Origin of the sequence: Brevibacterium sp. p3-SID960, from assembly GCF_025144725.1 — a bacterium.
Taxonomy (GTDB): domain Bacteria; phylum Actinomycetota; class Actinomycetes; order Actinomycetales; family Brevibacteriaceae; genus Brevibacterium.
The window spans coordinates 1-56,666 of sequence record NZ_JALXKS010000008.1; the positions used below are offsets into that span (position 1 = coordinate 1).

Below are 56,666 nucleotides of genomic sequence, written 5' to 3' on the forward strand. Positions count from 1 at the left end.
GACAACGGTGATGGCGAAGAGCTGCGCGTGGTACCCGGGGTGCACATCCTCGATTCGATCGGCGAGCTGCCCGACCTCCTCGGCGCCGCCCCGGGAATCGCGTCCGGCCACACTCCCGAAGCCTGAGCACAGGCCCCGGCTACCGATTCGAGAACGGGGCCGTCGGCCTGGCTGAAGCGGTTACTCCCGCAGGTTGAGGGAGGGGGGCGGCTCGCGGAACCCGCGGGTGAGGACGGCCAGGTATCCGACGCCGAGTGCGACCCAGAGCAAGCCGAAGAACAGGGTTGAACCTGAAAGGCTCGTCCACAGCCACAACGTCAAGCCGAAACCGATGACTGGCACGAGACCGTAGAGAAGAATCGACGGCGCTTCTCGGCGATGTTTCTGCACGAGGAAGATCGAGACGACGGCCAGGTTGACGACGGTGAAGGCAGTGAGCGCGCCGAAGCTCACGATGGAGGCGACGAAATCGACGCTGGCGAAGACTGCTGAGACTGAAATGACAGCGACGACGAGAATCGCTCCGACTGGAGTTCGGAACCGCTCGCTCAGGACACCGAAGATGCGACGCGGCAGCACGCCGTCGCGGCCCATGCTGTAGAGGATCCGTGAGACGCTTGCCTGCGAGGCGAGGGCTGAGCCGAGGGCGCCAGTGACATACGCGGCTAGGAAGAGTGCGACGAGCAGGTTTCCGCCGATGTGCATGAGCATGGCGAGGGCTGCGGTATCGGCGCCCTCTCCGTTGATGAAGTTCGGATGGGCCATGTGTGCCAGCCAGGAGATGGCGATGAAGATCCCTCCGCCTGCCAGAGTCGTGAGGATGACGGCGACGGGCACTGTTCGCCGTGGCTCCTTGGCCTCCTCCGACATCGTCGAGACTGCGTCGAACCCGAGGAAGGACAGGCACAGGATCGCCGCGCCCGCCATGATGAGAGAAGCGTCGATATCCCCGCTGATGAACGGATCGAGAAGGCTGACGTTCGCGTCGAAGGACCGCACTGCCATGACGGCGAAGATGATGAAGAAGAGCACCTGCAGCGACACGAGCACGACATTGGCGTGCTTGACGGCGTTGATGCCGACGATGTTGAGGATGAGGACGAGGAGGAGGGCAGCCATTGAGAACACCCAGGCGGGGACGGCGGGGAGCTGTTCGTGGAGGTAGAGGCCGATGAGCAGGTAGTTGAGCATCGGCAGGAGGATGTAGTCGACCATGATGACCCAGCCTGTCATGAAGCCGATATGGCCGCCGAAACCAGCGCGCGCATAGTCATAGGCGGCGCCAGCGGCAGGCACTTCGCGACTGAGCACTGCATAGCTGACCGCGGTGAAGAACATGGCGCTCAAGGTGACCGCATAGGCAAGCGGCAAATGGCCCTGGGTGATCTCGTTGACGATGCCGTATGTGGTGAAGACCGTCATCGGCACCATGTACGAAAGGCCGAACATGACAAGAGTCGGAATGCCGAGCGAGCGGCGCAGTGTCGGGCTTTGGATGGCGGTGCTCTCAGGTGTCATGCGGAGGGTTCCTCTCGAGTGCGGTGCTTCGTTGCACCAGCTTCGACGTCGGTGTGAACAGTGGTCGTCGGGTTGACGCGTCAAGCGGGAGCAGTCATATTGGTCAGGTGACCAATATGGCGTGTGTCACAACCTAGGCAACGGACAGGACGGTGTCAAGAAATGGCGGGGCCGAGAGTGCGGAAGTCTGCTGAGCAGCGTCGCGTCGAGATGCGTGAGGCTGCGGACGCCATTGCGGTGTCTGACGGTCTTGCTGCGGTCACGGTGCGCTCGCTGGCCCAGCGGATGGGTGTGGTGCCGGGGCTCATCGCCCACTACGTGGATTCGATGGATGTTCTGCGGGCCGAAACCGTCGGTCGCGTGCTGACCGCCGAGCTGGAAGATTTTCGCGAGGTGGTGGAGGCAGAGACGAGCACGCGCATCCGGCTGCGGCTGCTGACCGAGCTGCTCACGAGAGCGGGCCGCGAAGGGGCCTCAGCACTCTGGCTCGACGCGTGGAGTCACGGCCTACGGGTATCGCCCATCGCCGCAGAAGTGCGTGCGCATATGGACGCGTGGCAAGCATTCATCCAACAGCTGATCGAAGTTGCCGTCGATGCCGGTGACGTTGAATGCAGAGATCCGGACGCCACCGCGTGGCACATCATTGCGGTGGCGGATGGCCTCAACGCGCATGGTCTCGTCCAGTACCGCGACCGCGAGGCTCTGCGACGTCAACTGGCAAAAGCAATTGGAGAGAGCCTGGGTCTCCCTCCCGAAGACCTGTGCAGCTGAGACACCTCCCCAGGACTTTCGCTCAGGGCCTCCCCAGGACTTTCGCTCAGGGCCTCCCCAGGACTTTCGCTCAGGGCCTCCCCAGGACTTTCGCTCAGGGCCTCCCCAGGACTTTCGCTCAGGGCAAATGCAATGGGCATCTCAAAGATCGGAGACAGAGATTATGAAGACGCAGAACGGCGCGCCGGACCACGACGTGGTGGTTATTGGCGCTGGGCTTTCCGGCCTCACCGCGGCGACACAGCTCGTGGAGGCTGGATACGACGTCATCGTGCTCGAAGCCCGAAACCGGGTCGCCGGCCGAAACGAGAACGGAACATTCTCAGATGGGCTCTCGATCGAGCTCGGCGGGCAGTGGGTCGGGCCGACTCAGGACGCCGTGCTGGAGCTGATCGACGACCTCGGTTTGGAGACGTTCACGGTCTACGACGAAGGCAAGACGCTCTTGGCGATCGGTGGGCAGATCCACTCCAGCGACGACGACGCGGTCGGACTGACCGACGAACTGGCCGTTGAGTTCCAGTCCACCGTGGACATGATTGACCGCACCTGCGCTGGTATCGACATCGAGCGGCCTTGGCTGTCGGACAAAGCCATGGAACTGGACCGCATGACAACGCAGCAATGGCTGGCGGAGAACGTCCCGACGCCTGAAGTTCGAAACGTGCTCGACGTGCTTCTGGCAACGATCTTCGCAGCCGAATCCGAGGAGTATTCCGCGTTGCACTGTCTCTTCTACCTTGCCGCTGGCGGTGGGCTGCATCGCATGATGGCGACGATCGGCGGGGCGCAGGAGGCGCGCGTGCTCGGCGGCACTCACCAGATCTCCGAGCGTCTGGCGAGTCGGCTTGGGAAACGTGTGCACCTCAGCACTGAGGTCACAGGACTGACATACGGCGACGACGGCGTCACAGTGCACACCGCCACGAATGATGTGCGCGCTCGCCGGGCTATCGTGACGCTGCCGCCGACGTTGGCAGGACGGCTGCGGTACAACCCGCCGATGCCGCCGAACCGCGACGTTCTCACCTCCCAGATGCCCGGCGGAAACGTCATCAAGTTCCAGCTCCGGTATGCCAGGCCGTTCTGGCGCGATGCAGGCCTGCGCGGCACGGTGCTCAGCCTTGATCACGATGTAGCCCTCGTCTACGACAACTGCGTTCCCGGCGAGGAGTCCGGGATCCTCGTAGCCTTCGTCGAGGGTCACCACGCGAAGGCCTTCGCTGGTCTTTCGGAGGATGAGCGCACTGCGCGAGTGCTTGAGTGCTTAACCGACTTCTTCGGTGACTATGCGCGGAAGCCGCTCGAAGTGCTGCAGCGTGACTGGAGTGCTGAGCCGTTCACGCGCGGTTGCTACGGCGGCCGGCTCGGAGCGGGGCTGTGGACGCACGTCGGTGAGGAGCTGCGCCGGCCCGTCGGCCCTGTGCATTGGGCCGGAGCGGAAACCGCAGCCGAATGGAACGGCTACATGGACGGGGCAATCCGCAGCGGCCGGCGGGCAGCCAGCGAGGTCGGCGACGCACTCAGCTGAGCGCAACCACCGCCTCGGGAACGGGAGCGACCAGCCGACGCCGAGTCGCAGATGTTACGCGCCGGGCGGGCGCGAACGTGCAGGTGCTGGGCGTCGGCGGGTTTAGACTGAAATCTATGTGCGGAATTGTTGGATACGTTTCATCGTCAACCCCCGAAGCAGCAGGCCACAGCGCCCTTGACGTAGTGCTCGGCGGCCTCAAGCGACTCGAATACCGCGGCTACGACTCAGCCGGCGTCGCGCTCGTCACCGACGGGGGTCAGGTCGCCAGCGCGAAGAAGGCCGGCAAGCTCTCGGCGCTGACCGACGAGCTCGAAGCTCACCCGCTGCCGGCAGCGATGACCGGCATCGGCCACACCCGGTGGGCCACACACGGCGGGCCGACCGACGACAACGCGCACCCGCACCTGGCCGATGGCGGCCAGCTGGCGGTGATCCACAACGGCATCATCGAGAACTTCGCCTCCCTTAAGGCCGAGCTGCAGGCCGATGGCGTTGAGTTCCTCTCCGAGACCGACACCGAGGTCGCCGGCCACCAGCTGGCGAAGAACTACGCCAAGACCAAGGACCTGACCGAAGCGATGCGCCTGACCGCCGGCGAGCTCGAAGGCGCCTTCACGCTGCTGGCCGTCCACGCTGATCAGCCGGGCACCGTCGTGGCCGCCCGCCGCAACTCGCCGCTGGTCATCGGGCTCGGGGAGGGCGAGAACTTCCTCGGCTCCGACGTCGCCGCGTTCATCGACCACACCCGCAAGGCTGTTGAGATCGGCCAGGACGAGATCGTCACGATCACTCCGGACTCGGTCGACATCATCGACGCCGGGGGCAACCCGGTCGAGGGCACGAGCTTCAACGTCGACTGGGACACCGCCGCTGCCGAGAAGGGCGGCTTCGCCTCCTTCATGGACAAGGAGATCCACGACCAGCCGCAGGCCGTGGCCGACACGCTGCTCGGCCGGATGGACGCTGACGGCAAGCTGACGCTTGACGAGATCCACGTCGATGAGACGATCCTCAAGTCGATCGACAAGATGATCGTCATCGCCTGCGGTACCGCCGCCTACGCCGGCCAGGTCGCCAAATACACGATCGAGCACTGGTGCCGCATCCCCGTTGAGGTCGAACTCGCCCACGAGTTCCGCTACCGCGACCCGGTCGTCAACGAGAAGACCCTCGTGGTCGCCGTGTCTCAGTCCGGCGAGACGATGGACACGATCATGGCGGTGCGCCACGCCCGCCAGCAGGGCGCGAAGGTCGTCGCGATCTGCAACACCTACGGCTCGACGATCCCGCGCGAATCCGACGCAGCGCTCTACACGCACGCCGGTCCCGAAGTGGCTGTCGCCTCGACGAAGGCGTTCCTGTCCCAGATCGTCGCCTGCTACCTGCTGGGTCTGTACCTGGCGCAGCTGCGTGGGAACAAGTTCACCGATGAGGTGCGCGTCATCCTCGATGAGCTGCAGCAGATCCCGGAGAAGATCGAAAAGGTCCTTGAGCTCAAGGGGCAGGTCGAAAGTCTTGCCCGCAGCGTGCAGGACACCCAGTCGGTGCTGTTCCTCGGCCGGCATGTCGGCTACCCGGTTGCGCTCGAAGGCGCGCTCAAGCTCAAGGAGCTCGCCTACATCCACGCGGAGGGCTTCGCTGCCGGCGAGCTCAAGCACGGGCCGATCGCCCTCATCGAGGACGGTCAGCTCGTCTTCATCGTCGTGCCGAGCAGGGAAGGACGCGATTCGCTGCACGCGAAGGTCATCTCCAACATCCAGGAGGTCCGTGCCCGCGGTGCGAACACGATCGTCATCGCCGAAGAGGGCGACGAGGCTGTGAAGGAATACGCCTCCGAAGTGTTCTACGTCCCGCAGACTCCGACGCTGCTCGCGCCGCTGCTGACGACGATTCCGCTGCAGTTCTTCGCTATGGAACTGGCGACGATGAAGGGCCTCGACGTCGATCAACCGCGCAACCTCGCCAAGTCCGTCACCGTCGAGTAAGACAGGCAGACGGGTATGGGGATCATCGGAATCGGTCTCGACATCGCCGATGTGCCGCGGTTCGCTGAGCACATCGAGCGGGTGCCGGAGCTGCTCGACCGGCTGCTGACTCCTGCCGAGCAGCTCAAGCGCAACGGCAAGCTGCGCACACCGGAGTCGCTGGCCGCGAGGTTCTCTGCGAAAGAAGCGCTCGTCAAGGCGATGCAGTATCCGGGCATCATCGAATGGCAGCACGCCGAGGTCGTCTCTGCCCATTCGGGTGCGCCGTCGTTCCGGCTCTCCGGGCCGGTGCTCGAGCATTTCCGGAAGATCGGCGGGGAGACCATCCATCTGTCGATCACTCATGATGCCCGGGTGACGATGACCTACGTCATCGTCGAAGGGTCAGGCGCACCGCTGTCACCGCCTGTCGATCAACCGCCCCCGCTGCTGCCGGGCAGCCCGGAGGCGCTCGCCGCGTTGGAAGCGCGGGGGAAGCAGCGGAAAGCTGAAAAGCAGCGACAGGCTGAAAATCAGCGGCAGGGCGAGGAGAAGCGACAGCACTAAGCTGACGCGGCCGACCGGTCAGAACGGAGGAGCGTCGTCGCCAGACGAGTCCCCGGGGTTCTTCCATGGGAGGCCGTCGTCCTGCGTTCCCTCTCCCTGCGTTTCCTCCCGCAGTGCTTCCCGCCGGGCGGCATCGCTGAGTTCGTCGGCCCGTGTCAGGCCCAGATAGTGCTGGGCCAGCTCGGCGGCCGTATCGAGATACATCGCATCAGGCTCGGCTGGTGAGGTCACTGTCTGCGCGCAGGCTGCCCGCTCGGCTTCGGCCGGTGGGCTGGTCGCCCAGTGCGAACCGGGTGCGGCGTCGTCGCGCAGCAGAGCGCGCATCGGTTCAGGCAGTGCCTCGCCGATGATCCGCGCCTGCCGTTGCTCCACCGGATTGCGGGGCTTACGTGTATGCCCGGTGAGCCCGAACATCATCGTCCACCGCAGCACACCATCCTCGCCCTTGAACACACGCAGATGTCCGCGCGTCTTGAGGTCGTGATGGGTTTTGCACAGCGGCTGCATGTTGCCCGCCTGCGTCAGCCCGCCAGCAGACGGGTCACGGTGGTTGAACGACACGATGTGATCGGTCTCCGAGGTCGAGGCCCGACGGCTGCAGCCCGGTGCCGTGCACCACGCCCATGCCGCCTGCACTGTTGTGCGCACCGCCCGCGGCACCGTGTACTTCTTGGCCGGCTCGTCGAGGACCTCACCGGTCAGCGGGTCCGTCAGCAGCCGGTAAAGCGTCGAGGACTCGGCAGCGAACTGCCGGGCCGTCAGCGCTGGAATCGGATGCTGCCCCTCCACGGTGCCCGGCAGATCAGCAGTGCCCAGCAGCGTGATCACCGGCACCGTGACATTCACCGTCGCCTGCCGGCGCAGCCACTCAGCACTCGTCGGGCACGACACCTCGACGAGCTGCTCAGCAGCTTCCCCGCCAGAGACACGAACACGGGTGGACGGTGCCATGCCAGTGAGCATGTCGAACATCACCTGCGGGATCGTGCGCTCCTCCAACAGCTGGGTCGCCGCGTCGCGCGCACCACCCGACTGCATGCCGGCAGCTCCAGTCCGCTGCTCATCAGAGCTCAGCCCGAAGGCATCGAGCTGCTGCCGCACAACCCCGCGAGCGCAGGCGAGCGTGCGCTTGTACAGCGCCGTCAGCGGAGCCAGCGGCCCGCGCAGCGTCAGCGTCGCGCTGCCATCAGGCAGTGCTTCGAAGAGCACCGCCCGCTGCTCGTGGATCTGCTCAGCGGCCTCGTCCTCTGGCACGATCGTCGCCAGTTCCATATCGACATGCCGGCGCACCTCGCGCATCGGCCGGTGCGCCGGGATCGCAGTGACCGACGCGTCCATCTCCTCCAGCTGTGCCAGCGTGAGGTCGCTGCTCTTGCGCGCGGTGTAGTCCAGCCGCTCGAAGGGCACCTGTCCGCGCAGGACGAGTGCCGTCAGCCGCGGCAGGCCGACGAAGGCTACGAGCGCCCGCGAGACCAGGGTGTAGGCCTTCTGCAGCGAGCAGTCGTGCATCGTCGAGACCACGACGCGGATGGCGTTCTCAGCCCGGTCGTTGGCGCAGAACCACGACATGAGCGAGCCGCTGAAACGCACCTGCCGCAGGCCCGCGGCGACATCCCCAGGGGAGGGGAGCACCGCCTCGGGCGCGGTCACCCCGGGCATCTCGGGTACGAACCCGACCATGCGCGCGGGATCGAACGCCGGTGCCCGCGCCACCGCCTCGGGGCCGGAACCCACCGCGGGGCCGGAACCCATCGCGGAGCCGGTGTCCACCACCCAGGGGCCGGGTGGCCCGCCTGTATCCGGTGGATCGGCCGGCCGATGCTGCAGCGGCAATGCTGCGAGCCGGTCGTCGATGTTGAGCACCGCGAAGGCCAGCTGTGCCAGCCCGTACATCTGCACGGCCTCATAGCGGCCCAGCTGCCGGTTGTAGGCGGCCACATGATCGGCCAGCAGCGACACAGGGCTCGCCGGCACCTCGACGGCCAGCTGCGGGTCGTCATCGGGGTCCATTCCACTCACCTCCTCGTGAGGGTGCAGCCGTCGGGCGGCTGCTGGTTTCGTCGCGTTCAGGCTATCGGGAGGCACTGACATCGCTTCCGGATTGAGGGTGCCGCGGGGTTAGGCTGGGAGTATGACAGTCATCAGCGCCGCCGCAGCGGCTGCCCTCCTGCCCGAACTCCAGCGCCTGCGCCGCGATCTGCATCGCGAACCCGAACTCGGCCTCGACCTGCCCAAGACCCAGGCCCGGGTCGCAGCTGGTCTCGATGGCCTCGACGTCGAGGTCACCTATGGGCAGTCGCTGGCCTCGCTGACCGTCGTGCTGCGCGGCGGGAAGCGCGACCCTGAGAACCCGGTGGCGGTGCTGCTGCGCGGAGACATGGACGCCCTGCCGGTGACCGAGGCGACCGGCTTCGACTTCGCCTCCACCAACGGCGCGATGCACGCCTGCGGCCACGACCTGCACACCACCGGCCTGTACGGGGCGCTGCGGCTGCTCCACGCCGTCCGCGACGAGCTGGCAGGCGACGTCATCTTCATGTTCCAGCCCGGCGAGGAGGGGTACGACGGTGCCGGTCACATGCTGCGCGAAGGGGTCCTCGACGCCGCCGGAGTGCCGGTCATCGCCGCCTTCGGTGTGCACGTCTCCGCTGATCAGGAGCTCGGCAACCTGTACTGTCGGCCGGGCTCGTACATGTCGGCGTTCTCGATCATGAACATCACCGTGCGCGGCAAGGGCGGTCATGCCTCCCGCCCGCACACCGGCCGCGACCCGATCCAGGCCGGTGCGATGCTGGTGGGCCAGCTGCAGGAGTATGCGACCCGCCGCTTCGACGCCTTCGATCCGGTCATCATCACCGTCGGCCAGTTCCACGCCGGCACCGCACCCAACGTCATCCCCGACACTGCCGAACTCACCGTCGGGATCCGCTGCTTCTCCGAGGCCACCACCGCCCGCACCGAAGCTGAGCTGCCGAACCTCGTGTCCACCCTTGTGTCCGCCCACGGCTTGGAGGCAGACGTCGACTACCGGTCGGTGCTGCCGCCAGTCATCAACGATGAGGCCGAGACCGCGTTCTACCTCGACACCGCCGCCGAGGTGTTCGGCCCGAGCCGCACGCACCTCGTCACGGTGCCGAAACCGGGCTCGGAGGACTTCTCGCGCATCCTCCAGCAGGTGCCGGGCACCTACGGCCACCTCGGCGCAGCACTTCCGGGCACGGTGGCCGAGCAGCAGGATTCGAACCACTCACCGCGCGCCCGTCACACCGATGAGGGACTTGCCGACCACGCCCGCTTCCTCGCCGCGCTCGCCGCCGGCAGGCTTCACCAGCATGCCGCCGCAGCACCCGCCTGGCCGGGCGCCGCTGCAGCTGCCGGTGATGCTGGGGCTGCCGTTCCCGAGGTGGAGGAGGCTGAGACCGAGGGGAACCTGTCATGAGGCTCGGGTACACCGCTGCCGCCGTCCGTGAGGCCGAGGCACCGCTGCTGGCTGCAGGCCGCGGGGAGGCGCTCATGCGCACCGCCGCTGCTGGGCTCGCTTCCGTGTGCCGGCGCCTCTTGAGTAAGCGCGGGCAGATCTCCGGCAGCCGCGTCGTCATGCTCGTCGGTGCCGGCAACAACGGTGGAGACGCCCTCTACGCCGGCGCGAACCTCGCAGGCCGCGGCGCCCACGTCACCGCTGTCGACGTCTTCGGGAAGATGCATGAGGCTGGTGCCGCCGCCTTCACCTCATCCGGTGGGCAGACCGAGGCCTTCAACGCGGAGAATTCGGCGGAGATCTCCGGCCTGCTGCGCGGAGCCGACCTCGTCATCGACGGAGGGCTCGGCACTGGTGCCAAGCCCGGCCTGCCCGAAGACCTCGCAGCCCTCATCCGCGGCTGGCAGGGAAGCGCCACCTCCGGCCAGTTCGTCGTCGCCGTCGACGTGCCCACCGGCGTTGATGCCTCGACCGGGGCCTGCGGGCCCACCCACGTGCGCGCCACCCACACCGTCACCTTCGGTGCTGACAAAGCCGGTCTCCTGCTGCCCGGCGGTGCCGATGCAGCAGGCGAGGTCACGATGGTCGACATCGGCCTCGACATGTCAGCCCATGTCCCGGCCGTCCACGTGCCCGACGACAGCGATCTCGCCACCTTTTGGCCGCGCCCGCAGGCAGGCGACCACAAGTACTCCCGCGGCGTCCTCGGGCTCGTCGCCGGCTCCGCCCGCTTCCCGGGTGCCGGTGTGCTCACCGCCTCGGCGGCGGTCGCCACCGGTGTGGGCATGCTCCGGCTCCTGGCTCCGGCCGAGGTGACCGAGACCGTCCTGCAGACCTACCCGGAGGTCGTTACCGACGCCGGGCGCGTGCAGGCGTGGGCGATCGGGCCGGGTGCTCCGGACCGGCTGGCGATGCAGCAGGCGATCACCGCCGCGGAATCCCAGCACGTCCCGCTCGTCATCGACGCCGGCGGCCTGGCGCTGCTCACCCGGCCGCTGGAGACCAGCTGTATCCTCACCCCGCACGCCGGCGAGCTCTCAGACCTGCTCGCCCGCCTCGGCACCGGCGCCCCCACCCGGTCCGAGGTCGAAGCCGAACCGGTCACTCACGCCGTGCGCGCCGCCCAAGTGATTGAGGCGATCGTGCTGCTCAAGGGCAACCGGACGATCATCGCCCGGCCCGATGGCACCGTCGTCGCGCCAGAACCCGGGCCCGCCACGCTGGCCACCGCCGGCACCGGCGACGTGCTCACCGGTATCCTGGGAGCGCTGCTGGCCACCACCGCCGGAACCGACATCGATCTGGCCGACCTGGCCGGGCTGGCAGTGCTCATGCACGCGCGCGCAGGCGCGCACGCAACTCACGCCTCGCACCTGCCGGCCGCCCTCGAAGCCGACGTCCTCGCCGTGCTCGACCAGATCTGAGACACGCGCCCGGCAGCGGCACGACGGCCACGTGCGGCCGGCCCGTACCACGGCGGCACCACCCACCGACAACGAAGGAGACAGCCCATGGCAGCAGCGGCGCAGGCAGCGACCGGATCGGTCGTGAGCGCCCGCATCGACACCGCGGCACTCATCGACAACGCCCGCACCGTTGCCGCGCGCGTCGCTCCCGCCCAGCTCATGGCCGTCGTCAAGGCCGACGCCTACGGCCACTCCACCGACATCGTCGCCCCTGCGCTGTATGCCGCCGGACTGCGGGACTTCGCCGTGGCGACCGTGCCCGAGGCGGTGGCCCTGTCCCAGCTGCTCGGCCCGGATTCCGGGGCTCGGATCCTGTGCTGGCTCTTCGACCCGGCTGCCGACCTCACTGTTTGCACACGCGCCGGGATCGAATTGGGCATCTCCACCCCCGAAGCCCTCGAGGCCGCCATCGCCGCAGGCCGGGCGACCGGCCGCTCTCAGGACGTGCATCTCAAACTCGACACGGGGCTGGGCCGCAACGGCCTCTCCCTGTCCCAGCTCGACACTGTCCTCGAACGACTGCGCGCGCTTGCCGCCGAGTCCAGCATCGCCGCCGGTGCGCAGGCAACGACCGGGACGCCCACCATCGGGACGGCCACCGCCGGAACTGCCCGAACCGCCGGGACGGCCGCCACCGGAACTATCGGAACCGCCGGACCGCCCACCTCGGCGCCGGTGCGGGTGACCGGCATCATGACCCATTTCGCCAACGCCGACATCCCCGGCGATCCGGCGACGGCCGACCAGCTGCACCGCTTCGACAGCCTCTACGGTCGCCTGCAGGCCGAGCTGCCGTCCGACCTGCGCGCAGACGACCTCAGAGTGACCTTGGCCAACTCGCCGGCCGCGCTCTCGCTCGACCCGGTGCCCGGCAGCCACGTGCGTGCCGGCGTCATCCTCTACGGCCTCAGCCCATTCGAGAACAGAACCGCCGCGCAGCTCGGCCTCACCCCGGTCATGACGCTCACCTCCCGCGTCCTCAACGTCAAGGATGTCCCCGCAGGTCAGGGTGCCTCGTACGGGCTGACGTACCGCGCTGCTCACGACACCCGCTTCGCGCTCGTCGCCGGCGGCTACGGTGACGGGCTGCCGCGCATCGCCGGCAACCGCGGTGAGGTCACCGTCCGCGGCCGCCGCTACCCGATCGTCGGGCGCATTGCGATGGACCAAATGGTCCTCGACATCGGCCCGGCTGAGACCGGTGGCGAGGTGGCGATCGGCGATGAGGTCGTCGTCATCGGCGACGGCACCACCGGCCCGAGCGCCGAGGAATGGGCTGCCTGGTGCGAGACGATCAACTACGAGATCGTCACCTGCATCAGCCCCCGCGTCGACCGCATCGCCGTCGGCGCGCCCGGCGAGGCCGCGGCCGGCGAGGCTGCGAACGGAGCACACCCAGCTGCTGACCACACCCGAGGCGGCGGCCGGTGACCGACCAGACGCACCTTGCCATCGGCGACCGCGAGGACATGGAGCGCTTCGCCTCACTGCTGGCCAGCCGGCTGCGCGCCGGTGACGTCATCATCCTCACCGGCAACCTGGGCGCCGGCAAGACGGCGCTGACGCAGTTCCTCGCCACCGCACTCGGGGTGACCGGCCGGGTGTCCTCACCGACGTTCGTCATCGCCCGCGCGCATGCGAACCCGCGCCCAGACCGGCCGCCGCTGGTGCACGTCGACGCGTACCGCCTCGGCGACGCCGCCGAGTTCTCTGACCTCGACCTCGAATACGGGCATGACGAAGCCGTCACCGTCATCGAATGGGGCCGCGGACTTGCCGAAGGGCTCGCCGAGGACCGTCTGGAGATCGTCATCACCCGCGCCGGCGAGGACCCAGAGGCGGCACCCGATGCCGATCCCACCAGCAGTGGAGACCCCACCAGCGACGCCCCTGCCACCGCTCCTGACACCGGGCCCCTGGACGTCGCCGACCTCCTCGGCGACGGCTCACCCGGCCCCGTCGACCTCACCGAGGCTGAGGAGGACGAGACCCGCACCATCCGGCTCATCCCGACCGGGCCGAGCTGGCAGGCGCGCATCAGCGCCATCGCCGCCGCCTACGCAGAGCAGGAGCCCACATGATCATCCTCGCCATCGACACCTCGGCCACGGCCACCGCGGCACTGACCGACGGCGAGAGGGTGCTCGCCGAGTGGGGTGCGGCCGCTGGCGGCAAGCATGCCGAGCTCACCGGCCCGGCCGTCCGCGACCTCACCGACGGCCAGCCGGCCCCTGAACTCGTCGTCACCGGGATCGGGCCCGGCCCCTTCACCGGCCTGCGCGCCGGCATCGCCACCGCGATCGGCTACAGCCTCGGCGCCGGCATCACCGCTGCCGGCGTGCCCAGCCACCTCGCGCTCGCCGTGCGCGCCTACCGCAGCCTCGACCCCGCAGCCCCGCTGCTCACCGCCACCGATGCACGGCGCAAAGAGGTCTACTGGACCCGCTTCAGCGGTGCTGATGAGCACGGTGTGCCTGTCATCGCTACCGGGCCCGAGGTGTCAGCACCGGCCGATCTGGCAGCCCACCTGACCGAGACGGCAGGAGAGTCGGTACCAGCGGGCATCGGGGGCGGGTTCGTGCTCTATCCTGAGCTGCTCGCCGTGCCCGAGGTGGCCGTCCCGATCCTCGACACGGCACCTCCGGCTGCTGCCGACCTCGCGATCGCCGCCCACCGGATCCTGGCAGCAGGCGGTGAGCTGTGGCCGACGACTCCGCTGTATCTGCGCGCCCCCGACGCCGCCCCGGCCGCCCGCCGTGAGACGAGCCTGCGATGAACGACGACCCCACCGCAGGAGCTGACCCCGCTGCACACGCCGCAGGAGCTGACCCCGCTGCACACGCCGCGGCCGCGGAAGCCGATCCCGCCGCAGTTGCCGACGCCGCGGTGATCCGGCGGATGCGTTGGTTCGATATCGCACCGATCGCCGCCCTCGATGCCGCGATCTTCGGCGCCGATGCCTGGTCAGAGGCCTACTTCTGGTCGGAGCTGGCAGCTCCGGGCCGGCACTTCATCGTCCTCGACGCCGCTGCCGCCGGCAACGCCGCGAGCCCAGGGCTCCTCGGCTTCGCCGGTCTGAGCGTTTCCGGCCCGCAGGCCGACATCCTCACGATCGCCTCCCACCCGGACGCACGCCGGCAGGGGGTCGGCCGCCGGCTGCTCGACGCGCTGCTCGACCACGCCCGCGCCCACGGCGTCGAAGCCGTCCACCTCGACGTCCGCGCCGACAACGCCGCCGCCCAGGCGATGTACGCCGCCGACGGATTCGTAGAACTCGACCGCCGGCCCGGCTACTACCGCGACGCCGACGCCGTGCTCATGCGCGCACTGCTGTGACAATCCCCAACCGACCCAACGGCGCGGCCCGGAATTGGTAGCCTGATGCCATGACATCATCGCCTGTCCTGCGCTTCTCACTCGTGTCCTGGGAAGATGGCGTCGACCTCGACATCCGCACGACGCTGCCGGTGACCGCCGCCGAGGTGTGGGCACAGATCGCAGACCCTGCTGCCTGCGGTGCGTGGTTCGCGCCGTACACGCGGGCAGGCGACACACTGACCTTCGACGCCGGCGACGGCGAGACCTTCACCGCCGAGATCATCCACTGCGCCGAAGAATCCGATGTCATGCTCGACTTCGCCGACTTCGGGCTCACCGGCTTCAGCCTCCGGCCCGCCGAGGACGACGAGAACTCCACCGAGGTCATCGTCACCCGACCGCACCCCGACGACACCGCTGTCGCCGATTCGATCGACAGCCAGGTCGAAGGACTGTGGCCCTCCCACCTCGAACTGCTGGCCGCACAGCTCGGTCACCCGATGGACAGCCAGCGCAACCCTGACTTCCTCGCTGAGACCTTCGCAGCCCTTTCAAGCGAGGCCCGCGCAAATGCCGCTGAGGCGAGCCGATGAGCGCTGCTGATAGCCCGCTCGTCCTCGGCATCGAATCCTCCTGCGACGAGACCGGTGTCGGGATCGTGCGCGGGCGCACCCTGCTGACGAACACCGTCGCCTCCTCGATGGACGAGCATGTGCGCTTCGGCGGTGTCGTGCCCGAAGTCGCCTCCCGTGCCCACGTCCACGCCATCGGCCCGACCATCGACGAAGCCCTCACCGACGCCGGTGTCACCCTCGATGACATCGACGCGATCGCTGTGACCGCAGGCCCCGGGCTCTCCGGAGCGCTCATGGTCGGCGTCGCCGCCGCCAAAGGCCTGGCCGCGGCCACCGGGCTGCCCCTGTACGGCATCAACCACTTAGCCGCCCACATCGCCGTTGACCTTGTCGCCGACGACCTGCAGCAGCCAGCCACCGCCTCCGGAACTGCCGCCGCCTCGGAAACGGCGGACAACGGCCAGCCAGCCACCGCCTCGGGCCCGGTGACCCCGTCGATCGCCCTGCTCGTCTCCGGCGGGCACACCGAGATCCTGCGCATCGGCGACCTCGTCGACGACATCGAACTGCTCGGCGCCACCATCGACGACGCCGCCGGTGAGGCCTTCGACAAAACCGCCCGGCTGCTGGGCCTGAGCTATCCGGGCGGGCCGAACATCTCGAAAGCCGCCGCCGGCATCCTCGACGGCACCGGCCAGCCGGGTGACCCGGCCAGCGTGAAGTTCCCGCGCGGACTCTCCACCGCAAAGGACCTCCGCGACCCTCAGCGCCGCTACTCCTTCTCCTTCTCCGGGCTCAAGACCGCCGCCCTGCGGTTCGTCACCGCCTACGAGGCCGCACGCGCCGCCGGCAGCCCGGAGACCAGCCGGCAGCTGACCGACCTGCGCTTAGCCGATGTCACCGCATCCTTCGAGACAGCCGTCGTCGACGTGCTCGTGACCAAGACGCTGCTCGCGTGTGAGGATTACGGCATCGACCACGTCATGCTCGGCGGGGGAGTGGCCGCGAACCGACGGCTGCGCAAGACCTTGGCCGAACGCTGCGCTGAGCGCGGCGTCACCCTGCGGATCCCGCCGCTGAAGCTGTGCACCGACAACGGTGCGATGGTCGCCGCCCTCGGCGCCGAGCTCGTCACCCGCGGACTGCCGCCCTCACCAGAGGACTTCGCGGTGTTCTCATCTCTGGAGGTGCGCGATGTCTACATCCGGCCCTGACCGCAGCGGATCCCCGGGACCGGACACGGGCCCGACTCCAGCCGAGGCGCGCCGGTCCATGCCGCCGATCGAAGAGCTGCGGGCCCGCCGCCGCTCCGGCGACGGCTGGATCGAAACCCCGCAGGGACGCTTCTGGGGCAAGTTCGGCGCCGCCGGCCTGCTCATCCACGACCGTGAACGCGGCGTGCTGCTGCAGCACCGGGTGCCGTGGTCAGCCCACGGTGACACGTGGGGGATCCCCGGTGGGGCGATCGACGCCGATGAGACCCCGACCGCCGGGGCGATCCGCGAATGCCATGAAGAAGCCGGTGTGCCCGCGCTTGACGGCACCGGAATCCGGATCCTCGACACGCATGTCGTCGACAAGGACGGCTGGTCGTATACGACCGTCATCGCTGAGGCCACCGAGCCGCTAGAGGCCTTCATCGCCGATATCGAAAGCCTCGACCTGCGCTGGGTGCCCCTTGACGAGGTCACCGACTATCCGCTGCACCCGGGCTTCGCGGCCGCCTGGCCGCAGCTGCGCGCGGTGCTCAACGCCTGAAACACGGCGCGCACCAGGCGACCGGAACCCCGCCGGCGACCGCCTCGGCAGCGGCGACCCGAACCCGCGATCAGAGCCTGCCGAGCACCCCGGTGTCGAATTCCTCAGCCAGCTGCCGGGCCACAGCGGTCAGCTCGCCGGTGCGGGAGAACTCCGCGCGCTGACGCTGATAACTCGCCCCGGTCTCAGCGAAGCGCAGCATGTCAGCCAGCTCGTCGACGCAGCCGAGCCGCTCAGCCACCGGCTGCAGGCGCGCGACCTCAGCGGCGATGACATCGGTGACGAGCCGCTCATCGGCGGCGGCGTTTTCGATGATGATCGCCTCCATCGCATAGCGCGCCGCCCGCCACTTGTTCTCCACATGGAACCAATCCGGCATCGTCGGCAGCGTCTCACCGGCATCGAGGCGGGCGGAGAAGTCATCGACGAGGCACTGGACGAACGCGGTGACGGCGGCGACCTCGCGCAGGCTCGGCAGCGCATCGCAGACCCGCACCTCGATCGTGCCCCACCTGGGCGCTGGCCGGATGTCCCAGCGGATCTCATTGATCTCATCGATGACACCGGTGGTGAACATGTCGTGCGTATACGCCTCGTAATCAGCCCACGCATCGAACTGGTACGGCAGCCCGGCCGTCGGCAGCTGCTGGAACATCATCGCCCGGTTCGAGGCGTAGCTCGTGTCCTGCCCGGACCAGAACGGTGAAGACGCACTCACCGCCTGCAGATGCGGCACATAGGCCAGCAGTGCGCTCAGGATCGGCAGCACCTTGTCCCGGTCGTCGATCCCGACATGCGTGTGCAGGCCGAAGATGAGCATGTGCCGGCCCCACCATTGGGTGCGGTTGATGAGCTCGGCGTAACGTTCGGCCTCGGTGACCTGCTGGTCCTTCCAGCGCGCGAATGGGTGGGTGCCGGCTGAGAGCATCCGAATGCCCAGCGGCTCGGTGATCTCGTGCAGCTGCCCGATCGTCTCGACCAGATCCGCACTGGCCTGAGCGACGGTGCGGTGCACGCCGGTGACCGCCTCGACGGTGTTCGTCAGCATCTCCCCGACGATCCGCCCGCGCAGCGCGGCGCGCTCCTCGACGGCAGCGAGCACCTCGCCGGCACGCGGCACGAGGTCGAGCGAGGCCGCATCGACAAGCCCGAGTTCCCATTCGACGCCGAGGGTCGACCGTTGAGAGCGCGCGAAATCCACCATGCGCAAATCCTACAGAACCCGTGTCATTTCCTGCCTATCCGTTCCCCGAGGCGGTGGCCGCGCCGAGCCCGTTACGATGGCCTCATGGCTCGCACCTCTTCGATCGTCCTCGCCGGACTGCTCGCCGGCGCCCTCACGCTCACCGGCTGCAGCCGTGAGCAAACTGAAGGATCCCGGGAGCAGAGCAGCCCTGTGGCTGCTGAGACCCCGGCGGCGAACGTGCCGACGACGAGTGCGCAGCCTGACGCCCGGCCTGCCGACTTCACTGACGAGGCGACGGGCATCGTCGCCGAGATGGATGACACGGCGCTGGCCGGGGCGGTCATCATGGGCTCCTATGACGGCACCGATGCCGCCGCCGGAGCCAAGCTCATCCGCGATCACCAGCTCGCCGGCGTCATCGTCATGCCCTATAACCTCCCGCAGGACGTCGACCGGCAGACGGTCGGGACGATGACCGAGGAGTTCCGCACAGCTGCCGGTGAGCGCGGCTGGCAGACGATGATCGGCGTCGACCAGGAGGGCGGTCCGGTCACCCGTGCTGGAAGCGCGGCCGTCGAACTGCCGCCGCTCATGGCCCACGGTGCGGCCGACGATCCGGCGCTGACCAGCCAGATCACTGCTCTGCAGGGCCGTGATCTCATCGAACTCGGCTTCACCACCGACTTCGCCCCCGTCGCCGACGTCACCGTCGGCAAGGACGACCCCGCCATCAGCGTGCGATCTGCCGGTGACGACCCGCAGCGCGTTTCGTCCGTGGTCGAGGCCGCAGTCACCGGTTACGACGAGGCGGGGATCATCTCCTCACTCAAGCACTTCCCCGGCCACGGGGCGCTGACCGAGGACTCCCACGAGACGCTCCCGGTGTCGGAGAAGTCCCTCGACGAGCTCGCCGACCGCGACTTCGTGCCCTTCGCCGATGCCGCTGAGGCCGGTGTCGCGACCTCGATGATGGTCGGCCACATCGCCCTGCCTGATGATGAGACGCTGCCGGCCTCGCTCAACCCGAAGGCCTACCAGGCGCTGCGTGAGGACGTCGGCTTCGAGGGCCTCATCGTCACCGACGCCCTGAATATGGGTGCGGTCACGGCCGGCAGCCCCGGCCAGGAGACTGTCAGGGCGCTTGCCGCCGGAGCCGATCTCGCGCTCCTGCCCCCGGACAGCGCTGCTGCCGCCGAGGCGGTGCGCACCGCGCTTGAAGACGGCACCCTGAAACGCGAGGACCTCAAGGAGTCGGCCACCCGAGTGGTGGCCGCCCAGCTGTGGCAGACTGCGGTTGCCGGCCAGACCGGTGCTGACCAGACCGCTGCTGACCAGAGCGGTGAGGAGTCCGTGCCGGGCGAGAATGAACTGCGCCAGCAGCTTGCCGATGCCGCACTGACCGTCATGACAGGCGAATGCCGCTTCGCCGATCCCGTCGACGAGGTCTCGGTCACCGGCTCCGACCTGGGTGTCAAAGCCTTCACCGAGGCCGCGGAGGAAGCCGGGCTGAAGGTCACCGACAGCGCTGAGACCACGGTCGCGCTGGTGCCGGGTCCGCTGTTGGGATCCGAGACCGTCAAACAGGCAACGGCACGGAACTCGACGACAGCCGACATCGCCGTCGCCCTGTCCGGACCGTGGGAGCTGGACGGCTTCGACTCCGGCACTCAGCTGGCGATCTACGACGACTGGCAGCCGGGCATGGCAGCTGTCGCAAGCTATCTGTCAGGTGATCTTGAGGCCACCGGCTCCCTGCCGGTGCAGATCGAGGGAGCCGAACCGCCGGACTGCAGCTGAGCGCACCGGCACCCACACGGTCAGCTGATAGCGGCGCTGACCTGCACGAACCGTTGAGACACCGGGTGCCGGAGACTACAGTGGAGCCAATCCTCAGGATCTGCCTGATCTGGGCAGGCGAGCCCCGAATCCGCGAACGGAAGTGACGGCATCATGGCAGCCCCGCACCACCCGGCCGACCGGCAGCACCCAGTGCCAGACTCGCCGCCCGGATGCCAGCCCGCAGTGAGCCGGCCAGATCCGCAGGCGACGCAGCCGGCGTCATCGTCACGGCGCCGGTCACCGTTGGGCGGTCGCAAGCCGACGAAGGACGACCTGCCGGCCTTCGCCACTGACAACCCGGACTCGGTCGAAGACGTGCTGCCCGGTCTCGGCGACCCGCCGCTGCGGCTGCTCATCATCGGCATCAATCCCGGCCTGTGGACGGCAGCGGTCAACGCTCCCTTTGCCCGGCCGGGAAACCGGTTCTGGCCCTCCCTGCACCGGGCGGGCCTGACCGATCACCTCATCGATGCGTCACGCGGACTCGGTCTCGCCGATGAACGCCACCTCATCACCCGCGGCATCGGGATCACGAATATCGTCGGCCGAGCCACCGCGCGCGCCGATGAGCTCAGGCCAGACGAACTGCGCGACGGCGCAGCTGCACTTGTGACCCGCATCCAGACGCTGCGCCCGCAGGCGGCAGCGATCGCCGGGATCACCGCCTTCCGCGCCGCATTCCGGCAGCCGAAAGCCGTGCTCGGCCGGCAGGCCACCACCCTCATCGACGGATGGCCGGCAGGCACCCAGCTGTGGGTCGTCCCGCAGCCCAGCGGCCTCAACGCGCATGAGAACATCGACACGCTCGCAGCCAAATGGCGTGTCGTATGGGAGGCAACCGCACCATAGGCTGAACCCGCAGGGCTGAACCAGGGCTGAACCCACTGAGCGGAACCGAGTCCCAGCAGGCTGAGCGAAGGGCAGCGGCAGCGCCGCGCGCGAAGCTGCAGCAGCTCATCTGATCCGGTGCGGTGCTCAGCTGTCGACGGGCTTCTCGAACCCGGTGGCGGCCGGCCGGTGGGCATCCGATGACCAGCCCGACCAGCTCGGTGCGTAGAGCACCGAATCGATGCCCAGCGTCGCCAGCGCCAGCGCATTGTGACACGCCGTCACACCCGAACCGCAGTACACGCCCACCGGCGCCTGACCGCCCTCGCCGGTGCCGCTGCCGGCCTCGACATCGATGCCGAGGGCGGCGAAGCGCTGCTTGAGTCCGTCGGCTTCGAGGAACATCCCATCAGAGAGGTTCCCGGGCGCAGGAGCCGACAGGGCACCGGGAATATGCCCGGCACGTGAGTCCATCGGCTCGGACTCACCGGCATAGCGCTCAGGCGCACGCGCGTCGATGACCGTGCCCGTGTCCGCCAGCTCGGCGATCCCATCGGCATCGGTGACCGGCAGCTGACCGGGCCGGATCTCGAAGGCCGAGGCCGGCACCTCGGCGGCGGCGCTCTCAGCAGACCCGGCCTCGACCTCGCGTTCGGCCTGCGTCCACGCGGCATAGCCGCCGTCGAGCAGGCGCACATTGCCGACACCTGCCCAGCGCAGCAGCCACCAGGCGCGGGCGGCACCCAGGCCGGGGCCTGCGTCGTAGACGACGATCGGGGTGGCGGCCTCGATCCCCCACGAACGGACGGTCTGCTCGAACCGGCTCGGGCTCGGCAGCGGGTGGCGGCCCTCGCGGGCGTCGTCGCTGGACCCGGCCAGATCGTCATCGAGGGAGACGTAGAGAGCACCGGGGATGTGGCCGGCGGCGAACGCGCCGGAGCCATCGGGCTGCTGCAGGCTCCAACGGACATCGAGCAGCACCGGCGGCGAGGAGGACATGCGCTCAGCAGCAAGCTGGTCGACGGTGATGAGGTGATCGGCGCGGGACATCGGATTCCTCTCGCTGGATGACAGAACTGGTCAGGGACGGGTGATCAGGGGACGGGGGATGCGGAGCACGGGGCGCAGGCGGCGGCGGTTCGGCGGGCACGTCACGGCTCGGCTGCGGCGGGCAGGTCACGGCTCGGCTGCGGCGGGCAGGTCACGGCTCGGCTGCGGAACCCAGCTCGACGTGATCGGCCAGCAGCACCGCATGCTGCTCACCGACCCGGGTGAAGAACAGAGTGGCGGACTGACCGCCCTTGGGCAGCTTGAGCTGGCGGCGCACCTGGTCGGGTGCGATATCAGCCCCGCGCTTCTTGATGACGACCCGGTTGATGCCGCGTTCGATGAGCGCCCGGCGCAGCGGCTTGATGCCGGCCGGCAGCACATCAGCGATCCGCCAGGCCCGCACCGCCCGGGCGGGCGCTCCAGCAGGCAGCCTGTCCCCGGTCAGGTAGGCGATCGGGGCGGAGATCCGCCGCACATTCAGAGGCGCGCAGAGCGCGCGCACGAGACCGGCGCGCACGATCGCGCCATCGGGTTCGAAGAGGTACGCGCCGAGATCGCCGATGCCGGTCTCATCGTCTGTCGGCACCTCGGATTCGTGGACGGCCAGCGTCCCGCCGTTGCGCATGATCAGAGCGCTGCGGCCCGGCCGCTGGCACACCGCGCCGTGATACAGCGCCACCTCGACCACATCACCGTCATGCGAAACCCACTGCGCCTCCCAGCCGGGAGGAACCAGGCCATGATCCAACGCCGGCCCGAGTTTGATCCCGGCACCTGCCACCTCGGCGGCGGCCTTGAACGCCCACGACAGCGACGGCGAGAATGCCTCGGGATCGCTCAGGCGAGAGGCGCCGCTGGCCTTGCCCGAGGCGGTGTCCCGCCGTGCAGGGTCGAGCCAGAGCGCATCGGTACGGGAGAGATCGTAATCCTCAGCGCGGGCGTGGGAGACGGTGACGGTGTCGAGGTGCCGCAGGTTGAACGCCGCGATCGCCGCCGTCACCTCATCGGCATCGACAGCCTCAACGCTGGCGCCGAGACCTGCGAAGGCCAGCGCATCGGCGCCGATCCCGCAGCCGAGATCGGCGATGACCTGGGCACCCCCGGCGGTCATCCGGGCGGCATGATGGGCCGCAACCGGCAGACGGGTCGCCTGCTCCAGGCCAGGGCGGGTGAAGAGCATATCGGCCGCGAACGGCCCGAACTTCGCCTCCGCCTCCTGCCGCAGCTCGGCTTGGGCGAGCACCGCAGTCGCGGCCTCAGGACTCAACCCCTGCCGGCGCAGCCGCTCAGCAAGGGCGAGCTCATCGGCACGTGAGTACTCCAGCTCATCGAGCAGGCGGTACACCTCGGGGTCGAGCACGGCAGCCAGCGTCTGCGGATCCATAGATGCCACCCTATCGGGTGGCCGGCTCCGTTGTGGTGGACAGCGCCACTGAGTCGTTTAGGGTAAGAACCGTGACGAACCTCCTCAGTGCCCGCGACATCCGGGCACTCGCCGCCGAAATCGGCCTGCGCCCCACCAAGCAGCGCGGGCAGAACTTCGTCATCGACCCCAACACGGTGCGGATGATCGTCTCTGCTGCCGAGCTGGACGAGAACTGCCGGGTCGTCGAGATCGGCCCCGGGCTCGGCTCGCTGACCCTCGCGCTGTTCGAAGCCGGCCACGCCGTCACTGCCGTCGAAGTCGACCCGGTGCTCGCCGGCCTGTTGCCGGCCACGATCGAAACCCACCACGGTACCGATTCCGCCTTCGCCCTCGTCACCGCTGACGCACTGCGCATCACCGACCTGCCTGATGCCGCCGGGAGCGCGGCACCTGGCCCGCAGGCACTCGTGGCGAACCTGCCGTACAACGTCGCCGTGCCGGTGCTGCTGCACTTCCTCGCCACCTTCCCCACCATCGACACGGCCCTCGTCATGGTCCAAGCCGAAGTCGCCGACCGGCTCGCCGCCGGCCCCGGCTCGCGCACCTACGGGGTGCCCAGCGTCAAGGCCCAGTGGTACGGCACCGTCACCCGGGCCGGCACGATCGGCAAGAACGTCTTCTGGCCAGCCCCCAACATCGACTCCGGGCTCGTGCGCATCACCCGGCACGCACACCCCTACACCGCTGAGAAGCAGGCGGTGTTCTCCTGCATCGACGCCGCCTTCGCCCAGCGCCGCAAGACCCTGCGCTCAGCCCTGTCCGGTTGGGCCGGCTCCCCCGCCCGCGCCGAGGAGATCCTCACCGCAGCCGGCGTCGACCCGCGGGCACGTGGAGAGACGCTGACGATCACCGACTTCATCGCCATCGCCGAGGCGGCGGAGACGACCAGCGCACAGGCGCCCACTGCCTCGGAAACGGCAACCACCGCCTCGGAAACGGTACCCACCGCCTCGGGAACGGTACCCACCGCCTCGGGAACGACACCCACCGCTTCGGGAACGGGGGAGGAGGACCGGGCATGAACGCAGAAGTCTCCCAGCTCGGCGCCCGTTCGGTCACCGCGCGCGCCTACGGCAAGATCAACGTCTTCCTCTCCGTCGGCCCGCAGCGCACAGACGGCTACCACGATCTGGTCAGTGTCTTCCAGTCACTCGACCTGGCCGAGACGATCACGCTGACCCCGGCGACCGAGACCGCGGTGACGCTCACCGGCCCCCGAGCGGACACGACCGTCCCGCTTGACAACCGCAACCTCGCCGTCCAGGCCGTCGCGGCACTGTCCGAGGCGACCCAGACGCACATCCCGGTCGCCATCACGATCGACAAACAGGTTCCGGTCGCCGGCGGGATGGGCGGCGGGTCAGCCGACGCGGCCGCGGCGCTGGTCGCCTACGCCGAGCTCATCGGCTGCGATGACGCAGAGCTGCTCGCCAGGATCGCCGGCGAACTCGGCGCCGATGTGCCGTTTGCGCTCACCGGCGGCACCGCGATCGGCACCGGCCGCGGCGACGAACTCGTGCCCGTCGCCGGGTCCGGTACATTCCACTGGGTGCTCGCCACCTCGGTGGCGTCCCTGTCCACACCCGAGGTGTACCGCACCCTCGATGAGCTGCGCTGCGAGACTTCGACGGCGAGCGATGACACCCTGCGTGATCCCGATGACGTCGTGACCGCACTGACCGCAGGTGACCCGCACGCTCTGGCCGGAGTGCTGCACAACGACATGACCGACGCGGCGATCGAGCTGCTGCCCGGCATCGCCGATGTCATGGAATCCGGGCGGCAGGCAGGAGCCCTCGCCGCGCTCGTCTCCGGCTCGGGACCGACGGTCGGGTTCCTCGTCGCCGACTCGACGCATGCCCTCGACCTCACCGTGCTGCTCGAAGCCACTCGCGGAGTCCGCGACGTGGTGCGCACCACCGCACCGGCCGGTGGCGCCCGCCTGGTGAGCGGCTGAGCACCTGCGCCTGAGCGCTCGCCCGCCTCGTGACCGGCAGCACCGCTGTACGCCTGCGGCTGAGAATCAACCGTTCGGTTGCTGCCGGATTCGACCTCCCGCACGATCCCAAGCGTCGGCCATCCTGGTGGAATGGAATCGAACACTCCCGTACCCGCACCAGGAGCACCAGAGAGGGGATACCCATGACTGCCCTGTTCAGGGCCGCAACCGCCTACCTCGTCCTCGGGCGCGCCTCCGGCCTGTATTACCGCGAGTTCACCAAAGCCAACGACTTCCCCGCAGGGGAGTTCACCCAGCTCTCGGCCACCCACACCCACCTGCTGGCGGGCAGGCCGGTGATGCGCTTGCCGAGGCACGCCAGCCAGCCGGGGCACTATCAGCCAGCTGCGGGCCGAAGGATCGGCCAGTCAGTTCGGTGAGCACGCCTCTGGTGTCGTCGACGCGCTCGCGACCGGATTCGCCGACGCAACTCGGTGGGCGGTGCTGACGGCGACGGTGTTCCTCGTCCTCGGCTTCATCGGCGCCGTGAACGTCCGTCAGGCTGCGGCGACACATGAAGATGGGCAGCCGGCGCACGCATCCTGACTGCGGCGAGGCCACCCGGCAGCACGGCGGCTGCTGCATCGACCGTGCCCCGAAAGCAAGAGCTGAGCGTTCGGTCAGCCCAGTTCTTCCGAAAGCTCCAGCCACCGGTCTTCGAGTTCGGACGATTGCGTTTCCAGCTCCCGCAGCTCACTCGTAAAGGACTGCAGCCCCTCGAAATCCGTCTGGTCGTGATCAGCGATGCGCTCATGCACCCGGCTGATCTGCTGACTGAGCTTGTCCATGCGCCGCTCGAGTGAGGCCAGCTCCTTCTCCGCTGCCCGCCGCTCGGCACCGGTGAGGCCGGTCGGCCCGTCGGCGCCATCCGCCCCGACCCCGTCGCCACCGCCTCCGTCGCCACCTCCGCCGTCGGCACCTGCATGCCCGCTTCCTCGGGAGCGGGCAGCCCCAGCCGGACCGGCCTGACGCTGCAGCTTGAGGTATTCATCGACCCCGCCGGGGACGTGGCGGAGCCGGCGGTCGATGATCGCGTACTGCTGGTCGGTCACGCGCTCAAGCAGGTACCGGTCGTGGGAGACGACGAGCAGGGTGCCCGGCCACGAGTCGAGCAGGTCCTCCATCGCGGCGAGCATGTCGACATCGAGGTCATTGGTCGGTTCGTCGAGGATCATGACATTCGGCTCATCGAGCAGCACGAGCAGCAGCTGCAGGCGCCGGCGCTGCCCACCGGAGAGATCCCCGACCCGGGCGGACAGGTGAGCATTCGAGAACCCGAGGCGTTCGAGCAGCTGCGCAGGTGTGAGCTCCTTGCCCTCAACTTCGACCGAGCTCTTCTGCCTGCCGAGCACCTCGCGCACCCGCTCGCCTTCGATCTCAGCCAACTGGGAGAACTGCTGATCGAGCACGGCGAGCTTCACCGTCTTCCCGCGCTTGATGCGGCCGGCGCTCGGCTCGACGCTGCCGGCGATGAGCCCGAGCAGCGTCGACTTGCCGGCCCCGTTGGCACCGAGGATCCCGGTCCGCTCACCGGGGCCGATCCGCCACGTGACACCGCGCAGGATCTCGCGTTCGCCGAAGGACACCGAGGCATCCTCGACATCGATGACGTCCTTGCCCAGCCGGGCGGTCGCTAAGTGGGTGAGTTCGATCGGGTTGCGCACCGGCGGCACATCGGCGATGAGCGCATTGGCCGCATCGATGCGGAACTTCGGCTTCGACGTCCGGGCCGGTGCCCCGCGGCGCAGCCAGGCGAGCTCCTTGCGCATGAGATTCTGCCGCTTCGCCTCGGCCGCGGCAGCCTGCCGGTCGCGTTCGACACGTTGGAGGACGTAGGCGGCGTACCCGCCGTCGAACGGCTCGACGATCCCATCGTGGACCTCCCACGTCGTCGTGCACACCTCGTCGAGGAACCATCGGTCGTGGGTGATGACGAGCAGCGCCCCGGACCCAGCCGGCCAGCGCCGCTTGAGGTGCTCGGCCAGCCACGCGATCCCCTCGACATCGAGGTGGTTGGTCGGTTCGTCGAGAGCGAGGATGTCCCAGTCGCCCACCAGCAGCTTCGCCAGCGCCACCCGGCGGCGCTGCCCGCCGGAGAGCGCGTCGACCCTCGCCTGGAAGTCGATGTCGCCGGTCAGCCCGGCGAGCACATCGCGGATCTGCGGATCTGATGCCCATTCGTGTTCGGGCGCGTCGCCGACGATGGAGGTCTGCACCGTTGCCGAGACGTCGAGATCGTCGGTCTGGTCGAGGACTCCCAGGCGGGTGCCGCCGCGACGGGTCACCCGCCCGGCATCCGGAGTGATGGTGCCAGCGAGCATGCCCATGAGGCTGGACTTTCCGTCGCCGTTGCGGCCGACGATGCCGATCCGGTCACCGGCGTCGATGCCGAGGGTGACGGAATCGAAGACTGTGCGGGTCGGATATTCGAGTGCGATCGCTTCCGCGCCGAGTAGATGTGCCACGGCCCCATGGTACGCGTGGCCCGGAGCACTGGAATCTATGCCCCATTGCCGTTGCCGCTGAGTGCGGCCGCGCAGCGGGCGTTGCCGGCGTCGAGGGCATCGACAACCTCGATGCAGGCGGCGAGTGCCGCCCCGGACCGGGCGGCGAGCACCTCGGCGTAGGAGCGGGTGAGCAGCCGGTGATGCCGCTGCAACAGGGCGGCGGCCGCCTCAGTGGGCCGCAGTGCGGTGCGTCGCCGGTCGGATGCCTGCCGCTGCCGGTCGACGAAGCCGGCCGCAGCCAGACGCTCGGTGATCGACGTCAGCGTCGAAGCGGAGATGCCGAGCTCGCGGCAGATCTCCTGAGGCCGGGCCGGGCGCGCTTCAGCTGCGGACATCGAGATGAGCTGGAGGACGTGGAAGTCCGTCACGCTCAACCGCTCGCGGCGCAGGAACCGGGCGGTCGCCAAGCGCAGACTGATGAGCTGACGCTGGTTGGCCCGCACGATCGACTCGATGGCCGAGAGTCTGCGCGTCGCCTCCCCAGACGGGGGAGAGGCCGCGCGCCGGGTACGGGGTGAAGCGGTCATCAGCAGGCCTTTCGAACAGGCAGCCGAAGCTGCACGACGGGGTGAGTGGAACTGGTCTTGTGGAACTGGTCTTGTCGCACACTAGCCTCACCGCGACGCCGCAGACAGGGCAGAACGCCCGTTATGGCAGGATTGCGCATCCGGTGTTCCAGGACTGACACACCCGAAGCGCCGACGCCGGACGTCGGCGCAGGTCACGGCTGGGCAACGTCTGCCCGACACCCGCTCTGAAAGCATGAAAGTGTGCAAAAATGACCCATGATAGGTGCAGACCGTTCTCACCAAACGGCCAGGTTCACCTGTTTTCAGAACACACGAGACTGGGAGACATCCTGTGAAGAAATCGATCATGGTTCCGGCCACCGCCTTCGCGGCAGCGTCTGCACTGCTGCTGTCGGCCTGTGGTGAGGCTCCGGAGGAATCCTCCAACGGCGGGGGAGAGGCAAGCGACTTCAAGGCATGCATGGTCTCCGATTCCGGCGGCTGGGACGACAAGTCCTTCAACCAGTCCGGCCGCGAGGGCCTCGACAAGGCCAAGGAGGACTTCGGCATCGAAGAGGCCCTTGCCGAGTCCGCTGACGACTCCGATTTCGGCCCCAATGTCGACAATATGGTCCAGCAGGGCTGTGACCTGACCTTCGGCGTCGGCTTCCTCCTCGAAGACGCACTGCAGGAGGCCGCTGAGGCCAACTCTGATATGAACTTCGCGCTCATCGACTCCACCTTCTCCGATGGCGACGGCAACCCGGTCGAACTCGAGAACGCCAAGCCGCTGGTGTTCAACACTGCTGAGGCCTCCTACCTCGCCGGCTACCTGGCTGCGGGCATGAGCGAATCGGGCAAGGTCGCCACCTTCGGCGGCATGCAGATCCCGTCGGTGTCGATCTTCATGGACGGCTTCGCTGACGGCGTCGACAAGTACAACGAGGACAAGGGCGAAGATGTCCAGCTCCTCGGCTGGGACAAGGAGAAGCAGGAGGGCTCGTTCTCTGGTGACTTCGAGAACCAGGGACAGGGACAGGCGCTGACCGAGCAGTTCATCTCGCAGGGCGCTGACATCATCATGCCGGTCGCCGGACCGGTCGGCCTCGGCGCCGCCTCGGCCGCATCGAAGTCTGATGGCACCAAGGTCATCTGGGTCGACTCCGACGGCTACGAGTCGGCTGCCGAGTACAAGGACATCATGCTCACCTCGGTGATGAAGGAGATCTCGACGGCCGTCTATGACACCGTCGAGGCAGCCAAGGACGGCAACTGGGACGCCAAGCCCTACGTTGGCACGCTGGAGAACGAGGGCGTCGGACTGGCCCCGTACCACGACTTCGAGGACCAGGTCGATGACGGCCTGAAGAAGGAAGTCGAAGATCTCAAGCAGCAGATCATCGACGGCGAGATCACCGTCGAGTCGCCCTCGACCCCGCAGCAGTAAGTTCCTTCCCACGCCCGAGGCGGTGCTCGCCTGACCGCGTGCGCGCGCCAGCGCACACGCTTACGGTGAGCACCGCCTCGGCTGCGGAATAAAGGAGAGTCCACGTGAAACTCGAGCTCCGCGGGATCACCAAGGTGTTCGGATCCCTCGTTGCCAACGATGACATCAACCTCGTCATCGAACCCGGCGAGATCCACGCCCTGCTCGGTGAGAACGGGGCCGGCAAGTCGACGCTCATGAACGTCCTCTACGGCCTCTATGCCCCCGACGACGGGCAGATCCTCATCGACGGCACCGAACGCCGCTTCACCGGCCCCGGCGATGCGGTCGCCGCCGGCATCGGCATGGTGCATCAGCACTTCATGCTCGTGCCCGTCTTCACCGTCGCCGAATCCGTTGCTCTGGGCTATGAGCCGACGAAGGGCCTCGGGCTGCTCGACCTCGGTCAGGCGCGCGAGAAGGTCCGCGAGATCTCCGCCCGCTTCGGCTTCGACATCGACCCCGATGCCGTCATCGAGGACCTGCCGGTCGGCGCCCAGCAGCGCGTTGAGATCATCAAGGCGCTCTCCCGCGATGCCGAGGTCCTCATCCTCGATGAGCCGACCGCGGTGCTGACCCCGCAGGAGACCGACGAGCTCATCGAGATCATGCGCCAGCTCAAGGCTGAGGGCACCTCGATCGTGTTCATCACCCACAAGCTGCGCGAAGTCCGGGCTGTTGCCGACCAGATCACCGTCATCCGCCGCGGGGCGGTCGTCGGCGAGGCGGAGCCGACGTCCTCGGAACAGGAACTCGCCAGCCTCATGGTCGGCCGCGACGTCAAGCTCGCCACCGAGAAGACCCCTGCCGACCCCGGTGAGGAGTCCTTCGTCGTCAAGGACCTGACCGTGCTGTCGAAGAACGGCACCGTGACCGTCGACAACATCTCCTTCTCCGTCGCCCGCGGTGAGATCTTCGTCATCGCAGGTGTGCAGGGCAACGGCCAGACCGAGGTCGCCGAGACGATCATCGGCCTCGACGAGCCGCACGCCGGCTCCATCACCCTCGAGGGTACGTCGCTGCTGGGCAAGTCAGTGAAGAAGCGCCTCGACGCCGGGATCGGGTTTGTGCCCGAGGACCGTTCCACCGACGGCGTCATCGCCGGCTTCTCCATCCGCGAGAACATGATCCTCGACCAGTACGACCGCGAACCCTACGCCAAGGGCCTGGCGCTGCGGCCTGCGGTCATCCGCGAGAAGGCCGCTGAGAAGGTCGAGGAGTTCGACATCCGGCTCACCTCGATCGACGACCCGATCTCGACCCTGTCCGGCGGCAACGCGCAGAAGGTCGTGCTCTCCCGTGAACTCGGCCGCAAGCTCAGCCTGCTCATCGCCAGCCAGCCGACCCGCGGCCTCGACGTCGGTTCGATCGAGTTCGTGCACAAGCGCATCATCGCCGAACGCGACGCCGGCACCCCCTGCATCATCGTCTCCACCGAGCTCGATGAAGCCCTCAACCTCGCCGACCGGATCGCGGTCATGTACCGCGGCACGATCATCGGCATCGTCCCCGGTGACACCCCGCGCGACGTGCTCGGCCTCATGATGGCGGGCGTGCCTGCCGACGAAGCCCTGGCCCGCTACCGCGACGGCTCAGGTGCCACCGCCGTGTCTGCAGCAGCGAAGGAGGAGCTCTGATGACGGACCAGCCCACTGCGGCAGCCACCGGCACGGACACCGCCACCGGCCCCAGCGGCCCGAAGAGCCCCGCAACCCCCGACGGCCCCGGCTCCGGCGGTTCGTCAGGCGGCTCCGGCAACGGCGGTTCGACCGCGGCCGGCGGCCCGGATTCGACCCAGGGCACGATCATCCGCCGCATTCTGTCGTCCTCGACGATGGTCTCGGTGCTCTCGGTCGTCATCGCTCTCATCCTCGGCGGCGTCCTCATCGCCGCAGCCAACCGCGAGGTGCAGGCCACCCTCGGCTACTTCTTCGCCCGCCCGACCGACTTCTTCGTCACGGTCTTCCGCACCGTCAGCGAGGCCTACCTGGCGCTCTTCCGCGGCGCGTTCATCGACTGGCAGGCCTCCAGCTTCGTGCGCGCGGTCCGCCCGCTGACCGAGACGATGGTCAACGCCACCCCGCTCATCCTCGCCGGCCTCGGCATCGCCCTGGCCTTCCGGTCCGGTCTGTTCAACATCGGTGCCCAGGGCCAGCTCATCCTCGGCGCGATCCTCGGCGGCTACTTCGGCTACGCGATCGGCCTGCCGCCGGTCATCCACTTCCTCTTCGCTCTCCTCATGGGGGCCGTCGCCGGTGCCTGCTGGGGCGGTATCGCCGGCTTCCTCAAGGCCCGCACCGGCGCCAACGAGGTCATCGTCACGATCATGCTCAACATGATCGCCGGCTACCTGCTGGCCTATCTGCTCAAACAGAGCTGGTTCAAGCAGACCACCTCGGCCAACCCGGCCACCCGCAACATCGACGAGTCCGCCTTCCTCCCGCAACTGCTGCCGGACCCCTTCCGCCTGCACTTCGGCTTCATCGTGGCGCTGCTGGCCGTACTGTTCGTCTGGTGGCTGCTGGAGCGCTCCACCCTCGGCTTCGAATTCCGCGCCGTCGGCGAGAACCCGAACGCCGCCCGCACCGCCGGCATCTCCGTCGGCCGGGTCACCCTGCTCGTCATGGTCACCGCCGGCGCCCTGTCAGGACTTGCCGGAGCCTCGCTCATCCTCGGCACCGAGGCCAAGCTCACCGGCGGCATCGCCGGCACGCTCGGCTTCGACGCCATCACCGTCGCACTGCTCGGCCGGTCCCGGCCGCTGGGCACCCTGCTCGCCGGTCTGCTGTTCGGCGCCTTCCGCGCCGGCGGCTACCTCATGCAGTCCCAAACCGGCACCCCGATCGACATCGTCCTCGTCGTCCAGTCGGTCATCGTGCTGCTCATCGCCGCACCTCCGCTGGTGCGCACGATCTTCCGCCTGCCGGCACCCCTTGCAAAGGAGACGCGATGAACGCCAAGAAGGCCACCGCGGCTGCTGAGAGCCTCGACCACTCCGCAACAGATGTCCGGGCGCCGATCGCCTGGAAGTTCCCCATCATCTTCGGCGTCCTCGCCGTGCTCGCGCTGCTGTTCTTCGGTCTGCTGGCCGCCGCCGGCAAGCGCACGACCTTCGCCTTCGCCTCCTCCGGTGACTTCTTCGCCATCCCCGAGGTGACGGTCCCGACGAAGCTCACCGGCATCGTCCTCGGCGTGGTCCTGCTGGCATTGGCAGCCTACGCCACCTTCGAGGCGGCGAACCGGCGCCGTATCCCCGCCTGGGTGATGGTGTCCTTCGGCATCGTCTTCGTCCTCAGCTTCCTCAACTGGGCCGGCGGCGACACCGGCCGCATCCCGATCACCGCACTGCTGGCCGGCTCGCTGGCCCTGTCAGTGCCGTTGATCTTCGGCTCGATGTGCGGTCTCGTCGGTGAGCGCTCAGGCATCATCAACATCGCCATCGAAGGCCAGCTGCTTGCCGGTGCGTTCCTCGCCGCTGTCGTCGCCTCGCTGTTCTCCAGCCCGTACGCCGGCCTCATCGCAGCCCCGGTCGCCGGTGCGCTCGTCGCCGTTGTGCTCACGTTCTTCGCGGTGCGCTACTGGGTCGACCAGATCATCATCGGTGTGGTGCTCAACGTGCTCGTCATCGGCGTGACCAGCTTCCTGTTCTCCACGGTGCTCACCGCCAATGCCGAGAAGTGGAACTCCCGCCAGCAGCTGCCGAACCTGCCGATCCCGCTGCTGTCGGATATCCCGGTGCTCGGCAAGGTGCTGTTCAACCAGAACATCCTCGTCTACCTCATGTACATCACGGTGATCCTGTTGCAGATCTTCGTGTTCCGCTCCCGCTGGGGCCTGCGGATGCGTGCGATCGGCGAGCATCCGAAAGCCGCTGACACCGTCGGCATCAACGTCAACCTCAACCGGGTTGCCAACACGATCTTCGCCGGTGCGATCGCAGGCTTAGGCGGGGCGTTCTTCACGATCGGCTCCGGCCTGGCCTTCGGCAAGGAGATGTCAGCCGGGCAGGGTTACATCGCCCTGGCCGCGATGATCCTCGGCAAATGGAATCCTGTCGGCGCGCTGGCGGCAGCACTGCTGTTCGGGTTCTCCAAGAACCTCGGCAACACGCTCTCGGCGATCGGCACGCCGGTGCCCAGCGAGCTGCTGCTCATGCTGCCCTACATCGTCACGATCCTGGCCGTGGCCGGATTCGTCGGCCGGGTCCGCCCGCCGGCTGCCGAAGGCAAGCCGTACTCCACCCAGTAGACCTGCGCCGGCAGGGAAGGAGGCAGCAGATGCGCGAGTTCGACCCCGAGGTGTGGCAGCAGCTGCATGACGCCGCGACCGCGGCGATGGAGCGAGCCTACGCACCGTATTCCGGCTACCCGGTCGGTGCCGCCGCACTCGTCGACGACGGCCGGATCGTCACCGGCTGCAACGTCGAGAACGCCTCCTACGGCCTCGGCCTATGCGCCGAATGCGGACTTGTGAGCGAGCTCGCCCGCACCGGCGGGGGACGGCTGGTCGCATTTGCCTGCGTCGACGCGAACCGTGACAAGCTGGTGCCGTGCGGACGCTGCCGCCAGCTGCTCTACGAGTTCGGCGGACCCGACCTCGTCCTCGACATGCCCTCAGGCACGCGGCCGCTGGCAGAAGTCCTGCCCGAGGCGTTCGGCCCGGACCACCTCGACACCACCTCGCGAAAGGACGCCCCATGACTGCGAAGACCACCACCGAAGCCTTCGACGCCGTTGACGTCATCCGCACCAAACGCGACGGCGGCACACTGTCCGATGACCAGATCGCCTGGATCATCGACGCCTACACTCGCGGCATCGTCGCCGATGAGCAGATGTCGGCCCTGGCGATGGCGATCTTCCTGCGCGGCATGAGCGATGCGGAGACCGCTCGCTGGACGCAGGCGATGATCGACTCCGGTGAGCGGATGAGCTTCGAGTCGCTGTCCAAGCCCACTGTCGACAAGCACTCCACCGGCGGTGTCGGGGACAAGATCACTCTGCCGCTGGCACCGCTCGTCGCCGTGTTCGATGTCGCCGTCCCGCAGCTCTCCGGCCGCGGCCTCGGCCACACCGGCGGCACGCTGGACAAGCTCGAATCGATCCCCGGTTGGCAGGCCGACATGAGCAACGAGACGCTGCTGGCCCAGCTCGAGGACCTCGGCGCCGTCATCTGCGCCGCCGGCTCCGGCCTCGCTCCGGCGGACAAGAAGCTCTACGCGCTGCGCGACATCACCGCCACCGTCGACTGCCTGCCGCTGATCGCCTCCTCGATCATGTCGAAGAAGATCGCTGAGGGCACCTCCGCACTCGTCCTCGACGTCAAGGTCGGCTCCGGAGCGTTCATGAAGGACGAAGCCTCCGCCCGCGCGCTGGCCGAGACGATGGTCCGTCTCGGCACCGCAGCCGGCGTCGACTGCACCGCGCTGCTGACCGACATGTCGACCCCGCTCGGGCGCACCGTTGGAAATGCGCTGGAAGTCCGTGAATCCGTTGAGGTGCTCGCCGGCGGGGGACCGGCCGACGTCGTCGAGCTCACCGTCGCCCTGGCTGAGGAGATGCTGCGCATGGCCGGCCGACCCGATGCCGACGTCCGCGCAGCCCTGGCCGACGGCCGGGCGATGGACAAGTGGAGCCAGATGATCCGCGCTCAGGGCGGAGACCCGGAGGCCGCGCTGCCGCAGGCTGCCGAGACCGAGGTGGTGCGCGCCGAGTCTGCCGGCGTGCTCACCGGCCTCGATGCGCTGTCCGTCGGCGTCGCCTCCTGGCGCCTGGGCGCCGGACGTGCCAAGCAGGGTGACGAACTCTCGCGTGGAGCCGGCATCGAACTGCACGCCAAGCCCGGTGAGGCCGTCACCGCGGGCCAGCCGCTCATGACCCTGCACGCCGACAACCCGGCGCTCTTCGCCCGCGCACAGGAAGCCCTGGCCGAGGCGGTCGAGATCACCCCGGCTGCCGAAGGCGCCGACGCCGAGGCGGCCGCCGGCTCGATCGTCATCGACCGCATCACCGCCTGAGCCACCGCTGCCCGGAATACCAGCGCATAGACCTAGGACATCAGCGCCCAGACCTGGAACACCACCACACAGACCTGACGCAGCACCGCACAGACCTGAGACACCACCGCGTCAGTCTGAACCCGAACCACCCTGACATCCGCTACGAGCCTCGAAACCTACGAGACACCGAACCTGAAGGAGATGCGATGACCGCACGCACCGACGTCGCCCGCATGATCGATCACACCCTGCTCAAGCCGCAGAGCACCGCCGCGGATGTCGCGGCCCTCGTCGCCGAAGCCCAGGAGCTCGGTGTGCTCGCCGTGTGCGTGTCACCGAACATGCTGCCGCTGATGAACACCGGCGACCTCGTCGTCGCCACTGTCTGCGGCTTCCCCTCCGGTGCCCACCACGGTGAGGTCAAGGCCGCCGAGGCAGCGCTGTCGGTCCGCCAGGGGGCAGCCGAGGTCGACATGGTCATCAACCTCGGGCTCGCTTTGGCCGGTGACTTTCGCGGTGTCGAGGCGGAGATCCGCGAGGTCGTCAGCGCCTGTGCCGAATCGGGCCGTGCCATCGGCAGCGAGGCGATCGTCAAGGTCATCATCGAATCCGCCGCGCTCGACGACGCCCAGATCGTCGCCGCCTGCGAGGCCGCCGAAGCCGCAGGTGCCCACTTCGTCAAGACCTCGACAGGCTTCCACCCGGCAGGCGGCGCTTCGGCGCACGCCGTCAAGCTCATGCGCGAGACCGTCGGTGACCGCCTCGGCGTCAAGGCCTCCGGCGGCATCCGCGACGCCGCTGCCGCCCAGCAGATGATCGACGCCGGTGCCTCCCGCCTCGGACTCTCGGGATCGGCTGCCGTGCTCGACGGCTTCGAGAGCTGATCGCCGGGACTGATCGCACGCACTGCGTCGAGAATGCCGGACGCGCCCGGGGAAGACTCCCGGGCGCGTTCGCGTGAGGTGGTGCTGCGCCGGTGGGCGGGGTGGCCGAGCTGCTGGTGGGCGGGGTGTCCGAGCTGTTGGTGGGCCGCCTACCCGAGTCAGAGCCCGAAGAACAGCGTCAGATCCGCCCGCATCTGCTCCAGACGTGCCCGGGCTGCCTCGATCTGCGTCAGCTCCCCGACCGCTTCGAGATAGCACTTGAGTTTCGGCTCGGTACCCGACGGGCGGATGATGACCCGGTCACCGGCGGCCGTCAGCAGCATCATCCCGTCGGTCGGCGGCAGCTGCGCTGATCCCTCCGCCAGGTCGGCCACCTCGGTGACGTCATGGCCAGCCAGCTGCGCAGGAGCCGCGGCGCGCAGCCGGGCCATCGCCTCGCCGATGAGCGAGGTGTCGGTCAGCCGGAACGTCAGCGGCTGGGTGACGAATGCTCCGTCACGCGTGCGGATGCGCTCGAGCTCATCATCGACGCTGCGGCCCTGCTCGGCCAGCGCCGAGACCAGGGAGGCGAACACGACACCGGCTGAGATGCCGTCCTTGTCGCGCACGACCTGCGGGTCGACGCAGTAGCCCAGCGCCTCCTCATAGCCGAACGCCACATCCGGGACCCGGGAGATCCACTTGAAGCCGGTGAGTGTGGCCGCATGCTCAAGCCCATGGAACTTCGCAGCCGCAGCCAGCGCGCGGGAAGATACGATCGAATTGGCCAGCACCGCGTTCTGGGGGCTGCGGGCGGCGATGTGCTCGCCGAGCAGCAGGCCCACCTCGTCACCGGTCAGCTGCCGCCAGCCGCTGGCACCTCCCGCCGTGCCGACAGCAGCTCCTCCAGCAGCGCCAGCCGAAGCGCCCGCAGCCGGGCCGACCGAAGCGCCCGCAGCTGGGCGCACCGGAATCGCCGCTGACATGCGATCGGCATCCGGGTCGTTGGCGATGATGAGATCGGCACCGACCTCATCGGCCAGCGCGATCGCGGCATCGAGGGCGCCGTCCTCCTCGGGGTTGGGGAAGGTCACCGTCGGGAAGTCCGGGTCCGGCTGCTCCTGCGCGGCCACCGCATGGACATCATCGAAACCCGCGCGTTCGAGTGCCGCGCGCATCGTCGCCCCACCGACCCCGTGCAGGCTCGTGATGACGATCCGCAGCGGTGCAGTGCGCACCGCACCCAGCCGCTGGCCGAGCGCATCGATCGAGGAGAGATAGTCCTCTACGATCTGCTCACCGACCGTCTCCCACCCGGACTCGGCACGCGGGGTGCCAGCGACTGTGGCGATCCCGGCGATATGGGCGGCGATGAGGTCATCGAAGGGCGGGACGATCTGCGCACCGGCCCCCGCCTCGGCGGCGGCAGCAGCGGTTGAATCTCCCTGCCGCTGAAGCACCGTCTGCAGGGGGCGGGCGCCGAGGTAGACCTTGTATCCGTTGTCCTGCGGCGGATTGTGGCTGGCGGTCACCATGACCCCGGCATCGGCGTTGAGGTGGCCGAGAGCGAAGGCGAGCACGGGTGTCGGCAGCTTGTCCGGCAGCAGCAGTGCCTTCCCGCCGGCAGCTGTGACGACGGCAGCGGTGTCGCGGGCGAAATCGGCTGAGCCGTAGCGGGCATCGCAGCCGATGACGACCCGGAACCCCTCACCGAGAGTCTCGCACAGGAACCCAGCGAGCCCAGCAGCTGCGCGGATGACGACCGCTCGGTTCATCCGGTTCGGCCCGCCCCCGAGCGCCCCGCGCAGACCGGCGGTGCCGAAGGACAGGGGAGCGGCGAACCGGTTCTCAAGCTCGGCGACCGCGGCGGCATCGCCGGCTGCGCCGTCCGACCCGATGGCGGCCTCCAGCAGTGAGGTCAGCTCCGTGCGGGTCTGCTCATCGGGGTCATCGGCGATCCAGGACTCGACGATATCGGCGTCGAAGCCCTCAGTGAACACCGTTGGCGCAGGCGGCTGCGGAGGCGGGGCCGGCTGTGGAGGCTCGGCCGGCTGCACAGGCTCGGCGGGCTGCGGAGGCTGGGCGGTGCTCATCAGTCCTCCTGGGCGATCGCGCCGACGATCTCGGCGAGCAGCCGCGAGATCCGCGGGCCCGCGGCCTTGCCGGCGGCGATGACCTCGGAGTGGTCGAGCGGTTCGTCGCTGATCCCGGCGGCGAGGTTGGTGACAAGCGAGATGCCGAGGATCTCAAGCCCGGCTTCACGGGCGGCGATCGCCTCGAGTGCGGTCGACATGCCGACGAGGTCGGCGCCGAGCGCACCGGCCATCCTCACCTCGGCCGGAGTCTCATAGTGGGGTCCGCGGAACTGGGCGTACACACCCTCGGGCAGGTCACTGTCGATCGAGCGGGCGAGCTCACGCAGCCGCGAGGAGTACAGGTCGGTCAGGTCGACGAACGTCGCGCCCTCCAGCGGGGAGGCGGCGGTGAGGTTGATGTGATCGGAGATGAGCACCGGGGTGCCGGGGCCCCATTCGGGGTTGAGTCCGCCGCAGCCGTTGGTGAGCACGAGCGTTTGGCAGCCGGCGGCAGCTGCGGTCCGCACACCGTGGGCGACTGCACGCACGCCGCGGTCTTCGTAGAAGTGGGTGCGGGCTCCGAGCACGAGCGCATGCTTGGCCTCAGCACCGGAGCCGGGGCCGTTGATGCGCAGAGTGCGCAGGGTGCCGCCGTGGCCGGCGACGACGGGGGAGTGGAAGCCGGGCACCTCGGCGGCCGGCACCTCGGAGATGGTCTCACCGATGAGCTCGGCGGCCTCACCCCAGCCCGAGCCCAGGACGAGGGCGATGTCGTGGTGGTCGATGCCGGCGGCGTCGTTGAGGACGGTGGCTGCCTGCGTAGCTGCGGCGGTAGGATCGCTGATGTGTGAGTCGCTCATGGTCTGAGATTATCAGCGGGGCTCGCCGCCTGCCGGAACTGAGGAAAGGAACGCGCCCGTGCACATCCGTCCCTTCACCGACGGTGACGACCTGCGACTCAACGACGTCTTCCACGACGCCGCGAACCCTGCTGAGTATGCCGCGCGCAGCCTCTTCCGCGCCGACTCCGAGTCCCCGCTGTCCCGCTGCGTCGTTGCTTCGCTTGACGATGAGGCTCCCGGGGCCGAGGTGCTCATCGGAGCTGCTGCAATCGCCGCCTCGCCAGCCCACCCGCACCGTGCGTGGGCGCATGTCGAGGTCGCCGAGCCCGAACGTCGCCGAGGTGTCGGTGCGGCTCTGCTGGAAGCCGCCCGCGAGGCGGTGGCTGGCACGGAGCTGATCGACCTGCCGCTGCGTGGGCGGGTGGCCGTCGGTTCTGTCGGCGCTGCCGCTGCCAGAAGCCAGGGTGCCGGTCTGCTGTTCACCACGCGGGTCATCACGGTCAAGCCATCGGCCCTCGGTGGGCTGGGCGCTGACCGGCTGGAGGACTTCGAGGTCACCGCCACCGGTTCAGTGGCGCTCACCCGGGCGTTCGCGGCCTGGTATGCCGGCGTCAATGCCGCCGACCCGGCGGCTGAGATGTCGATCGGCGAGGTCAACCGCCGGTTCCTCTCCGAACCGACCGGCGCCTACGGTGCTGCGCTTATGCGCCGAGACGGCGAGGTCTCGGCGTTCGCGGTTTCCTACCCGCACGAGGACGGCGCAACCGAACTCACCCTCGGAGCCGCGTATGACGGCAAGATCGGTCTCGCCAACCGCGGTGAGAACGCCGCTGAGTTCACCGTCGACCGCAATGATCCTGGCTTCCAGGCAGGTCTTGAGGACACCGGTGCACTGCTGGCCCGCCTGTCGACCGACACCGAGGTCGTCGTCGAGGTCACCGACGAGATGCCGGTCGTCTCCGAGCTTATGGACGGGCTCATCTCCGCAGGGGTCGCCGAGGTGCTCTACACCTACGAGACGATCTCACTGCCGTGACCGGCAGCAGACCGGACGTCGACGGGCAGGGCGAGTGACCCGGAGACGAACCATGCCCAGCCTGCCGGTGGCAGCGGCAGATCCCGCATTCCCAGCGCTGCCAGCTCAGTCGGCTGCCGCAGCCCGAGCAGCAACTGCGGCCCCGTCTTCGTCACGGCACACAGCGGAGAGCTATAGGGCAGCTGGGCGGTCAGCGGATAGCTGATCGCGCAGTACTGCGCCGAGGCGGCGAGTGCGGCGGCAGTCGGGTCTGCGTCGTGCGCGTCGATGAGCGCCATGACCTCCGGAGACTGACCGTCGGCCGGTGGTTGCGCGAGGCCCGACAGCAGCGGCTGGCAGAGTTCTGCCGGGCCGCGGAGGGTGAGCACAGGTCCGTCGACATCTGGGGCCCAGATGATGTTCTCACCGAGCGGTCCCTGCCCGAGCCTGAATGACACTGCTCCGGTCGCGTTGCGCTGGAACCCTCCGATGTCGCATCCACCCGGCCCGGCCGCACCGACCTGGTTCACCCGGCCCACCCGGCCCACCCGGCCCACCCGGCCCACCCGGTCTGCCCGGCCTGCCCGGTCTGCCCGGTCTGCGCGGCCCATCCGGCCACTCTGATCAGCTTCGTCCATCTTTCCGCCGACCGCTGGGTCGATCTCAGGCTCCACGAGCTGAACGGCCACGCCCTCTCGCGCGTTCGCCGGCGCGGGTTGGCTGCGCGCCGCCGGCCCGAGCACGACGGCACGGCCGGGCGGCCACACACCAGCAAAGCGCCCGGCAGGCAGTCCGTAATGGAGCGAGTCCTGGGCATCATTGGTCGGGAAGACGATCCGGGTGGAAGCCCGTGCAGCGATCGGCGAGTGAAGGAACCGGCGACCTGCCACTACGACGAACATCGGCGCTGCTGTCCCTCCGGCCGTCAGCAGCTGCGCGAGCCTGTCCAAGCGTCGCGACGTCTCATGCCGGGCTGTCAGTGCCTCGTAGTCGTCGATGCACAGGCAGACATCGCCTGGGCTGAGGGTGCCGAGGTCGAAGAGCGCGAGCAGATACTCCAGCGTCCACGGGTGATCGTGGCTGAACGTCACGAACGCCGAACCGGCCACAGCGGAGGCACTGAGCGATGGGGACGACAGCATGATCACCGACTTCCCGTGCGCTAAAGCCGCCTGCCCGCACCGCAGCAGCGCACTCGTCGCTCCTGCACCGCTGCCTCCGGTGATGACGACGGACCCGTCACGGCCAGGGTCGTATCGCCACGGCTCTGAGACCCCGTCATCGGGAAAGTCGAGGATCCCCAGCAGCGCGGGATCTCCGTCACCTGCCGCGCGGACCGGCAGCGGCGGCGGGATGACCCTATGCGGGGCAGGCAAGCGTTGTGCGGCCTCTTGTGAGGCGTCGGCAAGTGCGCTGACGGTCAGGGCCGGCGGCTGCGGCGGTGGCACTAACCGCAGCCGTACACAGCCGGACGCCACACCTCGCGACGCTGACGGCCCGTCGCCCAGGCGCGTCCACTGCACCTCGCAGTGCTCAGCCTCCTCGCTACCGGCACCCGCCGCACCCGTCTGTGCCCCCGCCTCGTCAGCGGTGATGTCGATGGTCGCCGCGCGAAACGGGACTGGCGCACCGCCGTCACTGAGGAACCCGAGGCCCGGTTGCTCAGGTGGGATGCCGGCCGCGTCCTCACACTCGATGACCTCACGCGAATCGACGCCATCGCGCACCCGCAGCGCGATGCGCAGATTGATATTGGCTTTCATCCGCGGGGTGACGATCCCGGCCGGGCGCTGGGTCGCGAGGACAACGTGGATGCCCAGCGACCGGCCCACCGCAGTCAGCGACTCGAGCACCTCAGTGCCGGCCGGATGCTCGGTGATGAGCGCATGGAACTCATCGATGATGACGACCAGGCGCGGCAGAGGCTGCTCCGGCGTCCGTCTGCCGGCGCCTGAGTTGAACGCTTCGATGTCGGCCGCGCCGTGCTCGGCGAGCAGCCGCTCCCGGCGCAGGATCTCAGCGCCGAGGTTACGCAGCGTGCGCATCCCGGCCGCCGGGTCGAGGTTGCTCACCACCGCATCGGTGTGAGCGAACGCGGAGAACGGGGTGAAGGCCGCCCCGCCTTTGAAGTCGATGAGTACGAATCGCAGCTCGGCGCTGCTGAATCGGGCCGCCAGCGATGCGATCCATGTCTGGAGCAGCACCGACTTGCCGCTGCCTGTCGTGCCGGCCAGCAGCGCATGAGGCCCGGAGGTGAACAGATCGATGATCGCAGCCCCGCCCGGCCCGCGCCCGAGCGGCACCGCCGACCGGTCACCGGCGGCATCAGCAGCTCCACCGGGCCGCTCCTGCCCATCGAGCAGCTCGCCGAGAGTGCACTCCTGCTGCCAGTCAGGCAGGGGCGGCTGCCACGCCCGGTTGAGGGCGAGGAACCGCTCGGGACGCATCCGCGTCGGTTCGATCTCGCCGGTGAGCGGACGGGGGAGATCTTCGGGGGCCCCTGCCGGGAGCTGGAGGCGTGCTGCGCCGTCGTCGCTCACACGCAGCAGCCACGTCTCGACGCCGCGGCCCCGGTCGCCGCCCGGCCCGATGTGTACCTCCACGTGCTGCTGAGCATCGGCCGCTGGCCGGCCTGCCACCTCGACGACTCCCTCCCCGCCGCGTGCCGTCAGGGGCAGTGCCGCCAGTTCAGGGCAGACGGCCAGCAGCTGCGCAGCCGTCAGATGGACTGCCAGACTCCGGCTGGTGAGCTGGGAGAGCACCGCCCGCAGCACCGCAGCGACCTGCACCAGCGGGCCCTCGACCTGCAGGCGCTGGAGCGTGAAGTCGATGATAATCGGCACCGTGTCAGCCGCCGAGTAGTGCCGCTGCCCGAACTGCGCACCCGCCGACAGGTGCTGGTCGAGATACCGGCGTTCTGCCAGAGCAAGCGGATCCTCCGTCGCCGAGCCTGTGGTCTCCTGCGCCGTGATGGGAATGTCCCGGACACCGCCGGGCAGCAGCGCGGGCCCCAGTCCGATCGTCGTCTCCCCGCCGGTGAGTCTGCGCCGGTGGGCGGCATCGAGTGCCTGCTGATTGGACTCGGCCAGTCGGTGCAGACAGTCCCGCACCGCTGCCCGATAGTCCCGGCAGGCGCGCAGCACGTCGCGCCGGTAGCGGCTCCGCCCGGTGAGGTACATGATCCCGGCGGTGACCGGACCGGAGATGCTGAAAAGCAGGAACATCCACATCTGTGTGAAGACTGCTAGGGCGATGCCGATCGCAATCGGAGCTGTGTACATCAGCCACGAGGGCGCACGCGGCCGGGCGACGGTGGCGATCCGCGGCCAGCCGACAGGTGCCGCGGTGGTCGGCTGACCGGTGTGCGGGAGCGTCTGCGGTGGAATGAGGCGGGCAGCGGTGCTGCCGAAGGCGGTCACGGCGGCAGTCGCCGCCAGCGGGATGCTGCGCATACCGCCCGATTCGCTCACCTGGATGCCCGAGGGGGCGTTGCGCAAGGTGAGCAGCTCCCTCGAAAGGTACGGGTCGGCCACAGCGATATCGGCCGCAGGCGTTCGTCCCATCGTCCACGCTCCGATCGGCAGCGGGTGCGCGAAACCGGCGTCCGGGCCGCTGAGGTACTCGATGATGCCGGTGCGTTCGGCCGGCAGCACAGCGACGGGAGCGAGCCGGTCGGCAACCGGGCCAGGCGGAGGTGCGGCGATCGCATCGTCGCAGGCGGGCTCATCATCGAAGATGACCAAGGTGGCTGCCGCTGCCTGCGCCCAGGTGCGCCACGGGTCGGTGAGCACCGGCGGCGGCTCGGCCCCGCAGGGCACGACGCGCGGCTGACCGGTCAGGTGGCCCAGCCCGATGCGCGGCAGGAAGTCATCGAGGAACGCATCGAGCACCGATTCGGCCGTCGGCCGCCCAGCGGCGACCACGCGCGCACTGTGCAGCGAGAACTCGGCGATGACGTAGACGATTCCACTCGGCATGACAGCACGGTAGGAACAACGGCACCCTGCCGGTCAGCATGCCGCGCATGCTGTGGACGACCGGCAGCGTCCACACGCGTGCGCGCGCCAGCCCGATCAGCTGTCCACAGCCGGCTCCGCCTCGGCGGCGGCTCACCGGTCAAGACGCAGACCGCCACGGGAGGTGGCTGCAGCCTCGAGCGGCACCCCGTCCGGGACGAACGGTGAGAGCGCCACCGGCCGGAACCGCGTCGTGATCGTCACCTCGACAGTCGAATCATCGACCGCTCGGCCGCGCACGCCCACCCGCTGGAACCTCTCAGCGCGCGGCACCTGCCGCAGGTAGTCGTGGGCGCGGGCCTGCACCTCGGCGTCGGAGAACTCGATCCGCGGTCCCGAGCCCTGATAGGAGGGCTGGAAGCTGTCAGCGGCGCTGAGCGCAGCTGAATCCGCCAGCGCGTAGAGCTTGCGCTGGGCGAGGTAGATGTCGCTGATGACAACGGCGAGGAAGATGAGCGTCAGGCCGATCGCGGTGAACCCGATCGCCAGCGGCGTGATCGACCCGTCATCGTCGCCGAGTCTCAGTATCCGACGCTTCCGGGTGCCGGCGTTCATGGCTGCCCGCCTGCCGCGCGGTGCGGGTAGATGACGTCGGAGTGCTCCGCAGTGACCGTCAGGTGCGGGGTGCGCTGCGGGCCGAAGATCGCCGGCACACCGGGGACCGGGATGCGCGCGCGGACGTGTGCGGTGACGATGTCCCCGGCTTCGGTGCACGAGTCCGAGCAGCGGAAGGTCACATCATAGGTGGCGTCCTCGACACCGAAATCAGCGAAGTGCAGCTGTGCCAGCGCCTCAGCCCGGGCCTGCGCGCTGTCGGGGTGTTCGGCTGCCACGCGAGCAGCGTTGATCGCCGTTGTGTTCGTCGCGTAGGACCCGGCCTGCAGGTGCCCGAGGGTGAGGAGGAGGTAGATGAGCGGGATCAGCAGCACGACTGAGGCGAAGATGAACTCGATCGGCGCGGTTCCCTCATCATCGCTCAGCTGCCGGCGCAGACCCGGCGTCACCGGCCGCCTCATCCGTCGATGTCCTCAACGAGGGCGCGGCCGCTGAGCTGCCAGGTGCCGGTGGGCCCCAGTAGCCCGATGACCGGGACGGGCGTGGTGACGGTGACGGTGACGATGTCCTCTCCGCCGTGGGTGCTGTAGTCGACGTCGATGCGCTCGGCGTAGCGGCTGCTGACCGTCTCGCTGATGAGCTGCTGCGTCAGCTCGGCACCTTCTCGCGGCGCGGCATCAGGCAGGGAGGCGAGCCGGGCCCCGGCGACTGCGGAGTCGATGACGGTGTTGCGCACATGCATCGCCAAGCCCAGCTGGATCACGGCGAGGAACACCAGGCTCAGCAGGGCAGCGACCATGACGAACTCGGCGACGGCGACACCGGCGTCGCTGCCGAGACCGCGTCTGCGGCGGCTGCTGCGAGAGACGCCCGGGCGGCTCTCAGCTGTGCGGGTCACGCTCACCCGCCTGAACCGCGCACCTTCGACATCGAGTCTTCGAACATCGACGTGAAGGCATCCCCGGCCAGCGCCCACAGGGCCACAACGAGTCCGGCGGTCATCATCGTGATGAGCACCCAGCCGGGCACGTCGCCACGATCCGGGCTGGTCTCCCGGCGGCCGCGCTCGGCGCGCCCGGGCAGGTAGGCGAAGGGGTCGATCACGAAGGCGACGACAAGCAGGTGCCAGCAGGTCCACCGGCCGGTGGGCGCTTGGCCAGGTGGGGGTGTGCACGGGGTGCGAGTCGGGGTGGTCATGGTTTCTCCTTTCGGTGTGCCGCCGGCAGGCGGCCGGTATCAGATGCCGCGGCAGTCGCTCGGCCAGGACGGCAGGTCAGGCGGCCAGGACAGCAGGTCAGTAGGACAGGTTCAACACCGCCAATGAGGGGAAGATCGCGAACAGGACGGTGATGGGCAGCACGAAGACGACGACCGGAACGAGCATTCCGACTTCCTTCTTGCCGCTGAGCTCCATGAGCTGACGGCGGCCCTCGTCGCGGACGTCCGTGGCCTGGGCGCGCAGCACCTCGGACAGCGGAGTGCCGCGGGCGATCGCGACGGCCATCCCGTCGACGAACTGCGCGATCGACTGGATGCCGGTGCGCTTGCCGAGGTGGTCGAGCGCCTCAACGAGAGGGGTGCCGGTGCGGGCCTCAGCGAGCGTGTAGGCGAGCTCCCGGCTCAGTTCGCCCTCCGTTGCGCGGCAGGCGCGGTCGAGCGCATCGACTGTCCCCTCACCTGCGGTGATGGACAGGGCCAGCAGTTCGGCGATCGTCGGGAACTCCGCCAGAATGCGTGTCTCACGCTGCCGCACTCGGTATGAGAGCCACCAGTCGTTGAACAGATGCCCGGCGACGGCCCCGAAGATGAGGCAGCCGAGGATGATGAATGGGTGCGGCCCCCGGCTGACCGACACGAACGCCGCCAGCAGCGCACCGGCGCCGAACCCGCCGGTGATGAGCAGCAGCTGCTGCGCCCGGAACCGTTCGATCGTCTCCCCGGGCCCGAGGCGGTCGAGACGTGCGGTGATCCCGGCGTTGGTCGTCAGGCGGGAGGTCAGCCACGATCCTGCGCGGTTGAGCCAGGAGGTGAGAATCCCGCGCACGCCGGCATCGGCGGGTTCGGTCTCGGCGAACAGGGCGGCGATCCGCGGCTGATCGCGCAGATATGGGGCGATGCGGTCAGCGAGGGTGATGCGGTTGAAGACCGGCCAGCTGGTGACGAAGAACGCGAGCGATAGCCCGAGCACCAGCCCGGTAGTGATGATGACAGCAGGATGGGTCGGGTCGATGCGCGCCGATCCGAACGGGCCGAAGGGAATCTCAAAGGGCATGGCGCACCGTCCTCATCGCAGCACTCGCGGTTCAGAGGGCAGCCGGCCGATGCGCTTCATGGCGCTGTAGGCGACCAGTGAGACTGCGAGGCCGGCGAGCAGCAGCAGCGAGCCTGTAGCCGAGTTGTATGCCTGGGCAGTCTCCGGCCGGGTGGCCAGCAGGGCGAGCACCACCCAGGGGGCGGCGACCGCGAGCCGGGCGCCGGTGACCGTCCAGCTCTGCCGTGCCTGCATCTCCGAACGGGTGCGGGAGTCATCGCGCAGGAACTGGCTGAGCGTCTTGAGCATCGTGCCCAGATCGGTGCCGCCGACTTCGCGGGTGACGGCCAGTGCGGCGACGATCCGGTCGGCGACCGGGTCGGCGCAGGCGGACTTGAAGGCGGTGAGCGCCATGGAGAACGATCCGGTCGCCCGGTACTCCTCAGCGAAGACCGCGAACAGCGGACGCAGCGGCTCGGGCCCGCGCTGGGCGAGACCGCCGAGCGCCTCGGGCAGGGCGAGACCGGCACGCACGCCGGAGTTGAGGTGGTCGATCGCCTCCGGCCACAGCGCCCGGCGGGCGACAGTCCGCGAGCGCGCCCGGTGCCGCACCGCGTAGGACGGCACGAGTGCAGCGAAGAAGGCGAAACAACCGGCGATCGCGATGGCGTTCGTGACCGCATAGGCGAAGAGGAACACGATCCCGGCGGCGCCCAGCCCGCCGAGCACGAGGTGGTAGGGGCGAAGCCGGGGCAGGCCAGCGGTGGTGAGCATGTCCTGGGTGTCACGGATGAAGCGCGGCGGCTCGGTCTGCCGTGGCGGGGACTCCCAGCACGACCACCAGATGAGGAACAGTCCGATCCCGATACCCAGCCCGCACAGCGCTCCACTCAGCGACGTCGTCATTGTCGATCACGCCGCTTCGAGCACGGTGTGGATGTCGTGACCGAGCTGCGCGAACCGCTCGCCGAGGTGGGTGTAGCCGCGCCCGCGCACCAGCCGCCGGTCCGCGGTGGAGGTGAAGACGGTTTCGAGTTCGATGACCTCACCTTCGATGCCGCCGGGAACTGCGACGATCTCCTCGACGCGGCGCTGTCCGCTGCGGTCGAGGCGCATGTGGACGACGAGGTCGACGCAGCTGGCCACGGTCGGGGTGACGAACGTCGAGCCGATGTTCGGGCCCGCCAGAAGCGGCAGCGTGCACAGCTTCGTCACTGCGGCCCGCGCGGAGTTCGCGTGGATCGAGCCCATCGACGGCAACCCTGAGTTCATCGCCACGAGCAGGTCGAAGCTCTCGGCCTCGCGCACCTCGCCGACGATGACGCGATCAGGCCGCATCCGCAGCGCCTCCTTGACAAGGGTGCGCAGCGTCACCTCGCCGGTGCCCTCCAGGGACGCCTGCCGGCACTGCATCGGCACCCAGTCCCGGGAGGGAACTGAGAGTTCGAAGACCTCCTCGCACGTCACCACCCGGTCGCGGACCGGGATCGCGCCGGTGAGCGCGTTGAGCATCGTCGTCTTGCCCGCCTGGGTGGCACCGGAGACCAGCACATTGGCGCCGGCGGCCACGGCAATGGAGAGGAACTGCGCCGCCGCCGAGGTTAGGGTCCCGAGCGCGACGAGGTCGCCGAGATTGCGGGTGCGGGTGATGAACTTGCGGATGTTGATCGCCGGATGTTTGCGGGTGATGTCCGGCAGTACGACGTGCAGCCGCGAACCGTCGGGCAGCGAGGCGTCGACGAAGGGGCTGGAGAGATCGACCCGCCGACCGGTGGTGCGCAGCATCCGCTCGATGAGTTCGTCGACATCGGCGGCGCTCAGCACGGTGGTGGTCAGCTCGCTGACGCCGTGCCGGCTCACGAAGATCTCGCTCGGCGAATTCAGCCAGATCTCTTCGACCTCAGCGTCGTCGAGGTACTGCTGCAACGGCCCGAAGCCCGAGACCTGGTCGAAGATCTCCCGGCAGGTCTGTTCGACGTCGGTAAGCAGAGGAAGGGAGCCTGCCAGCGTCCGCTCGTCGTAGTCGTGGACGGCCTGCACGACGAGCTCTCGGGTCGGAGCCGGTTCGGTGCGCGGGTCGATGCCGCGTCTGCGGATCTCCTCGCGCACCTCTGCGGCAATGATCTCAGCTGCGTTCATCTGGGGTACCTTCGCTGTTCGAGGGGCCTTTCATGTGCCGCAAGTCATATAAGAGTGTGATTCAAATTATCGGGTGTCTCCCAGCCTTTCAAGAGGTTGCGCACAAACTGTGGAAAGAACGCATAACCTGTATCGTCCGCTGTCACCGTCTCGGCACCTGTGCCGACGTGGCAGGATGGATCCATGAGTCACAATGAAGATCCGGTCGCCGGAATCCGGATCGGGCACGCCAAGCGCGAGGCGGTCATCGACACCCTCCGCGATGCCGCCGCTGATGGCCGCCTCACCCCCGATGAACTCGATGAGCGCATCGGCCGCGCCGCGGAGGCCCGCGTCTTCGGTGACCCCGATGCACTCGTCGCCGGTCTTCCGGTCCCGCGGCCGTCTGATCAGCTGCGTGCCCTCGGCGCCCTGCGCTGAACTCTGCGACGCACTCCACTTCGACGCAGATGTCGAACGGCAGTTCGGCCGTAGACACCGCCGAAGACATCACCATCGTCTCCGCCTGCTCCGGCCACGGCGCCAGGCTCGCCCCGGCCACCGGCGAGGCGGTCGCCGCAGCACTGGTCGAAGGCATCGCTTTGCCGGAGCGCTTCGCCTTCGTCCGCGACTGAGCCGCAAACGTCGCGAGTCGGGCCGCAGGCATCATGCACTACGCTAGGGAGCACTATGGCCATTGACTTTTCTTCCGAGATCGCTGCCCTCAAACAGACCTACGCCTCGATCCGCGATGTCTCCGACATCGACCAGCTGCGCTCCGAGGTCGCAGAGCTGACCGAGGCTGCGGCGGCACCGGACCTGTGGGACAACCCGGATGAGGCACAGCAGGTGACCTCGAAGCTGTCCCACCGGCAAGGGCACTTGGAGAAACTCGAGAAGTTCGACTCCCGCATCGAGGACGTCGAGCTGCTCGTCTCGATGGCCGAGGACGAAGACGACGCCGACACCCTTGCCGAAGCCGAAGACGAGATCGGCAAGCTGCGCCGCGAACTCGACTCCCTGGAGATCGCCACGCTGCTCTCGGGTGAATACGACGAGCGCGCCGCGGTCATCACCGTCCGCTCCGGCGCCGGCGGCGACGATGCCACCGACTTCGCCCAGACCCTGACCCGCATGTACATCCGCTGGGCCGAGAGCAAGGACTACAGCGTCCAGGAACTCGACACCTCGTATGCGGAAGGTGCCGGCGTGAAGTCGGCGACCATCCAGATCAACGCCCCGTACGCCTACGGCACGCTCTCGGTCGAGGCCGGCACGCACCGGCTCGTGCGCATCAGCCCGTTCGACTCGAACGCCCGCCGCCACACCTCGTTCGCCGCAGTCGAAGTCATCCCGCTCATCGAGGCGACCGACCACATCGACATCGACGAGAACGACCTGCGCATCGACGTCTACCGTTCTTCAGGCCCCGGCGGCCAGTCGGTCAATACGACCGACTCGGCGGTGCGCATCACCCACGTGCCGACTGGCACCGTGGTGAGCATGCAGAACGAGAAGTCCCAGATCCAGAACCGGGCTGCTGCGATGCGTGTCCTGCAGTCCCGTCTGCTGCAGCTCAAGCACGAGGAGGAGGAGCGGGAGAAGAAGAACCTCGCCGGTGACATCAAAGCCAGCTGGGGCGATCAGATGCGTTCGTACGTCACCCACCCGTACCAGATGGTCAAGGACCTGCGCACCGGGCACGAGGAGTCCAATCCGCCGGCGGTCTTCGACGGCGACATCGACGCGTTCCTCGAAGCTGGCATCCGCTGGCGCAAGGAGCAGCAGAAAGCCGCCGAAGCCGAGGCGGAGCTCGCCTGATCTGACCGGTATCCGCAGGCGATCTCACACCGAACCGTGAGCGACTCGCCAGATGAAGTGCGCGCATTGGCCGATGGAAGTTCGTACAGTGGGAGCGATTGCCACTGTCCCTCTGCGATTGCGAACCTCATTTGATCACCTTCGAATCGGTCACCAAAGTCTACGATTCCAAGGCTCAGCCAGCCCTGAACGACATCTCCTTCACCGCTGAGGCCGGTGAATTCGTCTTCCTCGTCGGCGCTTCGGGCTCGGGAAAATCGACCGTCATCCGCCTGGTGCTGCGCGAAGAGGTGCCCACCGCCGGCCGGATCCGGGTGGCCGGGAAGTCCGTGGTCAAGATGCCCTCATGGCGGGTGCCGTACCTGCGCCGCAATATCGGCACCGTGTTTCAGGATTTCCGGCTGCTGCCGAACAAGACCGTTTTCGACAACGTCGCCTTCACCCTCCACGTCATCGGCAAGACCAGGGCAGCGATCTCGACTTTGGTGCCCGATGTGCTTGAAACCGTCGGATTGGAGGGCAAGCACAAACGCTATCCGCACGAACTCTCCGGCGGCGAGCAGCAGCGCGTGGCCATCGCCCGTGCAGTCGTCAACAAGCCGGCGATCCTCCTCGCCGACGAGCCGACCGGCAACCTCGACCCGATCACCGGCGACGAGATCATGGAAGTCCTGCAGCGCATCAACCGCGCCGGCACCACCGTGCTCATGGCCACCCACGACGGCGACATCGTCAACCGGATGAATCGCCGCGTCATCGAGCTGAGCAACGGCCGGATCGTCCGTGACGACGAGCACGGCAGCTACGGGGTGAGCGCATGAGGTTCTCCTTCATCCTCTCCGAGACGTGGAACGGCCTGCGCCGGAACATGTCGATGGTTGTCTCGGTCATCCTCGTCACGTTCGTCTCCTTGCTCTTCGTCGGTGCGGCCGCACTGCTGCAGATGCAGATTTCGGGTATGAAGGATTACTGGTACGACCGTGTGCAGGTGGCGATCTTCCTGTGCCCGCCGGATTCCGAGGCACCGACCTGCGCGACCGGTGAGGCGACGGCCGAGCAGAAGCAGCAGATCGAGACGGCCCTCGAAGGCGCTGACCTGAGCCCGTATGTCGAAGATGTCATCTTCGAGGACAAGGCGATGGCCTACAAGCTCTTCCAGGAGCAGTTCGAGGGCACCTCTTTAGAGGGCTCCATCCCCGAAGACCAGATGCAGGAGTCGTATCGAGTCAAGCTCGCTGATGCTGAGCAGTACGAGATCATCAACGAGTACTTCTCCGCCACGCCCGGTGTTGAGGAAGTCGTCGACCAAAACCAGCTGCTCGATCGGCTGTTCTCCGTCATGAACGTCATGACAGCGATCGCGATCGGCATCGCTGGGATCATGCTGCTGTGCGCTGTCCTCCTGATCGCTACGACGATCCGGCTCTCAGCGTTCTCCAGACGCAGAGAGACCGGCATCATGCGACTGGTCGGCGCTTCGAACATGTTCATCCAGCTGCCGTTCGTGCTCGAAGGAGTCATCGCTGCGGCGATCGGATCCCTGATGGCAGCCTTGGGATTGGCTGTGATCGTGCACTTCGGCGTCGCTGGTTGGTTACAATCGCAATTGGCGAGCTTCGACCTGGTCTCAGTCGCCGACGTCGCTCTCATCGCACCGTTCCTGGTGCTGGTGGGCGTGCTCATGGCTGGACTGTCCTCGCTCGTGACGCTGCGCCGGTACATGAAGGTCTGAGTGGGAACAGATGCTGAAGACGAACGGACGGATCCTTCCCGCGCTGCTGCTGGCAGCAATCGCCATGTTCCTCACGCTGCTGATGCCCGTGACCTCGGCAGTGGCGAATCCCAAAGAGCAGAAGAACCGGATCGACAAGCGCGTCGAGGAACTGCAGAAGGAGTTCCGCGACCTCGACAATGACCTCGCCCGCACCATCGCAGAGAAGGAAGCGGCCGAAGAGGAGATGCCCGGGGCTGAGGAAGCTCTCGGCCAGGCGCAGGAAGAACTCGAGGACGCACAGCGTGAAGACGAAGAACTCGGCGCCCGTCTGACGTCTGCCGAGAACGCCCAGTCGAGCCTGCAGGATGACATCAACAGGGGCGAAGCCGACCTGGACAAGAAGCAGAAATCGGTGACGAAGATCGCCCGCCAGGCGTACCAGAACTCCGGAGTCACTTCAGATGTGGCGATGCTGCTGCAGATGGCGAGTAAGCAGAACGGAGCTTCGGGAGCGACGCGCGTCGACTCGGCAGTGCGTGCGCAGCAGCGCAGCATCACTCAGCTGTCGGAGCAGCGTTCGCTCAACATGAACAACAAGGACCGCCTCGATGCAGTCACCGAGGAGATCGCAGACCTGAAGGAAGAAGCTGCGAAGGTGGTGCTGCGCAAGGAAGCTGCAGAACGCGACGCGAAGCAGAAGCGCGACGACCTGGACTCGCTCATCACCACGAAGGATGAGGCTTCCAAGCGCATCGAAGACAGTCGTGACGAGGCTGAGCGGCAGCTTGAAGAGCAGCAGGCAGAGCAGGACCGGCTTGCCAAGGAAGTCGAGGAGTGGGAGAAGGAGCAGGAGAAGAAGGGCCTGCCCACCGGCAACGGCGACCTCATCAACCCAGCGCAGGGATACCCGACCACCTCACCGTTCGGCTACCGCATCCACCCGATCTCCAAGCGGCGCAAACTGCATACCGGCACCGACTTCGGCATGGGTTGCGGCTCGCCGGTGCGCGCAGCCGGTGATGGTGTCGTCGTCTCAGCCGGATGGGCCGGTGGCTACGGCAACCGGGTCGTGATCTCCCACGGCAAGATGAAGGGCTCCAAGATCGCCTCGACCTACAGCCACAACTCCAGTCTCAAGGTGCGGTCCGGCACACGGGTCAAGCAGGGGCAGGTCATCGCCTCCTCCGGCACGACGGGTGCCTCAACCGGCTGCCACCTGCACTTCGAGATCATGCAGAACGGCTCGTACGTCAACCCGATGCCCTGGATCAGCTGATCCGGCCACCGGGTGTGGCCGAGCCGGCAGCCGGCCCAGCCACACCCGAAGGGGCCGCGTGTTTCACTGTGCGGTTATCAGACAACAATCGCTCAGCCCCTGTCCTATACAGCTGCGACCATGGCTGACACCGACTGTGCCGGTGTGCAGGTGCAACTGCAGGGGTGAGGGCGGCGAGGTTCTCATGACGGGTGTTCCTCTTCAGCTGAGAAGAGCCCGTCGTTCACGTCGTCGTGTGAGGCTGGGGAACCAGGCTGGGACTGGGCGCTGCCGGGCGCGGTACTGGCGATGAGTTCGGCATGCCGGCGGTGCAGCACAGACCCCGGCGGATGGGTCCTTGCTGTCGTGCCTCCCGGCAGCGTCCACGTCAGCACCCCTGTTCGGGGCTCGCGTCTGAGTCTGAACACTCCCTGCGTCTTGAGCTGATGGTGCTGTTTGCACAGCGGGTGCAGGTTCTCCATGGTCGTCGGACCGCCGCGGGTAGGGTGCCGATGATTGAAGGGCTCGATGTGGTCGAGCTCAGCTTTCGCCGCTGGCCGGTCGCAGCCGGGGGCGGTGCAGTGTCGCCAGCGTGCCACGAGTGCATGCCGCATGCGCGCACCGATCGTGTACGTCGTCGCGACATGGTCGAGGACTTCGCCGGTGGCTGGGTCGGTGAGCAGACGGTAGATCGTGTCTCCGCCCGAGCCGACCAGCTGGCGAGCGACGTCGGGGCTGATGGGGCTGCCGTCGACCGAGCCGGGAAGTTCATCGGCGGCCGGGCTCTCAGAGAGTGCCATGGCCGGGACGGTGATGGTGATCTTGGCCTGGCGCTCGAGCCACTGGCCGCTGGCGGGACATGAGATGGGCGTGTCGCTGAGCAGGTCGGCGAGATCGTCCGCCAATGGATCAAGTGGTGAAGCCGTGTGGCCGGAGGATTCCTGCCGCCTGGCCAGCGCCTGCTGAGCGAGGTCAAGCGTGTTGACGTCGCCGCCGATCGTCGCGCCGATGAGGAAGTCGTACTTCAGCTGCTCGAAGGAACGAGTATCGGCGAAGACATGGTTCTCCGGCAGGTCGAACCCGGCGGTGTATCCGCGGACCACACATCGGGCCATGCCCTCGAGCCGCGCGTGAAGCAGCGCGATCTCATGGGACGGGCCCTGGGCGATGAGTGTGCCGCGGCCGTGCTGGTCGTAGAACGCCTCGACCCGCCGGCGCTCACGGATCTGCTGGGCATGCTCGGCGCGCGTGACCAGCGCGGCAATCGCGGCCTTGACCTCCGAGAAGTACACGCTCTTCTTCGTGGCCGTAATCGTGGCCAGCAGCGTATCCAGCTGACCGAGGAGGGCCGGGTCGACTGATGCTGCCTGCCCGGCGGCGAAGACGAATCGATCGAAGCTCAGCACGCCCCCACGCACCTGTGCGGTGAGCTTCGGGAGCCCGATGAACGCAGTGGCAGCGCCGGTCACCCGTGACCACGCGGTGTTCGACGTGACATCGAGGGCGTGGGCAAGAGCGGCCAGCGTCGGTTTGCCGATGCGATCACGCAGCCAGGTGAGCGCCTCTGCGCGCGCTGCATCGGAAACTCCGCCTGCTGGTTGCGGTTCAACCGCAGTCTCAACCGAGTCGGCACCGGCAAGAGAGTGCAGCGCATCGACCTGCGTGTCGATGTTGTCACGGCTGTCGGCGCGGACGCGTTCGAGCACGACGCCGAACATCTCCTCATACCCCTGCAGCTGTGCCCGCTCGAGAGCGCTGAGGGACTGCTCGAACGCGCAGAACCGAGTCCGGTACGCCCCAGCAGGCGCCGGCACGCGAGCCTCAGCTGTCGCCGTCATCGCCGTCGCCTCCCTTCGCTGGTCGATTAAGTGTCTCCATCACACCACCAGGCACGGACAACGCAGGGTGACCAGGGACAACGCCAATCGCTGACGCACGGGGAGCCGCTACGATGATCGCCTTCCCCGTCATGTCCATCGCCCCTCTGCCGATCCGGTTCCGTCGTGCATCTCCACCACTGTCGCCATGACAGCATGAGGCACTGACATCGCGGGCTCACCAGGCCGAACACTCGAACACGGCAACGCGCTCGCACACGGCAGCGCGCTCGCAACCGGCAGCTGGCTCGCACACCAGTCACCGCCTCGGGAACGGTGCTCACTGTGAGCACAGGACCCTGTGCGCCATCCGGTACAATGGTGCCTTCGTGCGCGCACGCGTGCGTCCAAGAGAGGAGAGGAGGAGCATGGCCAAGGAACAGGGCAGGAAGACGATCGCCAAGAACCGCCGCGCCCGATACGAGTACCACATCGAGGACATCTATGAGGCCGGGCTCGTCCTCACCGGCACCGAGGTCAAGTC

51 protein-coding genes (1 of these 51 running past the window's edge) are annotated in these 56,666 nt (G+C 68.1%); 33 read left to right on the forward strand and 18 right to left on the reverse strand.

Annotation, left to right across the window (positions count from 1 at the left end; all coding sequences use genetic code 11):
• Window positions 1–180: 180 nt before the first annotated feature.
• Window positions 181–1,518, reverse strand: a complete 1,338-nt coding sequence (locus M3B11_RS03900; protein WP_259875458.1) for an APC family permease — start codon at window positions 1,516–1,518, stop codon at window positions 181–183.
• 210 nt (window positions 1,519–1,728) lie between these two features.
• On the opposite strand from M3B11_RS03900, the gene M3B11_RS03905 reads away from it, so the two are divergent.
• From M3B11_RS03905 to M3B11_RS03920, 4 genes are all read left to right on the forward strand, one after another.
• A complete protein-coding gene (locus M3B11_RS03905; protein ID WP_259875459.1) occupies window positions 1,729–2,292 on the forward strand; it encodes a TetR/AcrR family transcriptional regulator in 564 nt (187 codons plus the stop codon).
• 163 nt (window positions 2,293–2,455) lie between these two features.
• Window positions 2,456–3,823 carry an FAD-dependent oxidoreductase gene (locus M3B11_RS03910; RefSeq protein ID WP_259875460.1) on the forward strand — a complete coding sequence of 456 codons (1,368 nt, stop codon included), beginning with the start codon at window positions 2,456–2,458 and terminating at the stop codon, window positions 3,821–3,823.
• 116 nt (window positions 3,824–3,939) lie between these two features.
• Complete coding sequence (gene glmS, locus M3B11_RS03915) at window positions 3,940–5,811, forward strand: glutamine--fructose-6-phosphate transaminase (isomerizing) (protein WP_259875461.1); 1,872 nt, start codon at window positions 3,940–3,942, stop codon at window positions 5,809–5,811.
• A 15-nt stretch (window positions 5,812–5,826) separates the two neighbouring features.
• Window positions 5,827–6,357: a holo-ACP synthase gene (locus M3B11_RS03920; protein WP_259875462.1), complete on the forward strand. Its 531-nt coding sequence runs from the start codon at window positions 5,827–5,829 to the stop codon at window positions 6,355–6,357.
• An 18-nt stretch (window positions 6,358–6,375) separates the two neighbouring features.
• Here the strand turns inward: M3B11_RS03920 and M3B11_RS03925 are convergent, their stop codons facing one another.
• The gene (locus M3B11_RS03925) at window positions 6,376–8,367 is read right to left on the reverse strand and encodes an HNH endonuclease signature motif containing protein (RefSeq protein WP_259875463.1); all 1,992 of its coding nucleotides are present in this window, start codon (window positions 8,365–8,367) and stop codon (window positions 6,376–6,378) included.
• A 121-nt stretch (window positions 8,368–8,488) separates the two neighbouring features.
• Between M3B11_RS03925 and M3B11_RS03930 the strand changes: the two genes are divergently transcribed.
• From M3B11_RS03930 to M3B11_RS03970, 9 genes are all read left to right on the forward strand, one after another.
• Entirely contained in the window at window positions 8,489–9,796 is a 1,308-nt protein-coding gene (locus M3B11_RS03930; protein ID WP_259875464.1) for a M20 family metallopeptidase, read from the forward strand.
• The gene (locus M3B11_RS03935; RefSeq protein ID WP_259875465.1) at window positions 9,793–11,259 is read left to right on the forward strand and encodes an NAD(P)H-hydrate dehydratase; all 1,467 of its coding nucleotides are present in this window, start codon (window positions 9,793–9,795) and stop codon (window positions 11,257–11,259) included. Before M3B11_RS03930 ends, M3B11_RS03935 begins: the two co-directional genes overlap by 4 nt.
• 87 nt (window positions 11,260–11,346) lie before the next feature.
• Window positions 11,347–12,732, forward strand: coding sequence for an alanine racemase (alr, locus tag M3B11_RS03940; protein WP_259875466.1), 1,386 nt, complete (start codon window positions 11,347–11,349; stop codon window positions 12,730–12,732).
• Entirely contained in the window at window positions 12,729–13,382 is a 654-nt protein-coding gene (gene tsaE, locus M3B11_RS03945; protein WP_311197713.1) for a tRNA (adenosine(37)-N6)-threonylcarbamoyltransferase complex ATPase subunit type 1 TsaE, read from the forward strand. The genes alr and tsaE overlap by 4 nt, the downstream gene beginning before the upstream one ends.
• Window positions 13,379–14,077, forward strand: a complete 699-nt coding sequence (tsaB, locus tag M3B11_RS03950) for a tRNA (adenosine(37)-N6)-threonylcarbamoyltransferase complex dimerization subunit type 1 TsaB (RefSeq protein ID WP_259875467.1) — start codon at window positions 13,379–13,381, stop codon at window positions 14,075–14,077. The genes tsaE and tsaB overlap by 4 nt, the downstream gene beginning before the upstream one ends.
• Window positions 14,074–14,637 (forward strand): GNAT family N-acetyltransferase, encoded by a 564-nt coding sequence (locus M3B11_RS03955; protein WP_259875468.1) that lies wholly within the window; start codon window positions 14,074–14,076, stop codon window positions 14,635–14,637. The genes tsaB and M3B11_RS03955 overlap by 4 nt, the downstream gene beginning before the upstream one ends.
• Before the next feature lie 50 nt (window positions 14,638–14,687).
• Window positions 14,688–15,212, forward strand: coding sequence for a hypothetical protein (locus tag M3B11_RS03960; protein WP_259875469.1), 525 nt, complete (start codon window positions 14,688–14,690; stop codon window positions 15,210–15,212).
• The gene (tsaD, locus tag M3B11_RS03965) at window positions 15,209–16,408 is read left to right on the forward strand and encodes a tRNA (adenosine(37)-N6)-threonylcarbamoyltransferase complex transferase subunit TsaD (protein WP_259875470.1); all 1,200 of its coding nucleotides are present in this window, start codon (window positions 15,209–15,211) and stop codon (window positions 16,406–16,408) included. The genes M3B11_RS03960 and tsaD overlap by 4 nt, the downstream gene beginning before the upstream one ends.
• On the forward strand, window positions 16,389–16,952 hold the full coding sequence (locus M3B11_RS03970; protein ID WP_259875471.1) for an NUDIX hydrolase: 564 nt from the start codon (window positions 16,389–16,391) through the stop codon (window positions 16,950–16,952). The genes tsaD and M3B11_RS03970 overlap by 20 nt, the downstream gene beginning before the upstream one ends.
• Window positions 16,953–17,022: 70 nt before the next feature.
• On the opposite strand, the gene M3B11_RS03975 is transcribed toward M3B11_RS03970, so the two are convergent.
• Window positions 17,023–18,156, reverse strand: a complete 1,134-nt coding sequence (locus M3B11_RS03975) for a glutamate--cysteine ligase (RefSeq protein ID WP_259875472.1) — start codon at window positions 18,154–18,156, stop codon at window positions 17,023–17,025.
• A gap of 84 nt (window positions 18,157–18,240) precedes the next feature.
• Between M3B11_RS03975 and M3B11_RS03980 the strand changes: the two genes are divergently transcribed.
• Both M3B11_RS03980 and M3B11_RS03985 read left to right on the forward strand, forming a co-directional pair.
• A complete protein-coding gene (locus M3B11_RS03980; protein WP_259875473.1) occupies window positions 18,241–19,935 on the forward strand; it encodes a glycoside hydrolase family 3 N-terminal domain-containing protein in 1,695 nt (564 codons plus the stop codon).
• Window positions 19,936–20,220: 285 nt separating this feature from the next.
• Entirely contained in the window at window positions 20,221–20,826 is a 606-nt protein-coding gene (locus M3B11_RS03985) for a mismatch-specific DNA-glycosylase (RefSeq protein WP_259875474.1), read from the forward strand.
• A gap of 126 nt (window positions 20,827–20,952) precedes the next feature.
• On the opposite strand, the gene M3B11_RS03990 is transcribed toward M3B11_RS03985, so the two are convergent.
• Together M3B11_RS03990 and M3B11_RS03995 are read right to left on the reverse strand one after the other, a co-directional pair.
• Window positions 20,953–21,855, reverse strand: a complete 903-nt coding sequence (locus M3B11_RS03990) for a sulfurtransferase (RefSeq protein WP_259875475.1) — start codon at window positions 21,853–21,855, stop codon at window positions 20,953–20,955.
• A 151-nt stretch (window positions 21,856–22,006) separates the two neighbouring features.
• Complete coding sequence (locus M3B11_RS03995; RefSeq protein ID WP_259875476.1) at window positions 22,007–23,239, reverse strand: class I SAM-dependent methyltransferase; 1,233 nt, start codon at window positions 23,237–23,239, stop codon at window positions 22,007–22,009.
• A gap of 71 nt (window positions 23,240–23,310) precedes the next feature.
• Here M3B11_RS03995 and rsmA point away from each other — a divergent pair, with 71 nt between their 5' ends.
• The 3 genes from rsmA to M3B11_RS13290 all read left to right on the forward strand — a co-directional run bounded on the left by rsmA (window position 23,311) and on the right by M3B11_RS13290 (window position 25,660).
• Complete coding sequence (gene rsmA / locus M3B11_RS04000) at window positions 23,311–24,303, forward strand: 16S rRNA (adenine(1518)-N(6)/adenine(1519)-N(6))-dimethyltransferase RsmA (RefSeq protein ID WP_259875477.1); 993 nt, start codon at window positions 23,311–23,313, stop codon at window positions 24,301–24,303.
• A complete protein-coding gene (locus tag M3B11_RS04005) occupies window positions 24,300–25,238 on the forward strand; it encodes a 4-(cytidine 5'-diphospho)-2-C-methyl-D-erythritol kinase (RefSeq protein WP_259875478.1) in 939 nt (312 codons plus the stop codon). The genes rsmA and M3B11_RS04005 overlap by 4 nt, the downstream gene beginning before the upstream one ends.
• Window positions 25,239–25,423: 185 nt before the next feature.
• Window positions 25,424–25,660 carry a DUF2871 family protein gene (locus M3B11_RS13290; RefSeq protein WP_311197714.1) on the forward strand — a complete coding sequence of 79 codons (237 nt, stop codon included), beginning with the start codon at window positions 25,424–25,426 and terminating at the stop codon, window positions 25,658–25,660.
• A gap of 240 nt (window positions 25,661–25,900) precedes the next feature.
• Here the strand turns inward: M3B11_RS13290 and M3B11_RS04015 are convergent, their stop codons facing one another.
• Both M3B11_RS04015 and M3B11_RS04020 read right to left on the reverse strand, forming a co-directional pair.
• Window positions 25,901–27,745 carry an ABC-F family ATP-binding cassette domain-containing protein gene (locus M3B11_RS04015; RefSeq protein WP_259875479.1) on the reverse strand — a complete coding sequence of 615 codons (1,845 nt, stop codon included), beginning with the start codon at window positions 27,743–27,745 and terminating at the stop codon, window positions 25,901–25,903.
• 35 nt (window positions 27,746–27,780) lie between these two features.
• On the reverse strand, window positions 27,781–28,314 hold the full coding sequence (locus M3B11_RS04020; RefSeq protein ID WP_259875480.1) for a MarR family transcriptional regulator: 534 nt from the start codon (window positions 28,312–28,314) through the stop codon (window positions 27,781–27,783).
• A 349-nt stretch (window positions 28,315–28,663) separates the two neighbouring features.
• On the opposite strand from M3B11_RS04020, the gene M3B11_RS04025 reads away from it, so the two are divergent.
• From M3B11_RS04025 to deoC, 7 genes are all read left to right on the forward strand, one after another.
• Entirely contained in the window at window positions 28,664–29,743 is a 1,080-nt protein-coding gene (locus M3B11_RS04025; RefSeq protein WP_165884821.1) for a BMP family protein, read from the forward strand.
• A gap of 104 nt (window positions 29,744–29,847) precedes the next feature.
• Window positions 29,848–31,419, forward strand: a complete 1,572-nt coding sequence (locus M3B11_RS04030; RefSeq protein WP_259875481.1) for an ABC transporter ATP-binding protein — start codon at window positions 29,848–29,850, stop codon at window positions 31,417–31,419.
• Entirely contained in the window at window positions 31,419–32,735 is a 1,317-nt protein-coding gene (locus M3B11_RS04035) for an ABC transporter permease (protein ID WP_259875482.1), read from the forward strand. The genes M3B11_RS04030 and M3B11_RS04035 overlap by 1 nt, the downstream gene beginning before the upstream one ends.
• Entirely contained in the window at window positions 32,732–34,030 is a 1,299-nt protein-coding gene (locus M3B11_RS04040) for an ABC transporter permease (protein ID WP_259875483.1), read from the forward strand. The genes M3B11_RS04035 and M3B11_RS04040 overlap by 4 nt, the downstream gene beginning before the upstream one ends.
• Window positions 34,031–34,059: 29 nt before the next feature.
• Window positions 34,060–34,482 (forward strand): cytidine deaminase, encoded by a 423-nt coding sequence (locus M3B11_RS04045; RefSeq protein WP_259875484.1) that lies wholly within the window; start codon window positions 34,060–34,062, stop codon window positions 34,480–34,482.
• On the forward strand, window positions 34,479–35,798 hold the full coding sequence (locus M3B11_RS04050) for a thymidine phosphorylase (protein WP_259875485.1): 1,320 nt from the start codon (window positions 34,479–34,481) through the stop codon (window positions 35,796–35,798). The genes M3B11_RS04045 and M3B11_RS04050 overlap by 4 nt, the downstream gene beginning before the upstream one ends.
• Window positions 35,799–35,986: 188 nt before the next feature.
• On the forward strand, window positions 35,987–36,664 hold the full coding sequence (gene deoC / locus M3B11_RS04055; protein ID WP_259875486.1) for a deoxyribose-phosphate aldolase: 678 nt from the start codon (window positions 35,987–35,989) through the stop codon (window positions 36,662–36,664).
• A 158-nt stretch (window positions 36,665–36,822) separates the two neighbouring features.
• Here deoC and M3B11_RS04060 read toward each other — a convergent pair whose 3' ends face one another.
• Together M3B11_RS04060 and M3B11_RS04065 are read right to left on the reverse strand one after the other, a co-directional pair.
• Window positions 36,823–38,736, reverse strand: coding sequence for a phospho-sugar mutase (locus tag M3B11_RS04060; RefSeq protein ID WP_259875487.1), 1,914 nt, complete (start codon window positions 38,734–38,736; stop codon window positions 36,823–36,825).
• Window positions 38,736–39,578, reverse strand: a complete 843-nt coding sequence (locus M3B11_RS04065) for a purine-nucleoside phosphorylase (RefSeq protein ID WP_259875488.1) — start codon at window positions 39,576–39,578, stop codon at window positions 38,736–38,738. Before M3B11_RS04065 ends, M3B11_RS04060 begins: the two co-directional genes overlap by 1 nt.
• A 58-nt stretch (window positions 39,579–39,636) precedes the next feature.
• On the opposite strand from M3B11_RS04065, the gene M3B11_RS04070 reads away from it, so the two are divergent.
• A complete protein-coding gene (locus M3B11_RS04070) occupies window positions 39,637–40,596 on the forward strand; it encodes a GNAT family N-acetyltransferase (protein WP_259875489.1) in 960 nt (319 codons plus the stop codon).
• Here the strand turns inward: M3B11_RS04070 and M3B11_RS04075 are convergent.
• The 8 genes from M3B11_RS04075 to M3B11_RS04110 all read right to left on the reverse strand — a co-directional run bounded on the left by M3B11_RS04075 (window position 40,572) and on the right by M3B11_RS04110 (window position 49,536).
• The gene (locus M3B11_RS04075) at window positions 40,572–44,552 is read right to left on the reverse strand and encodes an FtsK/SpoIIIE domain-containing protein (protein ID WP_259875490.1); all 3,981 of its coding nucleotides are present in this window, start codon (window positions 44,550–44,552) and stop codon (window positions 40,572–40,574) included. The two genes, M3B11_RS04070 and M3B11_RS04075, sit on opposite strands and share 25 nt — an antisense overlap.
• Window positions 44,553–44,684: 132 nt before the next feature.
• Window positions 44,685–45,146: a pilus assembly protein TadG-related protein gene (locus tag M3B11_RS04080; protein WP_259875491.1), complete on the reverse strand. Its 462-nt coding sequence runs from the start codon at window positions 45,144–45,146 to the stop codon at window positions 44,685–44,687.
• Entirely contained in the window at window positions 45,143–45,607 is a 465-nt protein-coding gene (locus M3B11_RS04085) for a hypothetical protein (RefSeq protein WP_259875492.1), read from the reverse strand. The genes M3B11_RS04080 and M3B11_RS04085 overlap by 4 nt, the downstream gene beginning before the upstream one ends.
• The gene (locus M3B11_RS04090; RefSeq protein ID WP_259875493.1) at window positions 45,604–46,044 is read right to left on the reverse strand and encodes a TadE family protein; all 441 of its coding nucleotides are present in this window, start codon (window positions 46,042–46,044) and stop codon (window positions 45,604–45,606) included. The genes M3B11_RS04085 and M3B11_RS04090 overlap by 4 nt, the downstream gene beginning before the upstream one ends.
• Window positions 46,045–46,046: 2 nt before the next feature.
• Window positions 46,047–46,343 (reverse strand): hypothetical protein, encoded by a 297-nt coding sequence (locus tag M3B11_RS04095; protein WP_396121525.1) that lies wholly within the window; start codon window positions 46,341–46,343, stop codon window positions 46,047–46,049.
• 97 nt (window positions 46,344–46,440) lie between these two features.
• Entirely contained in the window at window positions 46,441–47,418 is a 978-nt protein-coding gene (locus tag M3B11_RS04100; protein ID WP_259875494.1) for a type II secretion system F family protein, read from the reverse strand.
• Between the two features lie 12 nt (window positions 47,419–47,430).
• Window positions 47,431–48,303 (reverse strand): type II secretion system F family protein, encoded by an 873-nt coding sequence (locus M3B11_RS04105; protein WP_259875495.1) that lies wholly within the window; start codon window positions 48,301–48,303, stop codon window positions 47,431–47,433.
• A gap of 6 nt (window positions 48,304–48,309) precedes the next feature.
• Complete coding sequence (locus M3B11_RS04110) at window positions 48,310–49,536, reverse strand: CpaF family protein (RefSeq protein ID WP_259875496.1); 1,227 nt, start codon at window positions 49,534–49,536, stop codon at window positions 48,310–48,312.
• 183 nt (window positions 49,537–49,719) lie between these two features.
• Between M3B11_RS04110 and M3B11_RS04115 the strand changes: the two genes are divergently transcribed.
• The 6 genes from M3B11_RS04115 (at window position 49,720) to M3B11_RS04140 (ending at window position 54,326) form a co-directional block, all read left to right on the forward strand.
• Window positions 49,720–49,956, forward strand: a complete 237-nt coding sequence (locus M3B11_RS04115; RefSeq protein WP_259875497.1) for a DUF1707 domain-containing protein — start codon at window positions 49,720–49,722, stop codon at window positions 49,954–49,956.
• Window positions 49,957–49,985: 29 nt separating this feature from the next.
• Complete coding sequence (locus M3B11_RS04120; RefSeq protein ID WP_259875498.1) at window positions 49,986–50,150, forward strand: hypothetical protein; 165 nt, start codon at window positions 49,986–49,988, stop codon at window positions 50,148–50,150.
• Between the two features lie 55 nt (window positions 50,151–50,205).
• A complete protein-coding gene (gene prfB / locus M3B11_RS04125; RefSeq protein ID WP_259845001.1) occupies window positions 50,206–51,336 on the forward strand; it encodes a peptide chain release factor 2 in 1,131 nt (376 codons plus the stop codon).
• A gap of 131 nt (window positions 51,337–51,467) precedes the next feature.
• Window positions 51,468–52,157: a cell division ATP-binding protein FtsE gene (gene ftsE / locus M3B11_RS04130; RefSeq protein ID WP_259875499.1), complete on the forward strand. Its 690-nt coding sequence runs from the start codon at window positions 51,468–51,470 to the stop codon at window positions 52,155–52,157.
• Window positions 52,154–53,068: a permease-like cell division protein FtsX gene (gene ftsX, locus M3B11_RS04135; protein ID WP_259875500.1), complete on the forward strand. Its 915-nt coding sequence runs from the start codon at window positions 52,154–52,156 to the stop codon at window positions 53,066–53,068. Before ftsE ends, ftsX begins: the two co-directional genes overlap by 4 nt.
• 10 nt (window positions 53,069–53,078) lie before the next feature.
• The gene (locus tag M3B11_RS04140; RefSeq protein WP_259875501.1) at window positions 53,079–54,326 is read left to right on the forward strand and encodes a peptidoglycan DD-metalloendopeptidase family protein; all 1,248 of its coding nucleotides are present in this window, start codon (window positions 53,079–53,081) and stop codon (window positions 54,324–54,326) included.
• Between the two features lie 182 nt (window positions 54,327–54,508).
• Here the strand turns inward: M3B11_RS04140 and M3B11_RS04145 are convergent, their stop codons facing one another.
• Window positions 54,509–56,143 carry an HNH endonuclease signature motif containing protein gene (locus M3B11_RS04145; RefSeq protein ID WP_259875502.1) on the reverse strand — a complete coding sequence of 545 codons (1,635 nt, stop codon included), beginning with the start codon at window positions 56,141–56,143 and terminating at the stop codon, window positions 54,509–54,511.
• Window positions 56,144–56,550: 407 nt separating this feature from the next.
• Between M3B11_RS04145 and smpB the strand changes: the two genes are divergently transcribed.
• On the forward strand, window positions 56,551–56,666 hold the 5' portion of the coding sequence (smpB, locus tag M3B11_RS04150; RefSeq protein ID WP_259875503.1) for an SsrA-binding protein SmpB. Its footprint extends 355 nt past the window's final position; the window shows 116 of its 471 coding nt (coding positions 1–116); the start codon lies at window positions 56,551–56,553; its stop codon lies beyond the right edge, outside the window.

Coding starts and splice junctions, on each gene's coding strand:
- M3B11_RS03900 (WP_259875458.1), bottom strand. CDS start 1,518: ATGACACCTGAGAGCACCGCCATCCAAAGCCCGACACTGCGCCGCTCG.
- M3B11_RS03905 (WP_259875459.1), top strand. CDS start 1,729: ATGCGTGAGGCTGCGGACGCCATTGCGGTGTCTGACGGTCTTGCTGCG.
- M3B11_RS03910 (WP_259875460.1), top strand. CDS start 2,456: ATGAAGACGCAGAACGGCGCGCCGGACCACGACGTGGTGGTTATTGGC.
- glmS (WP_259875461.1), top strand. CDS start 3,940: ATGTGCGGAATTGTTGGATACGTTTCATCGTCAACCCCCGAAGCAGCA.
- M3B11_RS03920 (WP_259875462.1), top strand. CDS start 5,827: ATGGGGATCATCGGAATCGGTCTCGACATCGCCGATGTGCCGCGGTTC.
- M3B11_RS03925 (WP_259875463.1), bottom strand. CDS start 8,367: ATGGACCCCGATGACGACCCGCAGCTGGCCGTCGAGGTGCCGGCGAGC.
- M3B11_RS03930 (WP_259875464.1), top strand. CDS start 8,489: ATGACAGTCATCAGCGCCGCCGCAGCGGCTGCCCTCCTGCCCGAACTC.
- M3B11_RS03935 (WP_259875465.1), top strand. CDS start 9,793: ATGAGGCTCGGGTACACCGCTGCCGCCGTCCGTGAGGCCGAGGCACCG.
- alr (WP_259875466.1), top strand. CDS start 11,347: ATGGCAGCAGCGGCGCAGGCAGCGACCGGATCGGTCGTGAGCGCCCGC.
- tsaB (WP_259875467.1), top strand. CDS start 13,379: ATGATCATCCTCGCCATCGACACCTCGGCCACGGCCACCGCGGCACTG.
- M3B11_RS03955 (WP_259875468.1), top strand. CDS start 14,074: ATGAACGACGACCCCACCGCAGGAGCTGACCCCGCTGCACACGCCGCA.
- M3B11_RS03960 (WP_259875469.1), top strand. CDS start 14,688: ATGACATCATCGCCTGTCCTGCGCTTCTCACTCGTGTCCTGGGAAGAT.
- tsaD (WP_259875470.1), top strand. CDS start 15,209: ATGAGCGCTGCTGATAGCCCGCTCGTCCTCGGCATCGAATCCTCCTGC.
- M3B11_RS03970 (WP_259875471.1), top strand. CDS start 16,389: ATGTCTACATCCGGCCCTGACCGCAGCGGATCCCCGGGACCGGACACG.
- M3B11_RS03975 (WP_259875472.1), bottom strand. CDS start 18,156: ATGGTGGATTTCGCGCGCTCTCAACGGTCGACCCTCGGCGTCGAATGG.
- M3B11_RS03980 (WP_259875473.1), top strand. CDS start 18,241: ATGGCTCGCACCTCTTCGATCGTCCTCGCCGGACTGCTCGCCGGCGCC.
- M3B11_RS03990 (WP_259875475.1), bottom strand. CDS start 21,855: ATGTCCCGCGCCGATCACCTCATCACCGTCGACCAGCTTGCTGCTGAG.
- M3B11_RS03995 (WP_259875476.1), bottom strand. CDS start 23,239: ATGGATCCGCAGACGCTGGCTGCCGTGCTCGACCCCGAGGTGTACCGC.
- M3B11_RS04005 (WP_259875478.1), top strand. CDS start 24,300: ATGAACGCAGAAGTCTCCCAGCTCGGCGCCCGTTCGGTCACCGCGCGC.
- M3B11_RS13290 (WP_311197714.1), top strand. CDS start 25,424: ATGACTGCCCTGTTCAGGGCCGCAACCGCCTACCTCGTCCTCGGGCGC.
- M3B11_RS04020 (WP_259875480.1), bottom strand. CDS start 28,314: ATGACCGCTTCACCCCGTACCCGGCGCGCGGCCTCTCCCCCGTCTGGG.
- M3B11_RS04025 (WP_165884821.1), top strand. CDS start 28,664: ATGGTTCCGGCCACCGCCTTCGCGGCAGCGTCTGCACTGCTGCTGTCG.
- M3B11_RS04035 (WP_259875482.1), top strand. CDS start 31,419: ATGACGGACCAGCCCACTGCGGCAGCCACCGGCACGGACACCGCCACC.
- M3B11_RS04040 (WP_259875483.1), top strand. CDS start 32,732: ATGAACGCCAAGAAGGCCACCGCGGCTGCTGAGAGCCTCGACCACTCC.
- M3B11_RS04045 (WP_259875484.1), top strand. CDS start 34,060: ATGCGCGAGTTCGACCCCGAGGTGTGGCAGCAGCTGCATGACGCCGCG.
- M3B11_RS04050 (WP_259875485.1), top strand. CDS start 34,479: ATGACTGCGAAGACCACCACCGAAGCCTTCGACGCCGTTGACGTCATC.
- deoC (WP_259875486.1), top strand. CDS start 35,987: ATGACCGCACGCACCGACGTCGCCCGCATGATCGATCACACCCTGCTC.
- M3B11_RS04060 (WP_259875487.1), bottom strand. CDS start 38,736: ATGAGCACCGCCCAGCCTCCGCAGCCCGCCGAGCCTGTGCAGCCGGCC.
- M3B11_RS04065 (WP_259875488.1), bottom strand. CDS start 39,578: ATGAGCGACTCACACATCAGCGATCCTACCGCCGCAGCTACGCAGGCA.
- M3B11_RS04075 (WP_259875490.1), bottom strand. CDS start 44,552: ATGCCGAGTGGAATCGTCTACGTCATCGCCGAGTTCTCGCTGCACAGT.
- M3B11_RS04080 (WP_259875491.1), bottom strand. CDS start 45,146: ATGAACGCCGGCACCCGGAAGCGTCGGATACTGAGACTCGGCGACGAT.
- M3B11_RS04085 (WP_259875492.1), bottom strand. CDS start 45,607: ATGAGGCGGCCGGTGACGCCGGGTCTGCGCCGGCAGCTGAGCGATGAT.
- M3B11_RS04095 (WP_396121525.1), bottom strand. CDS start 46,343: ATGACCACCCCGACTCGCACCCCGTGCACACCCCCACCTGGCCAAGCG.
- M3B11_RS04100 (WP_259875494.1), bottom strand. CDS start 47,418: ATGCCCTTTGAGATTCCCTTCGGCCCGTTCGGATCGGCGCGCATCGAC.
- M3B11_RS04105 (WP_259875495.1), bottom strand. CDS start 48,303: ATGACGACGTCGCTGAGTGGAGCGCTGTGCGGGCTGGGTATCGGGATC.
- M3B11_RS04110 (WP_259875496.1), bottom strand. CDS start 49,536: ATGAACGCAGCTGAGATCATTGCCGCAGAGGTGCGCGAGGAGATCCGC.
- M3B11_RS04115 (WP_259875497.1), top strand. CDS start 49,720: ATGAGTCACAATGAAGATCCGGTCGCCGGAATCCGGATCGGGCACGCC.
- M3B11_RS04120 (WP_259875498.1), top strand. CDS start 49,986: ATGTCGAACGGCAGTTCGGCCGTAGACACCGCCGAAGACATCACCATC.
- prfB (WP_259845001.1), top strand. CDS start 50,206: ATGGCCATTGACTTTTCTTCCGAGATCGCTGCCCTCAAACAGACCTAC.
- ftsX (WP_259875500.1), top strand. CDS start 52,154: ATGAGGTTCTCCTTCATCCTCTCCGAGACGTGGAACGGCCTGCGCCGG.
- M3B11_RS04140 (WP_259875501.1), top strand. CDS start 53,079: ATGCTGAAGACGAACGGACGGATCCTTCCCGCGCTGCTGCTGGCAGCA.
- M3B11_RS04145 (WP_259875502.1), bottom strand. CDS start 56,143: ATGACGGCGACAGCTGAGGCTCGCGTGCCGGCGCCTGCTGGGGCGTAC.